Here is a 55759-nt window from a genome sequence, read left to right as displayed (position 1 = left end):
ACCCTCGACCCCGACCTTGGCAAGGTCGTGCTCTACCAACTGAGCTATTCCCGCGAGGTGACCCAATTATAGATTAATCATCGTAGTCTGTCAAGGGTGTTTGCAAAGAAAAAATCAAAATTGCGTTCTTTTTTCCGCGAAGTTCGAAGGAACCCGCCTTGCTGCACAAAAATCCGTGGGGCAGCGGCAGGGGGAACTTGCCGAAAAGCTCCTCGGAGATCAGGAATTCCTGGCCCAGCTTGGAGCAGAGGCTCTGGATTCGGGCGGTGGTGTTCAGCACGTCGCCGTGGTAGGCCATTTCGCTACCGAAGTTGCCCACCTCCGTGGAAATCACCTTGCCGCAATGCACCGCGGCCTTGAAGTCGGGGGCCACGCCATACTTGCGCAGGAACTTGCGGCGGGTGTGGAACAAGGCTTCCTTGAAGTCGAAGAACAAGTCCAGCGGGCGGGCCTTCTTCTGGCAGTCGTTGGTCTTCCAGGTGATGAACACGCCGTCGCCTGCAAACTGGTAGATTTCGCCGTGGTTTTCTTCGCAGCAGTTGGAAAGCAGGCGGTAGTAGTCCTTGATGAAGCAGCTGTACTTGTAGTTGCCCAGCTCTTCGCAAATGCTGGTGGAGGAACGCAGGTCGATGAACATGAACACCAGGTCCTCTTCAACAGGTTCCTGGGTCTTGCCCATGAGGGTGTTCCAGAAAACGCGGCGCCCGAACTTCTTGTGCACGGAACGGATAAAGGTGATGATATAGCCGGTGATGAAGAACGCCGCCAGCTGCACCTGGAAGCCGGTAGTCTTTACGATGTCGAAGACACTCTGGAAACCTTCCTCGTTCATGATGCCTTCGCCCTCCTTGACGCGGAGCAGCAAAATGCAGAGGATCAGGTTCGCGCTGATGGCGCACAGAAAGTAGATGGAGCGCACGAACATGGCGGTCCATACGGAGCGGCCGTCCATTTCGTCCTTCAGGATCACGATGTCGTAGATGCCGTGGGAGAATCCCATGAACAGGGAGAACTGCAGCATGAACAACAGGGAGAACAGGTCCACGTGGCCGGTCATGCTATAGCTCTGCAGGGCGGCGAGGCCCACGGAGGCAATCATCCAGCTGGCGACATAGTAGCAGATGCCTCTAAACTTTCGTTCTGTTTGTCTTGAGATAGCCATATTAGTGGATAAACAGGGGCAGGGCCCAGATCATGGCTATGAGAATGATGTCCTTGTAGGAATCATCCAGAAGCAGGGTGGAGGCGAAAAAGAAGATAATGGTGGACAGCGTCAAAAAGATCAGAAGCGGCAGCTTCTTCTTCAGCTTTTTCTTCCAGGTGATCTTTTCTTCGTTTTCCATGGTCATTATATAATAATTTAAATTTAGTTCAAAATCTACAACTTTTTGATTTTGTGTGTAAAAAATGCTAGGCATCTATCTGCATATTCCCTTCTGCGCCAAGGTCTGCGATTACTGCGACTTTAGGGTGCTGCCGGCCCACCAGAGGCTGTTCCAGGAGTATGCGGATTTGCTCTGCGACGAAATCAGGGCCTTCGACCGCCGGCATCCGGGGCTGTTGGCCACCGCCGAGACCCTCTATCTAGGAGGCGGCACCCCCTCCATACTCCCGCCGGCCTGTGTTACGCAACTCTTTGATTGTCTTAGAGATACGGGAGTGCGAATCGGCGAACTTCGCGAAATTTCCATGGAATTCAACCCAGAATCCGTAAGCGAGGAAACGGTCTACAACGCCATGGCCTGCGGGGTGAACCGCATTAGCCTGGGGCTCCAGACTTTCGACCCGGATTTGCTGAAAACCATCGGCCGCGCCCATACGGTGGAGAAGGGCCTCTCGGCTCTGGAACTCCTCACGAAAATCAGTGCCGAAGGCGGACTTCAGGTTTCCGGCGACTTGATGTTCGATCTGCCCACCCAGACGGTGGCGCAGTTCCATGCCGATGTGGAACGCCTTTCGGATTACCCCCTGAACCATATCAGTTTCTACGGTCTTACGGTGAACCCCCGCACGGTCCTTGGCCAGAAAGTTTCCAAGGGCCTGCTCAAGGTGGACGAGGACCTCTACGAGGAAATGTACACAGGCGGCGTGTCGATCCTGGAAGGCAAAGGGTTCCGCCGTTACGAGGTGTCGAACTTCGCGAAGCCTGGGTTCGAAAGTGCCCACAACCGCAATTACTGGGACCGCGGGGAATATGCGGGTTTCGGCCCCGGAGCCCATAGTTTCCTAGGGTCCAGGCGGTTCTACGCCCCAGAAATCTACCCCCGTTGGCGCGATTACGTAAAGGCTGGCGCCGACCCTCTGGACCTTACCGTAGACGCCCTCACCGCCGACGACATACTTTCGGAATACATCTGGCTTTCCATGCGCCAGGCCCGGGGCCTGGACCTTTGCGGCCTCCAATCCCTCGGTTATCGCCTGATGCAGAACGGCTACTCCAAGTGGCTCGCCAAAGGCTACCTCCTCCGCGAACAGCGCGCCGTTCCTGGCGACGTTCCTAGCGCCATTCCTGGCGACGCCACCTGCAAACCCCGCGATTTCCTGCGCCTCGCCGGCCGCGGCTGGATTTTCATGGACGACATCGTCACCGACCTGATGAATTCCTGTTCCAACTTGGAATAAGCAAACCCTCCAAAACCGCGAGATTTAAGTCACAGATTAATGTGGCGCTCTCCCGAATGTTTAAAAAAACATTACATTTATAGATGATATGGAGGCTAAAGATGTGTGTGCGTAATTCCCATATGGTTTCTCTGCTTTTGCTCGCGTTGCTTTTCCTGGCAACGGGTGTTTTGGCAGATGCTCCCGTTGTGAATTGCAAGCCGTACAAGGCTGGTGAAACCGATAGCCGCTGCCTGTACTACCGCATCGACAATAGCCGTGTGGCCGTGCTCTGGACTGTTGAACTGGGCAAGGATCCCCGCGACAAGAAGAACGCCGTTCCCGGTGCCGAATTCGGAATTTACGCACCCCAGGCAGGCTCCAAGGGCCTTATCACCAAGTCCGTGGCCGACAACTCCGAAATCGTGAATGGCGCTATGGTCAAGTCCAGTGCCGATTCCGGCCTCGTCAGGGTGATGGTCAATGGCAAGTATCCTATTGAAAACGTCCACATCGGTGTGATCACTTCCACCGACCCTGTGGTGAGCAACGTGTACAACTTCTACGCCCCGGAACTCAAGTATTTCATCAAGGGTGAGGAAGTCACCGACAAGTCCAAGTTTACTCCGGAAGTGGGCGACACCGTCAAGGTGGATGTGAAGCTCTTCATTCCTGAATGGGTGGGCCACGCCAACAGCTCCAAGGGTCCCCTGGGCGGAAGCATCGATTCCATTTCCAAGCCTTTCTATTTCACCACCCCGGGTGATTCCAAGACTCTCAAGTTCCTGAAGACTTCCGGCGATCCGTTGCTGGCTGACGCTTCTCATCCGGACCACCTGCGCGTGGACTTCGTGGATGGCGAAGCTTCCTTCCTGATTGTGGCCACCAAGGCTTTCGATGGCGACGACCATTTCTCCCTGGGCAGCTTCGACAATTCCTTCGACGACGACAAGGAATTCATCGTCGATGAAAAGTTCCCGGGTACGCTTGAATTTACCGACCGCGACCTGCCCTCCATGAGCGATGCCGCAATTTTCGACCACGATGGCGACGGCGTTGGCGACAGCATCCGCATCTGGATGAAGGGCGACATGAACTCCGTTTCCGCCGACACCTTCTACTACAGCTGGCCCACCGACGGTAAGGAAAAGAGCTACAACGGCCGCGTCCCCGACAACAAGGGCAAGCCTGAATTTGTCCTACCCGATGTAAAAACTTCGTTACAAGATCCTGAGGATGCAGAAGGTTATGTGAAGGCTGTGGTTTGCACCTCCCTGGGCGGTAAGCGCTGCACCACCCTCAAGAGCGACCTCAAGGACAGTATCGGTGCCGTGATCCAGTCCGCCACCATCCTCAAGGGCAAGCCCGGCGCAGAAAAGGACACCTTGTCCGTTCGCTTCAACAAGATTGTAGACGCATCCTGGACCGAAGGTCAGGGCTTGCTCCATCAGTCTCCCTCTGGTGAGCTGGCCGCTATCGAAGTGGAAGCCATCAAGAAGAACAAGAACGAATGGACCTTTATCGTTGATGCTGGCGTCATCGAAGAAGGCGACTCCATCAAGATCAACACCAAGTGCGATTCCAAGAAGTGCCCCGACGGCGTGCTGACTGCCGACGACGGAGTGCCCACTGCCGCCAACAACCAGAAGGTTCCTGTAAGCAACTACGGCAGAGCCTACGCCAACGACAACAACGGTTTCCACGATGTGAACGGCGACGGTCGCATGGACAGTGTTTCCCTCGGTTTCGAATCTCCCGTGACTCGCGAGAAGTTGCAGAACATGGAAATCACTTTCTTCTGGCTGGACCAGAAGGGCAAGGTCCTGGCCATCAAGCCTGATCCCGATGACCTGGTCATTTCCGACGACAGCCTCTCTGTGGGCTACGCCATTAACTTCAAGAAGTACGATGTCAAGGAAATGCTGACTGAAATCAACCCCAGTTACCAGAAGTCTCCGGAATATGGTTACGTTGAGATTGTAAATAAAGTAACGCTCCTTGGCGAAGAGAGAACTGAAGTCGATACTCTCGGCATGAACGACTACATGCCGCCGGTTATCAGCAAGACTTTCCTCAGCCCGGAATCCTTCCAGTACATGGAATCCGACAAGTTCACCATTACCTTCACCGAATCTGTGGACTACAAGGCTTTCGACCTGAACGAAGACTGCCTTACCTTCCTGGTTGATGGCGAATGGGTGAACTATCCTTTCGAAGGCGCTGAATGGAGCGAAGGTGGCCGCAAACTTACGGTCCACATGGAAACTGGCGTGAAGCTCACCGAACGCATGAATCCAGCAGACTCCGTGCGCTACGACAATGTGACTTCCGGCATCTGCGACAAGTTCGGCAACTACGCCAAGGAAAACCTGGCTCAGCATGCCGTGATGGTTGTGGGTGACCCCCGCGTGATTACCGAAACCGCTTCCTTCGCCGACTTGAACAAGGCCGAGGAACTTAGCGGCCGCGCCAAGGCCTTTACCAGCGATACTCTTACGGGCAAGTTCAACCCGAAGGATATGACTTCGCTGGGCGTGCTCCTGGATGTGGGTTTCGCCACCATCATGAAGGACTCCTCCGGAGCTTCCGTTCCTGACATGAGCAAGATCGGCTTGACTTATGAACTTGACGTTTATACGAACCTTGGCGGCTACGTAGGTGGCGCCTCGGAAACGATTATGTGCGACGATGAATACTTCTTTGACGGCAACTGCCTTGAAAATCCGGAAAAGATCTACGTCCGTTGGAATATGCGTGCCGACAATGGCCGCAAGGTTGGCGTAGGTGTTTACCTGGCAAAGTTCAAGGTCAAGGTGTTCGGCGCACAAAAGGATTTTAAGATTGAAAGAATCTACAGATGGGGCATTACAGCGTCCAAGCGCTAGCTTGTCGTAGAGACTTTCAGAGGGTAGTAAGATGAAAACGATAACTAAAATTGTTTCTATCTCCACATTGCTTATGGCTGCAATGCACGCCATGGCTGCATCCGAAGAATACGGTGAACCGTCCAATCCGGCAAACGGTATTTGGATTCAGCAGGTCGGCGAAATCGAGCCTCAGGACCCTTCCAGGGCTACCTTGTACTATACCAAGTACGAATACGACAAGGAAGGCGACCGTGTGAAGAGCATCAGTTATAACTATAACGGTGCTGGTTACCTGCTGATGAAGCCGGGTGACCGTAAGACTCTTTGCTATCAGAACAGCGACAGAAAGCCCATGGGTAACATGGGCGGCATCGAAGGTGCCGACGGTATCGTTCACCATCCGGATGGCAAGCACTTGCTGATTGCCGGCCAGGGCGAACGTATCCACATGGTGCGTAAGGTTACCGAAGAAGGTCAGAAGTGCCTTGTGAAGACTTCCTACCCCAAGGTTCAGCTGGGCGGTTTCTGGCACTTGATGATGGACTGGGCTCCGGAACAGAAGTGGCTCTGGGCTGCCGGTATTCCGGGTAAGCTCTTCCGCTTCTCCACCGACATGGGTGTGGACAGCAAGGGTGTGGCCAACAATAAGGACGGCTTTGCTAGTACCGGTTATCAGGTGAAGGTTAAGCCGGACCCCAATCGACGTGGCGACGACTCCCTTGTGGCAACCCTTATCTGGGACGACTATGGCAGGGCCTACTTTACCCGCTCCGACTACTATGGTGGCGGTTGTGAAGGCAGTGGCTGTGACGCAGCTACTAGAAAAAGAAAGCGTGCCAATTCCTATTTCGGTACTTTCAAGGATACCGTGACCCGAGTTGTTACTGCAAAAAACAGGGACACCCTTGGCGGCTCCATTGGTGAAACAGTTATTACGAGTTTGACCAAGGTAGTGTTGATCGACTCTCTTGAAGGCGCCCATGGCGGTACCTTCGATAAGTACTCCGGAACGATTTTCGTATTCGGTGGCTCCAAGATTGTGCAGATCGCCCCCTATGACGTTAACAAGAAGTTCAACCCGAAGGTGGTGGCTTCCATCGACCTCCGTGAATACTTCTTTAACGACGATGGTTTCAATGGCCAGAACAAGACCAGCGGTGTGGGCGGTTGGCGCCTTGACCAGGGTACTACCGATGGCCTTGGACATTTGTTCGTTGCAAGTAATACCGGCCACATGATTTTTGTGGACTTCGCCGGTAACGAAGAAAAGCGTATCGATAACAACGTGCTCGTGCACGTGCAGTGGATTGATGCCTACCTTGACGACTTGGCACCTCTCGTAGGTGTGGGTGTGGACCGCACCGGCGGTACCGTGGGTAAGGACGAAGAAGTTTCTTCCAGCAGCCGAGCAGGAAGCAGCTCCTCCCTGGTTGAATTCGAAAAGTCTTCCAGCAGCTCCGCTCCCAAGAGCAGCTCCAGCAGCAACAAGACTTCCAGCTCCAGCGGCAAGCCGGGTAGCTCCGACTCCAACAGCAGTTCCTCCGGCGAAAATCCGGGCAGCTCCGGTTCCAACAGCAGCTCCTCCGGCGAAAATCCGGGTAGCTCCGGCTCCAACAGCAGCTCCTCCGGCGAAAATCCGGGCAGCTCCGGTTCCAACAGCAGCTCCTCCGGTGAAAACCCGGGTAGCTCCGGCTCCAATGGCAGCAGCTCCTCTGGCGAAAATCCGGGTAGCTCTGGCTCCGACGATGACAGCAGTAGCTCCAAGGGCGACGACGGTGACGGCGATGACGAAGGCCCGTCTTCCAGCTCCAAGGGTAACGATGGCGACGGCGACGATGAAGGTGCTTCCTCCAGCTCCCAGAACCTCTACTACGGTGCCGACGATGAAGATTACGACGATGACGACGGCTATGACGCCTATCCGTCTGCAGACGCCTTCGAAAAGGGTGATACCATTGTTGGCGATGCAACCATTCTCGTTCCTACCGATCCCAGCAACCCGGATCCTAACGTAATTGTCATTGGTGGCAACTCCTACCTGCCCAGCACCGATCCTGCTGACATGTTGGACTTCCACTACAATTCTGGTTTCGACCATGCAACCGTGGGCGATATCGTGGCTATCACCTTGGATCCTGATAAGGTCAATGAATACTTTGGCCCCATCGACTCCTTGAAACTGGTGGGTACCAGCAATGTTGAAATTGTTGACCCGACCGACGGTTCCAAGCACGAAACCACCTTTATCAAGAATACCGACGGTAGCGTCACCATCCTCGTGACTGCCGACGAAGCTGTGCAGGGCGGTTCCGTCAAGATCTACGGTAACAACAATGTGGTCATTATCGACAACATCAACTTCGTGGATCCGACTCCTAACCTCCGCGTGGGTTACATCAAGGATTCCGATGGTGACAATACCTTGGATTACGCAGAAGTCCTTCTCGAAGAGGCTCTGGATTCCAATGCCATCGTGGAACAGGTTCGCCTGGTGGTGAACGGCGATACGCTGGTCTGCAACAAGGACAGCATGTCTGTGAACAAGTCCAGGGATCGAATCCTTGTTCATGTTGGCGATCTGGACAAGTTGCCTCTCGCAGGTGAATTCCCGAAGGACGCTACGGTTCTGGTGACTTACAAGTATGTGAGAGGAACTAAGGAAGATGGCTCTCCCAAGACCATGACCTATGTCCGTGAAGCAGCTCTCCTTGAAGCTGGTAGCTATATCATCAAGAAGGCTTACGCCATCCGCGACACCAACGGTCTCGACTCCCTGTTCCTGCAGTTCAACCCCAATGTGGACCTTGTTCCTGCAGACCTCTCCGAGCCTGAAATGCTGGTGCTGTTCAAGGAAACTGTTTGCCGTGGCAAGGATTCCTATGACTCCGCCGCAAGCCTTTGCGCCCTGAAGCTTGACCAGGTCAAGAAGGTCTATATGCCCACCAAGGACATCGTGATACTCGTGGCCAAGGACTACAAGCTGGAAGGCAGCCTGAAGGATAGTATCTGGAAGGATAGCGTTTCCCTGTTCGAAAACAAGACCTTCAGAAACCTCCAGTACGTGACTTCCGACGAATACCTCCGCGAAGTGCCGGTGGATGTGGTTGACCGTTTCCCGTCTATCCTGAATGTGGAATACTGGGACTCCGATGACGATGGCAAGCTTGACAAGATCGTTGCCGTGTTCGACGGTAGCCTTACTGCCGAAGATATCGACAATACCTTGTACCTCACTTTGCCGTGGTACAGCAACAACGGTAAGCTGACTTACCTGCAGGCATACCCCTATAGCCTGGATGTGGATCCCAAGAATCCGAATCGCGTTATCTGGGATATTCCGGCATCTACCCTCAGCAAGCTGCCCACTGGTGTGACCAGCATTAGCGACGACTTGCCGCAGGCTACCGCACATACCTACTACTCCATCTTTGGCGAAACCTTCATCAGCGAAGCTAACGCAAAGCAGGTGGACAAGATGGCTCCTGTTGTCTCTGGTGCAACCTTGAGCTATGGCAAGAAGAACGACACCCTGGTGGTCAACTTCTCCGAACCCATTAACTGGAAGAAGCTGAAGGGCGACGACTTCTTCGCCTTCATCCACGGCAAGGATACCATTGACTTGGAACCTGTGGGAATGGATTGGATTAACGATGGCTTCTCCGTAAAGCTGGTGCTTGACGGTTCTGAGAACACCATCCTTCCGGGTGACTCCCTCCTGATTAAGCATGGTAAGAAGGACAACATCAAGGATACTTGTGGCAACGTTGCCGGTGAAAGAACTCAGCCTGTGGTTATCGGCGGTCTGCTGGATCACTTGGTTGAATCCACCAACATGGGTTCCTACGATGCCAACGATGTTATTGAAGACGCTGACACCAGTTACGCTCTCAAGACTGTAAGCTCCGTGAACCTCCGCTACATGCCCAGTTCTACCACCAAGGAAGACATGGAAAAGCAGGGCGCCTTGGGTCACCTGGTTCAGTTGGGCCAGCGCTTCGTGCCGCAGTTGCTTGACCGCGCTCAGGTCGCTGCCGATGGTTCCTACGATCCGTCTGCTCTCGACTCCTTGAAGCCGGAAGACGTGAACATTTCCTTCATCGTGAACTTCACTGATCACCTTGGCCAGTATGTGAACGATACCATCATCTCTGTCCCTTGTACCGACTTCAGATTCGGCGACTCCAAGAAGGGTTGCTTGGATACTGATAGAAAGGTCTTCGTGAACTGGAACTTCAAGGATTCTAAGGGTCGCTTCGTCGGTAACGGCGTTTACAATGTTCAGTTCAAGATGATCGTCCGCTACAAGAAGAAAAAGATCGAAGAAGAAGTGCTCGACAAGTGGGGCGTCCGCCGCAAAAAGCACAAGAGAAAATAATGCAGCATATGTCATTGCGATAAATCGCTTGACTGCGGCGCCTCGGCAATACGAACATGGATGTTCGTGCAGCACTCGGCTAGCTTGTCATTGCGATAAATCGCTTGACTGCGGCGCCTCGGCAATACGAACATGAATGTTCGTGCTGCACTCGGCTGGCTTGTCATTGCGAGTCGCGTAGCGACGAAGCAATCGAAGCGGTATTAACCTGAATTAAGAAAGTCCTCGCAATAGCGAGGACTTTTCTTTATTAGCAATTTCTTTTTAATTCTTCGTACAAATCATTCCTTCGTAATAGCCAAGTTTGTTGACTTCATATTTCTTGGTGAAGCCTTCGTGTAGTCCTGACTTGTGCTCAAATACTCTTTTGACGAGATTGTTCGTAACACCTGTGTATAGACATCCTTGTCTTTTGTTGAATAGGATATATGTGTAGTATGTTTTCGTGATTTCATTCATGGATGAAAAAATACATTGAGCGAAACGTCAAGAAATGACAATCTAAAAAAAGAAGACTCCCTGGGGAGTCTTCTATTGAAATTTAGCAAATCGCAGCGTGTCAGGCACGTAGTGCATGACATGCGGGAAAATTACTTGTTAATTGCGGCGAGGAAGGCGTCCTTCTTTTCCTTCAGGTATTCGGTCTTGTTGACCTTACGGATACGGCGGAGGGCCTGGTCGCGGAGCTGACGTACGCGTTCGTGGGAGATGTTCATGGATTCGCCCACTTCGCGGAGAGTCTGGGGAGCTTCCTGGTTGATGCCGAAGATGCCGGTGATAACGCGGGCTTCTCTTTCGGGCAGCTGTTCCATAAGTTCACGAGCCAAAGCTTCGACGCTCTGGATTTCGGATTCTGCTTCCGGGTTGGAAGCGCCGCCATCGGGGAGGACTTCGGCGTAGGTTGCCTTGGAGTCTGCCTTAAGCGGGCTGTCGAAGGAAACGCCGCGCTGACCGATCTGGATCAATTCACGGATTTCTTCGTTAATTTCCTTACCGCGGGACTGTTCGTGCAAAGCCTTACGCACGCGAAGGTGCTGGTTTGCAGGAAGACGAATCAGGTTACCCTGTTCGTTGATTGCGCGGGTAATATAAGCCTTGATCCACCAAACGCCGTAGGAAATGAACTTAAGACCACGGGTGTGTTCAAAGGATTCGATAGCACGTACGAGACCCATTGCGCCTTCGCTAACCAGGTCCGGCAGGGGAATGGGGCAGCCGCGGTACTGGATTGCCACCTTCAGCACGAAACGCATGTTGGCGGAAATCAGCTTCTTACGGGCGATTTTGTCGCCTTCCTTGGCTTTCTGGAATAGAATTTGTTCTTCTTCACGGGAGAGAGGTGCAGTACGACGAATGTCTTCTAGGTATCTCTTAAGAGTAGTATCAGTAGAATCAATATGCATTTTAGAACCTTACTCCTTTAATATCGCTTTTTTTAAAGCAAGTTGCGTGCCAATAGTGTAAAATTTTGCATTGTTTTGCGTTTAAAGTGCTGGTTGGCCGATTTTTTGTGATTTACGATACCTATTTTGTCATAAAACAATGAATAACTACACTTTGTTGTCATAAAATATAAAATAGTCATTTAATTGTGACAATTCTTTGATGACTTTTGGTCACTGTTTTTGAACAGCTGTAATCATTTGGTGCTTAAATATGTGTTCCTCTTTTTTCGTATATTTTTGCCGTTATGTCAATAAAAGAGCCCGATCAATCCGTTTGGAACAAGTTTTGGCAGAAAAAGAACGATATGGACAAGGTTTATCCTTCGTCTCCGTCGGTTTTGGAAGCTATCAAGAAAAATTTCAAGCTTGAAGGCATGAAAATTCTCGAAGTGGGTGCTGGTACCGGCCGCGACAGCGCCGAACTTGCCCGCCTTGGTGCTGATGTCTACGTCCTGGATTTTGCTGATAATAGTCTGAAGATTGTGAATTCCCTCCGTGAAAAGGAAAACCTGCAGGAAAACCTCCACCTGGTTCGTGGTGATGCTTTCAAGGCTCCTTTCCCGGACTGTACTTTCGACCTGGTTTTCCATCAGGGCCTTGCAGAACACTTCAAGGATTCCCTGCCCCTTATCAAGGAAAACTACCGCATCCTTAAGCATGGTGGTCATTGCCTTTGCGATGTTCCCCAGACCGTTCACCCGTACACCGTAATCAAGCATATCTTGATTGCTATGGACAAGTGGTTCGCCGGTTGGGAAAAGCAGTTCACCATGCCTCAGCTCAAGAAGCTGATGAACGATGCCGGTTTCGAAAACGTTTACGCATACGGCGACTGGATGCGCCCCAACCTTTACTATCGCATGCTTCGCGAAGTGGGTTTCAAGGTGGGTGTCGAGTTGCCGAAGTATCCCCTTCAGGGTACGGCTTATCAGAAGCTGAAGGATCGTCTCTTGGATTCCTTGGCTACACATCCGGTTATGCATTACACTCAGCTTTGCATTGGAGTCTTGGGTCGTAAGCCCTAAGTCGTAGACCTTGAAAATCCTAGTCGTAAATTATCGAGATCGTTTGCACCCTGCCGCTGGCGGTGCCGAAAAACATCTACACCGAATCTTTTCCCTGATTGCCGAAATGGGCCATCAGGTGGTTCTGTTCACTACCAGTTTCCCTGGCGCAAAGCCTCGCGAAGTGGTGGACGGTATCCAGGTTGTCCGCAAGGGCGGCGATCTGTTTTTCCAGTTAACTGTTGCTGCGAACATCCGCAAGCTAGACCGCGAATTTGATTTTGATGTAGTGGTGGAGGACCTGAACAAGCTCCCGCTGTTTACTCCCTACTTGCAGAAGAAACCTGTTCTGGTGCAGATGCATCACTTGTGGCGTGGCTCCATTTTCCACGAGGCGTTTTTCCCGGTGGCGTTCGGGGTATGGTTCTTTGAACGAATCATTCCGCTGTTCTACCGCAAGGAACCCTTCGTTGTGGTGAGCCCCAGCACCAAGCGCGAACTTTGCGAAATCGGTGTGGAGGAAGACCGCGTGGCCGTGATCTACAATGGCTCCGACGATTGCGTGGCAGAGGGTTCCGACGCTGCCGGCTCCGCAGTTGCCGAGGAAGACGAAGGTATCGACTGCCCTTACTTCCTGTGGCTGTCCCGCGTACACCGTTACAAGGGCATCTGGACTGCGCTGGAAGGTTTTGCAGAATTTGCCAAGCAGCATCAGGACGTGAAGCTGGTGGTGGCTGGCGACGGCCCGCTCCTCAAGAAGATTCCTGCATGGCTTGCAGAACGAGGCCTTACGGACCGCGTTGAACTTCTGGGCTTTGTGTCTGCCGCACGTAAGCGGGCGCTTTTGAAGAACGCCACCGCCTTGTTGCAGACGAGCTACAAGGAAGGCTGGGGACTGACTGTGGTGGAAGCCGCAAAGCTTGGTACGACCACAATCGCCTGCGATGTTCCGGGTCTTCGCGACAGCGTGCGTAACGGCGAGACAGGTTTGCTGTTCCCCGCTGGCGACAAGGATGCCTGCGCCTTTGAAATGGACCGCGTCTATTGCGACGACGACCTGCGCACCCGCCTTGAAGAAGAGGCCAAGTCCTATGCCGATGAGTTCCGCTGGGAGACTGCTGCTGAACTGACATTGAATCTTTTGCAGGACGCCCTGATTGAACATCAGGTGGAACAGGTTGCTGATGAATAAGCAACTGAAGTCGTTCCTGGTATTTTGCTTGAAGTTGGTGGTAACGATTGTTCCCGCCTACTTCGTGTACAGAAATATCGTGATGGCTCCGGACTGGAGCATCGATGACTTGTACCAGTTGTTCTCAGGCAAGAGCGTATTGCCTTTGGTCATTGCGTTGCTTTGCCTTGCGGCATCCAACTTCACGGCTTGCCTGCAGTGGAAACTGTTGCTGGAAAAGCAGGACGTTCATTTGTCCTATGGCCACTTGCTGAAACTTTACCACGTGGGCTTGTTCTTCAACAACTTCATGCCCGGCAATGTGGGTGGCGACGCCAAGAAGATTTACGACATCCGTATGCAGGGTGGTCAGGATTCCGTGGGTGCGGGATTTACCGCCACCTTCTTCGATCGTTTGTTCGGACTTTTCTTTATTACGTTGTTTGCCCTGGCCATGGGCGTACTGTTCTTTGTCCATGACGAAGCCCAGCGCGCATTCATGTGGCCTTCCATCTGGATCTTTGTGGTTTTCTGCTGCTTGTTTGCCTCCTTGTTCAGCCGCCGCCTGGGAAACTTTATCAGCACCATGATGGCGAAGTTCCTGCCGGAAAAAATTAGCGGCCGCCTGATTCACATGTTCTCCCGCTTCCAGAAGTTCCGTTCCTTGAAGTTGTGGATTTGCATTAGCTGCCTTTCTGCAGTGACGCAGGCCTTGAGAATTTTCGTACACTACTTCTGCGGTATGGCCGTAGGCGTAGACCTTTCTATATCCTGGTATTTCTACTACATTCCGCTGGTTGCAATTATCAGTGCCCTGCCCATTTCCATTGGTGGTTTCGGCCCCAGAGAATTGCTGGCTCAGTCCTTGTTCGCAAGGGCTGGCGTTGCAAGCCTGGAATCTGTAGTGATCCAGCTGTTGGCTTACTTTGTAAGCCTGGTTCTTAGTTTGTTCGGAGCATTTGTGTTCTTGCTGGATGGCCCCAAGGCTGATTCCGGCAAGGCTAATGCCGAAGCAAGCGACGCTAATGGTAAGGACGCGTAAGTCCTTCCTTTTCTAGATAGATTTAAAAAACGAGGCGTTATGGATGCCGAAAGCATTTTGGCCGGATTGAATCCGGACCAGAGGGCTGCTGTATTGCATGACCACGAAAATGACTATCAACTTTTGATTTTGGCAGGAGCCGGTTCTGGAAAAACTTCGGTTCTAACAAAGCGAATCCAGTACAGGATTTTGTGCGGGGTGGAACCCGAGAAAATATTGGCGCTGACTTTTACGGCGAAGGCTGCGGCGGAAATGCGTGAACGCGTTCAGGCGCTGTTCCCTAATGCTGGGGTAAGGCTTTGCACGTTTCACTCGCTGGCGCTGTTTATGTTGAAGAGCAAAATTCCTTGTTGCCCGGTTGGGGGGCTGGATAAGCCGCTTCGCAATGGTTCGTCGCGGGAAGTGTATGCCTATGAACTGCTTGGTTTCAAGAAGATGCCTGTGCCGACAGATGGCGCAAGCAAGGATTTCTTGCAAAAGCTGACCAAGCTGAAATTAAAGAAGACGAAAATTTCCAGGGAGGATCTTTTTGCCGATGGTTATAAATCTTCGGTGAATGCAAAGCTGGAATCGCTGCGCGACGAGGTTCTGGAATCGGGGCAAGTTGTTTTCGAGGACCTGATTTATATGGCCATCCGCTTGCTGGAAAAGTTTGAGGATGCGCGAAATTTTTTTCAGGAACAGTGGCACGAAATTCTGGTGGATGAATACCAGGACATCAATCCAACGCAGTATCGTCTGGTGAAGAATCTTTTAGGCGATAGAAAGCAGTTGTTCGTAGTGGGGGATGATGACCAGGCCATCTATGGATTCCGTGGGGCGGACATCGGGAACATCAATCGCTTTCGGGATGATTTCAAACAAAGTACGTTAATTCGCCTGGAATGGAATTACCGTTCGGTGCCCAACGTTCTTCATCTGGCCAACAAGATCTTTACCAACAAGCCGGTACATCTTCGAAAGACCTTGCGGGCGGGGAACTCGAAGGGCTCGGGAGGAAATCCGCTCTATCGGGAGAACCGCAAGCCGGAAGTCTGGACCTCGGATAATCCTGTGGAGGAGATGGTAAAGGTGGTTTCCTCCATTAAGGAACTGCGCCTGGGGTACGACTTGGAATGGAAAAACTTTGCAATCCTGGTCCGCTATAATCGCCAGCGCCTCTATTATGAAATGGCCCTTCGGGATTATGGCATACCCGTGTTTGGCGATAGCATAGGGGAGGTGGGGCTTGACTCTGGCGAGTCGGCAGAGGCCGTGGTGGAAAATGGAGTCCATGTGGAAACCGTACACGCCTCGAAAGGCCTCCAGTACGCGGTGGTCTATTACGCGGGGCTTGCGGAAAAGCTTACGCCTGGGGAATGTACCGGAACCCGCGAGCAGCGAAAGCGCCAGCTGGATGAGGAACGAAGGCTGTATTATGTGGGGGTCACCCGGGCCGAGGCGTTTCTGGTTTTGCTATATTGCAAGCAGAGATATTGGAAAGGGAGTTTGCGACAGTTCCGCCGGTCCCGTTTCCTCCCAAAAGAAAAACCTTATTCGGAATATTATATGCCGCTGATTCTTTTCAAGCTTAAAGTTGGCCTCATCGTTCTTGGCTACATGTGCTTCCAGATGCTCCGCGTGCCTTTCGGCCTGCTGATCCACGGCAAAAAGGGCTTTGACGCCTGGGTGGATGACCGCATCCAGTTCTTTGCGGATTTCTGCATGAAGATGCTCCGCGTGGACTTGACCATCGAAAATCAGGCTGTGTTGGGTAAGGTGGACTGGAACCGTCCGGTTTTCGTTGTGGGTAACCATAGCTCCTTCGCCGACATTCCCATCGTTTTCCTTTCTATCCAGAAGACCATCGGCTTTGTGGCCAAGAAGTCCCTGGGCAAGATCCCCTTCCTGAATTTCTGGATGCACCGTATCGGTTGCATTCTGGTGGACCGTCAGAAGGGTGGTGCCGCCGCTGGTGTCCGTGCCGCTATCGCTGAACGTGGCACTGCGCCCCGCGTGTTCATTTTCCCTGAAGGTACCCGTAGCAAGAATGGCCAGATTGGCTCCTTCAAGAGCGGTGCATTCCGTTTCGCCTACGAAAACAATGGCATTCTGTTGCCGCTGGTGATTACCGGTTCCGCCGCTGTCTGGGAAGCCCGTAAGGATACCAAGCCCCTCAAGGTGAACGTGAAGATCTTGGACCCGGTGGATGTGGCTGCCTTGATGGCTGAAAATCCGAAGCTGGATCCTAAGCATGACTTGGCCCACCTGGTTCGTGAAAGAATGGTAGCCGCAAAGGAAGGCGCATAGTCGATGATTGGCGTCTTCGATTCCGGATTCGGTGGCATGACCATTCTGAGGGACTTGCAGAAGTCCCTGCCCCAGTACGACTACCTGTACCTGGGCGATAACGCTCGTGCCCCTTACGGATCCCGAAGCTACGAGACCATTTACCGCTACACGCTGCAGTGCGTCCGTGAACTTTTTGCAAGAGGCTGCCCCCTGGTGATCCTCGCTTGCAATACGGCTTCTGCCCGCGCCCTTCGCAGTATTCAGCAGCAGGTTCTGCCTTTTGAATATCCGGACCGTCGCGTTCTGGGTATCATCCGCCCCACCGCCGAAGAAATCGGCTCTTTCAGCAAGAGCGGCCACATCGGGATTTTTGCTACCGCCGGCACGGTATCGTCGGGTAGCTACCTGATTGAAATCAACCACTTCTACCCGGAACTCAAGGTGACGCAGCATGCCTGCCCCATGTGGGTGCCGTTGGTGGAGTACGGGGAATCCGAATCCTCCGGCGCGGATTACTTTGTTCAAAAGGAAGTGGACTCCCTGTTGAAGGAAGATCCTGAAATCGATACCATCCTTTTGGCCTGTACCCATTACCCGCTTCTGGAAAGGGCCATCCGCAAGGCCCTGCCCGAAAACGTCCGCCTGGTGTTCCAGGGTGACATCGTTGCCGTCAAGACGGTGGACTACCTGAACCGTCATCCGGAGATGGAAGAACGCCTTACAAAAAATGGAAAGACCAGTTTTTTGACCACGGATACGGCGAAATTCTTTGAAAAAGGCGCATTTTTGTTTGGAATGCGTGATATTTCCGCAGAGTCGTTGACTTTTTAGTAAGTAAATTGTAAATTGCTTAATGGTAAACGACGGACCGGTAACGCGGTCCGCTTGTAACATTTATATCTAGGGACGACTCCGGGCGGTGGTTCGGGGCTGTCAAAGTTTAACTTATTTGTGTGGAAAGTAAAAATGCCAAAAACTCAGATTAATCTTGATGGTTGGCAGGACTACCGCGGCAACGCCGCCGGAAGCTTGCTTTACGTTGAAACTAGCCATCAATCCGAAATGCCTGTACGCGATCAGTTGAACGAAAATGGCAAGGGTTTCCTCTATGAACCCAACTATGAAACCAGCACCTATGGTCTCATGAGCTGCTACAATGTGAAGGCAGTGAACGCCATCCTCAAGGCCAAGAGCCGCTACATCTTGTTCGGTACCCGCTACGAAGGTTTGAGCGATTCCGAAATGCGCAACAAGTACCTCATCATGGGTTACATGCGCATCGACAAGATCAAGGACGTCCGTACCCGCCACATCCAGCGCTTCATGGCCAATCCGGAACTCCAGGAACCGGAATGCATGCAGATGGAACACAACTGGGCTGTCTATGGTCCCATGCGCTTTGTCTCCATGAACGATTCCTTCGTTGTTACCGACGAAATCCTCAAGGAATGGGGCTACCGTGGTCACGCTTCCCGCCAGCTCAAGGCTGTATTCCAGAAGGAACACCTGGAACAGATTCTTGCCTACCTGGATTCCAAGGAAGACATGATCGACGAATACATCGCTACCGTCGACGAATACAAGGAAGCCTTGGAAGAAGGTTAATGACTGGGACGCGAGCTTGGATTCCTCCAACGCCGCGACAACCATCATAAAAAAGGACCGCTTTAAAAGCGGCCCTTTTTTTTATTTGCTGTTTTGAAAGAAGGTGCCGCCGGGAGGGCGGCTTTTGGTTTACTTCTTGATAGCCTTGATGGTGCTGGACTTGGTCTTCAGCAGGTAGGTACCCTGACGAACGTTCAGGCGGAGGGTGCCCTTGTCGTTCATGGCCTGGCTCTTGATGCCGCTCCAGAGGAGGTTGCCGTTCAGGTCGAAGAGCTTTGCTGCCATGTGGCTGTCGTTTGCAGCGTACTTGAGGCTAGGCTGGATTGCGGTAGACTTGGTGGTGCAGCCGGTGCCCACGATCTTTGCAATGTAGATGCCGCTTGCGTCGCTGTTGAAGGTGAGGGCGTTGGACTTGTTGCCGCCTTCTTTTTCCAACGGGACTGAAGTTTCGCTCCACTTGCTTCCGCTTGCCAATTTACCATAGTCGTAGTCAATCCAGTCGCCGCCGTTTGCTGCGCCTACGTTCACATAGGCGTTGTCTGTGGTGGTGCTACGCATGGTGATGACCAACTTTTCACAGGACTTGAGAGCCTTGGCACCTTCGGAGCTCAAGTTCAGGAGCTGGCTCTTGTAGCCGCAATCAGCCTGTTCGCAACCTGCCAGAGGAACGCTTACGTAACCGCTTACACCGTCGAGTGCGGTGCTAGAGTAGGTGACCGGGGTGAGGTCGTCGCTCATGGCCTGCCAGGTGGTGACGTCGTTGGTCTTGGAGTAGTCGATCACAACGATGTCGTCGATGGGAACTTCAACCGGTTCTACGTAGCCTGCGTCGGTGGTTTCATCCTTACAGGTGGTTGCTGCGGGGGCGGCGACGCCCTTTCTATAGACGAGGGTGGTGATGGAACGTGCCGGAAGTACGGTGCAGGAGGATGCGGTGATCTTCTTGCTCTTGGCGCCGTTTTCCTTGGACTGGATGGCGAAATCGACGTTGAAACCGGAAATGGCCGGGTTGTCTAACTGGACTTCGGACTTGCCTGTGTTAATGATGATGACGGAAATGGAGTCTGCGGTTTCGTTCTGGAAAGCCACAGTCTTAAGGTCAGCTTCTGCGGTGGTTGTGGAAATCACCTTCCAGCCCGGGTTCACGAACTTGGAGTAGTGACGCATGGCGTGGTATTCTGGGAAGATCTTGATTTCCTTGCCTTCGCAAACGAACTCGCCGCTACCAGTCAGGTCCCAGCCTGCACCGGGGCAGACGCCGATCATCTGGCTGTGGTATCCGTAGAAAAGCTCCCAGGCGATGTAGCCGTTCAGGAGACCGTCGGTAAAGCCGACCTGCATGATGTGGGCGAGGCCCACCATGTCTTCTTCGCGGGGGTCATCAAGCATGGGGCAGAATTCGGTCATGATGATGGGCTTGCCGCTGGCGCTGACGCTCGTGGCGATTTCGCTCATGGGCTTGCGGAAGTTTTCGGGATTCAGGTAGTTGTTGCCGGAGTTGTCGTTGCCATCGCCTGCGTGGTACAGATGGTAGGCGTAGCCACCCAGCTTGCTTTGGTCCAGTTCGGCGGTGTACTTCTGGAAATTGCTGTAGCCGATGCCCAGAGGTTCGGGGCCCAGAATCACGGGGCGGTTTGCCATGCCGTTCAATGCGTCGTAGACTGCGTTAAGAGCCTGCTTGTAACCGGCGATTTCGCTGGTTTCAGAGGGTTCGAACAAGGTTTCTTCGTAAGAAGCTTCCATGTCGGGTTCGTTCTGCAGGGAGATGTAGTCCGGGACGATGCCGGCTGCTGCATAGGTCTGGAGGCTCTTCTTCCACCAGTTGGCAAAGTCGGTGTAGGCGTATGCACCGTACTTGTCGCCAGAGGCCTTCTTCAGGGATTTGTCGGACTTGGAGGAACCTGCATAACCGTTGACGCTGCCGCTGGGCTTCAAGTTGCCGGGAGCGGACCAGCTGGACATTTCAATTTTCATGTGGTCGCCAAGGCGTTCCTTGCCTGCCTTGATGATGGCCAAGTCTTCGGAAAGGTCCTTGGATTCATCCTGGAGCCAGTTGCCGATACGCAAAATGGAAAGGTTCAAACCAACGAATGCTGTATCGAAAAGTTCTTGCTGGTCTGCAGCGGGAAGGTGGGCAATCCAGTTCTGGTAATAAACGCTGCCGCCGCCGAAGCCGATGACGGACTGCTTTGTTGCTGTCGGATTTACTGTTACCGTAGCTGCAGAGGCAACCATCGCAGAGGCAAGGACTGCGGGAATAATAATCTTCTTCATCCAAAACTCCTTATTGGATATATTTCGATATACCCATACGACCAAACCGCAATCTAAAAAATTTTGCGACCAAAGGTCAAAACGTGAGTTTTAGATAAGAAGAAAATGAAAGGCCCGTTCCCTACAAATGAACGAGCCAAGCGGTATTAGTAAGCGCCTTCGCCCTTGAACACGACTTTAAATGTTTTCAAGATAAGCTTGAAGTCGTCACCGATCTTGCCGTCGCGGCGGATGTAGTCGTTATCCAAGCGCATCTGGCCTTCGAAACTGATATTGCTGCGACCGCTGACCTGCCAAATGCAGGTGAGGCCCGGCGTTACAGACAAACGCATGCGGTGCCACGGCTCGTATTCTGCCACTTCGGAGGGAATAGGCGGACGGGGACCCACGATGGACATGTCGCCCTTGATGATGTTGAAGAACTGGGGAAGTTCATCCAGGCTGAACTTGCGAAGGACGCGGCCGAAGGGATAGATTCGGGGGTCGTTCTTCATCTTGAAAGTCTTACCGCCAGTTTCGTTCTGGGCCATAAGGGCCTTTTTGCGTTCTTCGGCGTCGGCGTACATGCTGCGGAACTTGTACATGGTGAACAACTTGCCGTTCTTGCCTACGCGGGTCTGCTTAAAGATGATGGGACCCTTTGGGTCGCTGATCTTGACGGCCAATGCGCAGAACAACAGGAGGGGAGAGCATACCACGATTGCGGCGCTGGTGCAGGTAAGGTCCACGATGCGCTTGATGATATGGCGGTAGCGGATCTTGTGGGGATGCTGCCAGATTTGGTCCAGGTTCAAACGCTGCAGGGTAAAGAATGCGCCATTGGTGCTGTTGAATTCGTCCAGTTTGGCCTGCATTTCCAGGTTAGTCTTTTCCTGGGAACCCATATAGAGGTAGGCTTCGAAAATGGGCTTGCGGGGCTTGATTCTGAGGGACTGGATCAGGCCTGCGTCGTTCAGCTTGTGCAGGATTTCCTTACGGATTGCCTCAAGCTTTGTCATGTCGGAATTCAGCAGGATTATGCCGATACCGTTGCTGTCAGGAAGGAACCCGAGAACATCGATAAATCGCAGGTGGGAGAACATGGTGAGAATACTGATTCGCCATGTCTTTTCCACGGTGGAACTGGGGCTGCCCCATCCAAAAAAGTCGTACTGATGTGCGTAAATCTTGATGTAAAGGAACGGCCTGCAGCTACGGTTGGCCCTGAGAAATTCCTCGTTCAGACGTGCCCTGAACAACTTCGCCGGATAGACGATGTTCTTTAGCTTTTGCTCGTCGAGGATGGAGCCAATGGCTGGATTTACGGATTGCTGTTCCATGGGCTCAAATATATAAACTTTTTATTTGCTTGCAAATGTCTTTTCTTGATGTTGTCTGTAGTGTGATTTATAGTGCCTGTTGGCGATTTGGGAAATGCCATTTTTGGGGATTTTTCTATTTTTTAGCCGTAAAATTTTAAAATGGAGACGCTATATGTTGCGTATTGGTCTTATTGGTACAGGTACCGTCGGTGGCGGTGTTATTCAGATCCTCGAACAGAAGATCGCAGAATATAAGGAAAAGCTCGGTGTGGAAATGGAATTGGCTTGCATTTGCGCCAAGTCCGATGAAGAAGTTGCTCCTTACAAGGCTAAGGGTTATAAGACTTCTACCAATGCCGACGAAATGATCGCGTCCAACGATATCGACGTGCTGGTGGAACTTGCCGGTGGTTACAACATGCCCCGCAAGTGGATCCTCGCTGCTCTCGAAAACGGCAAGCACGTGGTTACCGCTAACAAGGCTCTCCTGGCCAAGTATGGTCACGAAATTTTCCCGCTGGCTGCAAAGAAAGGCTTGCATGTGCTGTTCGAAGCTGCTGTTGGCGGTGGCATTCCTATTATTCGTAGCCTCCAGGAAGGCTTGCTCGGTTCTACTGTTGAAAACCTGAGCTGCATCATTAACGGTACTTGTAACTACATCCTTTCCCGCATGGCTGAAGAAGGCCTGGACTTCGACGTAGTTCTTAAGGACGCTCAGCGCCTCGGCTTTGCCGAAGCTGACCCCACCTTCGACATCGAAGGTATCGACTCCGCCCACAAGACCGCCCTCCTCGCTTCTCTCTGCAGCGGCCATCGCGTAGACTTCGAAAAGATTCACGTGACCGGTATTTCCAAGATTACCGCCCAGGATATCGCAATCGCCAAGGAACTTGGCTGCTGCGTTAAGCTCCTGGGTATCTACCGCCGCGAAGGTGACCGTGTGGACGCCCGCGTCCATCCGTGCCTCGTTCCCATGGAACATCAGCTCTCCAGCGTAAACCGCGTTCTCAACGCAGTCTACCTCCAGTGCGACAACCTGGGCGAAACCCTCCAGACTGGTGCAGGCGCTGGCCGTCTCCCCACCGCTTCCGCCGTTGTAGCCGACCTCGTATCCTTGGCCCGCTCCACCGACAGCGGTTCCCGCAAGGCACTCCCCATGGGCTGGTTCAACGTGGAAAATTCTGCAACGCTCGTTCCCATTTCTGAAACCAGCGCTCGCTACTACCTCCGCTTTACTTCCCGCGACGCTTGCGGTGTTCTCGCCAAGATCACCAAGATCCTCGCTGATAACAACATCTCCATCGAAACCATCATCCAGAAGAACGTCAAGGATCCGGGTAAGGTTTCCGTGGTTGTTATTACCGAAAATACCCAGGACAGCAAGGCTCAGAAGGCTGTGGACGCCATCGACGCTCTCGCTGAAATCGTGGAAAAGAGCCAGGTCATCCGCTTCTTGGCTTAAGGAAATTGGGCCGGGCTCGCTTTTGGGTGCGCCCGGCCCCTTCTGATTTTTTGTTTTTCTCAGTATTGGTGTGATTATGATTCGAGCTACCACATTGGAAAGAGTTCTCGTAGTCCTGTCGGACTTCGTGGCCCTGTCCATTTGCTTTGGCTTGGCGTTTTGGGTTCAATTCCACAGTGGTTGGATTGTAGACAAGTTTGACCCCAGCAAGTCCTTCGTGGACTACTACCGCATGGGTCTTGTGTTGAACGTTGCCTGGTTGGTTCTGTTTACCTGCGCCGGTCTCTACAGGTCCTGGTTGCTTCAGTCTCGAACACACCAGATTCTGCGAGTGCTCCGCGCGGTCGCCCTTGGCATTGTGCTGATTATTATCGGCTTGTTCGGTGCCGAGTTCATGAACAAGGTGTTCTCCAATGAACCTTTGATCAGTGGCTACCTCTACGGTTCTCGCTTCCCCTGGATTTTCATCTATGGCGGTTTTGCACTTAGCTTGGTAGTTTGTCTGCGTCTGTTGGTCTATGGTTGCCTCCGTGGATTTTTGCGCCTGGGTTATGGTGCCAACAACATTCTCGTTCTTGGTGCAACGGAATCAGGCCGTAAGATTGCCGAGGCCTTGGCCAAGACTCCCGCCCGCGGTCAGCGTGTGGTTGGCTTTGTGGACGAACGTTTCCAGGTGATCGATCACGAGTTCGCTGGTTTCCCCGTGCTGGGCAAGTACTCTGACCTCCCGAACCTGGTGAAGAACTTGAAGATTTCCGGCGTGGTCATAGCCCACGAAAGTAACTCCCCCCAGGAAATCATGCGTGTGCTGGTTTGGCTCTGCGAACGTCCTCTGCATATTTACCTGGTGCCCGAGCTTTACGATGTGATTCACGGCCAGTTCAAGGCCAACCTTGTTTACGGTTTTGAACTTCAGGAACTTTTCCCCTTCACCATGCCGCCTTGGCAGGTCCGCGTCAAGCGTATCGTCGATATTTGCTTTGGTGCTTTCCTTGGAATTTGTTCCCTGCCGGTTTGCCTCTTTGCTGCAATCGCTATCAAGCTGGAAGACCACGGTCCAATCTTCTATTCCCAGGAACGTATTGGTTTGTACGGCAAGCCCTTCATGGTCTACAAGTTCCGTACCATGCGCACCGATGCAGAAAAGTTTGGCGCCCAGTGGGCTACCAAGGACGACCCCCGTATTACCAAGGTGGGTAAGTTCCTCCGCAAGACCCGTATTGATGAACTTCCCCAGATTTTGTGCGTGCTTAAGGGCGACATGAGCATGGTGGGCCCCCGCCCGGAACGTGCCGTGTTCATTGCAAAGCTTCGTGAAGAAATTCCGTTCTATATTAGCCGTCTTAAAATCAAGCCGGGCCTTACGGGCTGGGCTCAGGTGTGCCATCATTACGATACCAGCACCGAAGACGTGAAGATCAAGCTTAAGTACGATATGTATTACTACGAGAACATGAGCCTCTTGTTGGATTTCCAGATTCTCGTTCGTACTGTTTATGTTGTTTTAACTGGTAAGGGCGCGCAGTAACTGCAGCGTCGCGCGACAAGCGCAGGAGATAAAAATGTACGGTGATAATTCTACTCCGGTATTTCCTACAGAAGATGCTTTGACCATGATCCGCCTGGCTTTGGCCGAAGACGTTCGCACTGGCGACGTGACCAGCATGTGGACCATTCCCGCCGACCAGAAGCAGCATGCTCGCCTCATTGCCAAGGAAGATGGCGTTGTGGCTGGCCTCCCGATTATCGAACTGGTCTTCAAGGAAATGAAGGCCAACGCTACCGTGACCCTCCACAAGAAGGATGGTGACGTGGTGAAGAAGGGTGACCTGATTGCCGAACTTGACGGCACCACCCACGAACTTTTGACTGGCGAACGTACCTTGCTCAACTTCATCCAGCAGCTCTCCGGCGTGGCAACTGTTGCACACACTTTCCAGGAAGCATTGAAGGGCGGCAAGACCAAGGTTCTCGATACCCGTAAGACTGTTCCCGGTTTCCGTACTTTGCAGAAGTATGCCGTTCGCGTAGGCGGCGGTTCCAACCATCGCATGGGCCTCTTCGACATGGTCCTGGTGAAGGACAACCACATTGCCGCAGCAGGTGGCGTACTGGAAGCTCTCGCCGTGGTGAAGAAGAACAACACCCAGAACCTCATGGTGGAAATGGAAGTGGAAAACTTCGACCAGCTTCGCGCCCTCCTGAACAAGGGTGTGGACGTTATCATGCTGGACAACATGAGCAACGAAATGATGGGCGAAGCTCTCAAGATCATCAAGGAAAGCGGTGACAAGTGCCTGGTGGAAGGTTCCGGCAATATGACTCTGGAACGTGCCAAGGAAATCGCAACTCTCGGTCTGGACTTCATTTCTGTCGGCGCCCTCACTCATAGCGTGAAGGCTCTCGACATCTCCATGCGTATTTAGGCGCGAGGCTCCAGGTTCGAGGAACGAGGTAATCGCTCAGATGTCTCCAGAGAAGAAAAAGGTTGTGCGCAAGGCTCGCGAAAAGGAACCGGTAATCTGCGTGGTGGACGTAGGTAACTCCCACACCGTACTTGGTATCTTCAAGGGCACCAAGGTGGTGGATTACTGGCGCCTTACTACCCGCAAGGAAACCACTTCCGACGAAGTGATGAACAAGGTGGGCGGCCTCCTTGGTTTCTCCAAGATCAGTCCCGAAGAAATCACCCATGTAGGTCTTTCTACGGTGGTGCCTGCTTTGGAGCGCCCGTGGATCAAGGCTTTGGATTCCTTGCTGAAGAAGCATGTGCAGGTGGTGAACTCCAAGAATTGTCTGGGCCTCAAGATTGATTACCAGAATCCGTCCATGGCGGGTGCTGACCGACTCTGCAACGTAATCGCCATGCGTGATGCCGGTTTTGAAAATGCCGTCATCGTGGACATGGGTACCGCAACCACTTTCGACGTCATGAAGAATGGCGCCTTTGCTGGCGGTGTGATTATCCCAGGCATTAATGCAAGCTTGGACGCCTTGACCGAAAAGGCTGCCCGATTGCTCCCTGTGACTATTGAATGGCCGGAAAATGTGGTGGCCGACAATACAGACGACGCCATCCGTGCTGGCCTCTTGTACGGCTTCCTGGCTCAGCTTGAAGTTCTGATCGGAAAGATCAAGAAGGAAGTGGGCTGCGAAGATATGCCGGTTTATGCTACCGGTGGTTGGGGCAAGACCATTGCCCGCCGTACCAACCTGATCGACAAGTACGACCCCTTCCTGACCCTTCGCGGTATCCGCCTGGTAGCCTTGAATGGTGCCGGTGCATCGGCTGAATCTGGCCGAGATTCCGAAGAAGAATAAATTTTTCTTTACTTTGTTTCAAAAACTTATTATATTCTTACAGTAAACCCCGCTGTAGGAGTTTTTGGATGTTTGAAAAGAGTTTGAAGAAGCTTTCTCTGCACAAGACCTTTGTGTTCTTGTTGATGTGCCTGCTGGTGCACGTATTTAATGTGGTCTTCTTTGCAAAAATTGGAATCGAACCGCTTGTTTCTCTGAACTGCCTGAGTGCATTTCTCTATGTGATCTTTTTGACGTTTTTCAGAAAAAACGAGGACTTGCAGATTGTCTTTGCCTACTTTGAAATTGTTGGCTTCTCCCTCATTAGCGAATGTATTTCCGGTGGTAATTTTGACTACATCTATTATGTTGTCGGCATGGTGGCTGTTGTCTTTTTCCTTTTGCCCACTGATAATAAGTATAAACATGTTTATCAGTTTATAGGTGTGATTTTTGCAATCGGTATTGGCTATATCGATGTTGTACAGTTCTTTTGGTTCCCGGAGTACAAGGATGTTGTTCTTGAATGGAAGAATGTTGTGTCTATCATTAACTTGGTCATCACCATGTTCACCCTGTTCTATATCTCCAATTTGTACTTGCTGGTGCTGAAGGCTACGAGGGATAAGCTGACTTTTACCAGTAACCACGATATGCTTACCGGGCTTTACAACCGCCGCTTTTTTGAAGGAATCATGAAACGTAGCAAGGAGGAAAAGGAAAGTGTTTTCTCCGTTGCGATGATTGATGTGGACAACTTCAAGAACTTTAATGATTCCTTCGGACATGAAACTGGCGACAAGATTTTGGAACTTGTGAGCTGGTGCATTAAGGAATGCCTGCCTCCCAATGCGGTTGCTGTGCGTTGGGGTGGTGAGGAATTCATCCTTTACCTGCCCTTGATGGATAACGAGGAAACCGTGTTTATTATGGAAAGGCTTAGGTCATGCCTGAAAAATAGGCATGTGGAATGTATGGGGCAGAAGTTGTCTGTTACAGTGACTATTGGTATTCGTACAGGTGATGATATCTCGGACTACGAAAAGTATATTCGTGAAGCGGATGAAATGCTCTATTGGGGTAAAAATCACGGCAAGAACCAGATTGTGAATACAATCAACTAGTCCAATGTTTCCGAAAAACAACTCCAAGAAAAAGTTATATTATAGCTGTAAATTTTTGGAGTTTATATGCGCTGTTTAGTTACTGGTGGGGCAGGATTTTTAGGAAGTCATCTCTGTGAACGTTTGCTGAACGATGGCCATGAGGTTATCTGCCTGGATAACTACTTCACCGGCCGTATGGCTAACGTGGCTCACCTCCGCGATAACAAGTGCTTTGAACTTATCCGCCACGATGTGACGGAACCCATCCTTTTGGAAGTGGATCGCATTTTCAACCTGGCATGCCCTGCAAGCCCGGTGCATTACCAGTTCAATCCGGTAAAGACCATCAAGACTAGCGTCATGGGCGCTATCAATATGCTTGGCATGGCAAAGCGTGTTCACGCCCGTATTCTTCAGGCAAGTACCAGCGAAGTCTACGGTGACCCGGCCGTGCATCCGCAAACTGAAGACTATTGGGGAAATGTGAACCCCATCGGTATCCGCAGCTGCTACGACGAAGGTAAGCGCGTTGCAGAAACCTTGTTCATGGATTATCACCGCCAGAACAATGTGGATATCCGCATCGTCCGTATTTTCAATACCTATGGCCCCCGCATGTTGCCTAACGATGGCCGTGTGGTCTCCAACTTTATCGTGCAGGCTTTGCAGGGCCAGGACATTACCATTTATGGCGACGGTTCCCAGACCCGCAGCTTCTGCTATGTGGACGATCTTATCGAAGGCTTTGTCCGCATGATGAACCAGGACAAGATTATTGGACCTGTGAACATTGGCAATCCGGGTGAATTCACCATGCTGGAATTGGCCAAGGAAGTCCTTGACCTTACCGGTTCCAAGAGTAAGATTATTTACCAGCCGCTGCCGGGTGACGATCCCAAGATGCGTCGCCCCAACATTGACTTGGCAAAGAGCGCTCTCGGTTGGGAACCCACCATTCCTCTGCGCAAGGGTCTTGAAAAGACTATCTGCTACTTTGATGAATTGCTGAAGAAGTAGTGAGGTCTTGTGAAACTAAAAAGCGGGCAGTTGATGCTCGCTTTTTTTTATTTGGTGCTCGATTTTTTATTTAGAGAATGGCTTGCAGCCTACAACGCTGCAGATGGGGCATTGGTCCACCTTGTGGCCTGTTGCCTTGCAGTAAGTTCTTCCAAACAAAATAATTTGTAGGTGCTTCTTTTCCCAATCTTCGGGAGGAAAGATTTTCTTCAGGTCTGCTTCAGTGCGCTCCACGGTGGAACCGTTGGAAAGCCCCCAGCGGGCGGCCAGGCGGTGGATGTGGGTATCCACAGGAAAGGCCGGTGTTTTGAAGGCGTGAATCATCATGACGCTGGCGGTCTTGTGGCCGACGCCAGGAAGGGCCTCCAATTCTTCGAAAGTCTGGGGAACCTTGCCGTTGTACTTTTCTACGAGAATCTGGGAGAGCTTGTAAATGTTCTTGCTCTTGTTCTGGTAGAGGCCGCAGGTCTTGATGTATTCTGCAATCTTGTCTACTCCCAGGGCCACCATCTTGGCGGGGGTGTTGGCGACTTTGAAAAGTTCTGCAGTAACCAGGTTTACGCGGGCATCAGTGCATTGGGCGCTGAGAGCTACGGCAATAAGCAAGGTAAACGGATCGCTGAAGTTCAAGGGAATGGGCGGGTTGGGAAATAACTCGTCCAACTTCTCGTTGATGAATGTGATTTTCTCAGTTCTCTTCATATTAGTTCTGCTTTTGAACGTTATGTAGAGCCTGCTTCGTTTGCTTCGTCGCTGTGCTCCTCGCAATGACAGAACGTGTGGCTGCTTACGCGTCGCGGGTGAAGTCCTGCTGCATGTTGAAGCTGGGCATTTCGTCGTGGGGACGACCCACCTGAACTGCGGGCACGCCTGCGTAAGTGGTGTGTGCAGGAACATCGCTGACCACAACCGCGCCTGCGCCAATCTTGGCTCCGTCGCCGATGTGGATGTTGCCTAGGAGCTGTGCGTGTGCGCCCACCATGACGCCTGCGCCAAGCTTCGGGTGGCGATCGCCCACTTCGTTACCGGTACCGCCCAAGGTGACACCGTGAAGCAGGGAAACGTTGTTGCCGATGACTGCGGTTTCACCAATCACGATGTTGGTGGCGTGGTCAATCAAAAGACCGTAGCCGATTTTTGCTGCCGGGTGAATGTCCATGCCGAACTTGCGGCTGATAATGCTCTGAAGCATCTTGGCGGGGAAGGAACGGTTTTCTTCCCAAAGAACGTGGGCCACGCGGTAAGCCTGCAAGCCTTGGAAACCCTTGAAGAACAACATGGGCTCCAGGTAACTTGTACAAGCTGGGTCGCGCATGACGGTGGCGTGAAGGTCCTTGCAAGCACTCATCACAAGTTCCGGATACTTGGCGTAGATGGCGTTGAACATCCTTTCCAGTTCTGCGCGGTCGATGACTTCACCGGCCAGCTGACAGGACAAAGTAACAGAAAGCATTTCCGAGAAATTCTTTCTCGAAGTAACTTGTTCCTTTATCATCAAAACCGACAGCGGTTCCTGCTGCAACAGTTTTTCTGCTTCTTCGCGGATGCTCTTTTCAAGTTCTTCTAAAGTCATTTGTTGTCTTTAACCGGTTCTTCGTTTTCGAGGGTAGGAATAACTTTGTTTTCCTGGCAAAGGTTTTCTTCGCGGATTTTGAAGGTGAAATCCACCAGGTTGTTTTCGAACATCTTCTGGTAGGGCTTCTTCTTCTGCACGCCTTCGAGGGCGCAGGTACAGTAGTTGATTCGCTGGATCAGCTGAGCGTCGTTACGGGGAGTGCCCTTGGCGAAAACGCATTCGTGCATAATGGCGTATTCCATGGCGCGATCGTAACGGTACTTGCATTTGTTGGGCAAGTCGGGCTGGGCGGCGACGCGTTCGATGGTGCCTTCGCTGGGAACGTTGTTCATAACGCTGCAAGTGATAAAGCCGCCAACAAAGAACAGCATGCAAACAACGAGGTTGATAATAAAACGCTTGCCACGGCTGATCTTGCTATAGCTTCTGCCTACAGCATCGATGGTTTGTGTGGCGTGAAGCCTGACGTCATCAAAATCATTATTTGCCATAATTCCTCAACTCTATGCTTCAATTAAAGTCCAAACTTCTGGGAGGGTGCGGTAGTCTTCGTTAAAGTCTAGGCCGTAACCAACCACAAATTCGTTTTTGATTTCAAAGCCCACAAAGTCGGCGTGGAAATCAACGGTGCGACGTTCTTCCTTGTTCATCAGAACACAAGTGCGAACGTCGAAAACTCCAGATTCCTTCAGCATGGAAACCAAAGTACACATGGTGTTTCCTGTATCCAAAATGTCGTCCACCAAAAGAACTTTCTTGCCCTTAAGGTCAAGGTGTTCCATGCCGCTGACTTTCAACTTTCCGCAGGATTCCATTCCAGAACCGTAACTGGATGCCTTGATGAAAGCGATGCGGTGCTTGGTGTTGGCCAAAGCCCTGCTAAGGTCGGAGGTGAACATGTAGGCGCCCGTCAAAGCCGAAAGGATTACGTCGAATTCAAAGGACTTGGCAATTTCTGTTGCCAGTTCGCTTACGCGTTTTTGAATCTGTTCTGCCGTAATCATCGGCTTTTCGGACATCTTGTACATGCTAAACCTCGAAGTTCAACCAGCTGAACATGGGCTTGAGGCCGGCCATCTTGCCATCCGGATCCTTGATGTATTCCTTGTAGAAGGGGAATACCTTGTTTTCAAGGCTGGTCTTGTCGATGCCCAGCTGGAGCCAGTCGGCCACGGTGATGAGACCAGTGATGTGTTCCACGGAAGCCTTGTTGAACTTGACGGAAACTTCGTCGATGAGTTCGGAAAGCTTTGCGAAGAACATTCTGCCGGTACCGCCGAAGCTGAAGGTGGTTTCCAGGGAGATAGCTTCGTCAACGAGAGTGCGAATTTCGTTGAAAAGATTCTGGTCGTTCTTTTCCATGAACTGCAATGCAAGATGATGGATCTTGGAATTGATTTCCAGGGAGAGGATCTTGCGCAAGGTGTCGGGCAGGGTATGGTCGGGGTCGGCCAGGCTGTCGATGGAAAGGTTCAGCTTTGCAGCGATGTCGCAGAAGGATTCCGTAATGGCGGTCAAGTCCTTGCGGGTCGACAGCTGGTTGATGCGCTTGAGAGAGTCGCTCATCAAGTCCTTCATGCGGACCACGTAGGCGGTGGGGTATTCGCTCTGAAGTTCTTCAGTTGTCATGCTGGGATTTTCAACGAACTTCAAACCGTTCTGTTCGTTTTCGCCATCGGCAACCACAATGTTGACGCGGCCCATGGGGTCGGTAATGACCAAGGCGGTTGCAATGCGGGATTCGCCGATCAGTTTGTCGTTGTATTCTGCACGGACCAAGGTCTGACGGCGGCGGCTTGCAATCTTGGAAGCCACCATGCGTTCGTCCTTGTTTTCGTAGCTGTCCTCAAGACCCATGTGGAAGATGGCGGCTCGTTCTGCCATCTGCTTCACAACAACCGGGACCTGTTCTTCGGCGTAGCGGGTAAAGACTTCGGCACCGTTCCACTTGTGTTCGTTACTGGTGGCGCGGGCGAGGATGCTCAGCACCTGGTTGCGAATGTGGTGGTCACGGGGCAGGAACGGATCCAAGAGTTCCATGGCGCGGAGAGCGTAGCGCATATTCTGCACCGGTTCCAGACCTTCGATATCGTTGAAGAACCAACCGCAGCTAGTGAAGCTGAACATGCAGAACTTCTGGATTTCCAAAAGACGGACGGCGCGGGCGCACTGGGTTTCGTTCTTCGGATCCTTGACGGTCGCATCCAGGAATGCCTTGAGGCGGCTCTTGTCTTCGGGAACCACTAATGCCTGCACGTAGTTGTTACGGGCATCCCAGGGATCCACGTTGGAAATCTTTGCAAATTCGCGGACGAATACGTCGTCGGCCAACTTCTTCAAATGGTTGAATGCGTCGCGGAGAGGACCACGCCACTTCTGGTTCCAATCGGGGCCACCACCGGTGGAGCAACCGCAGTCACGATACCAACGGCCAACACCGTGAGCGCAGCTCCATGCACAGCCTTCGCTGTAGAAGTTCTTCAGGAGAACTTCGTGTTCAGGCGGGAACTGTTCCAGGAACCAACCGTAGTTCACGGGAACCATGTTGTTTTCCGGTGCGTAGTGGTTGTAGAGCCATGCGGCGCACATATCGCCAAAGGGTTCGTGGTGACCGTAGGATTCACCATCGGTACCGATGCTGACCAACTGCGGGTCTTCACGGTTTTCGTCCCAGGCGTCCTTGATGCGGCGGCCGAAAGTGCCTGCATCGCGGAGCAAATGTTCAAAGCCTACAGCGGAAGAAAGCCAGGGGTTGTAGAAGAATACATCCAGGTAACCGTCGCATACCAGGTTGCCTTCCTTGTCGCGGGGATAGATGCGGTAGGGGCGGGTGGTATCGATGTCGGTATTGCTGCAACCGGTCCATTCTACGTCGCCAAACTTGCGGAAGGAATCTGCCTGAGTGGGGGAGAGGATGGTGTACTTGATGCCGGCCTTGATGAGTTCAACTACGGTTTCGAAGTTGATGGCGGTTTCTGCCAACCACATGGCTTCCGGCATACGGCCGAAATGGCTCTTGAAGTCTTCAATGCCCCAGTGGATCTGAGTCTTCTTGTCTTCTGCAGATGCCAGCGGCATGATGATGTGGTTGTAGACCTGTGCAATGGCGTTGCCGTGACCATTCAAACGTTCCATGCTGCGCTTGTCTGCTTCCTGGATGCGCTTGTAGGTGGCGGGAGCGTTGGTACGAATCCAACCCATGAGGGTGGGACCCATATTGAAGCTCATAAAGTCATAGTTGTTGACGATGTCCACAATGCGGCCGTTAGGGGAAAGAATTCGGCTAGCGGAATTGGGACTATAGCACTGGCTGGCGATACGATCGTTCCAGTCGTGGTTGGGGCGTGCGCTGGGCTGGTTTTCAATAACACCGGTCCAGGGATTTTCGCGGGGCGGCTGATAGAAATGGCCGTGAATAGTAAAATAAAGGGGGTGCTTTTCGCTCATGGCCAAAATATAGAAAACGCAGGCTTAGACCTGCGTTTCAATGGTTTTGTAAAGGGCTGTTTACCTTACCTAATTTGAACAATTTGCTGCATATTGTTGGAATTTACCTTGGCTCGAACAATGTAGTTGCCTCGGGCTAGTTTATCCAAATTGAATTGCATTGTGCCGGCAGAAATTCTCCCCTTTATAAGGCTTGTAATATTGTTGCCTTGGAGGTCGAAAATATCAATGGATCCGTAACCGGAAACAGGCAAAATGAGTGTCAAATTGTTGTTGGAAATTGCTGCGGTTAATTTATTTGTAGCCTTGCGTGTTTTACGCGGGATGATGGATTCGTACTTGTCCCAGCCTGGCATGTCGTCCAGAGCGATGATGCGTTCGTCGTCCAGGTTTCGTTTCCACATGTCAGTAGGAGTCTTTTCCAGGAAGTTTCCGCTCCAGGTTTGGCTCCAAGTCATCCAGTAGCTCCAATAGGACTTGTCTTCGGCAATGCTGTCGATGTCGGGAATGGCTCCGTTTTCGCTGAGGGCAATCATCTTGTTGGTGCCTACTTCCTCAATAATCTTGTTCCAGTAATTGGCTGCGGAATTGTGGTTGTTCAGCGGGTCGTAAATGTCTACGGCTACAATGTCCACGTATTCGTCACCAGGATACCAGGCGCCGTTGAGGGCGGAGTAATCGTAACCGAACTTGGGGTCGGTATTGATGTTCCAAACCCAAATCAGGTTCTTATTCTTGTTCACATTGACCATGCGGTCGAATACAAGGCGCCAAAGCTGAACGTAGCATTCGGGAGATGCAACTCCCCACCAGAACCAGCCACCGCTTGCTTCGTGGAGCGGACGCCATACTACGGCGATGTCCTTTTCTTCAAGTTGCTTGAAGTAGCCGGAAACAATATCTACATCGGCGACGATGTCCTTGTAAACCTTGGAAGTTGGGTCGGCGTCAAGACATACTGTCTTGGATGCTTTACATTCGTTTTTGGTGGAGTCCATGTCCGTACATACGGATTCTGTCTTGAATGCCTTGGTGTAGTTGAAACAGGTGTTGTTTTCTGCGGTTCCAGCAACGTCTTCGGTACAGCCTGCATTCTTGAAACCCTGCATCTGGGTGTAGAATACAGTGTCCTGCCCAACCTTCCAGTGCCAGGTATAAGTGGGAATGCCGCCCATTTTCCACAGGTCTTCAGTCATGACCAAATTGTTTTCAGTATAGCCTCGGAACCATCCTTCTTCATGGTGGCCGCCGGCGGCAAACAGCATGTCAAAACCGCCAATAGCAGGGTAGTGGCCGGAACGCTTGTAGAATTCGGCGATGTCAGTCTGACCCTTCCAGGTATCTTCGCCATTCAAGAATTTGCAGGAATCCTGAGGGGTGCAGCCGCCCGGCGGAATGATTTTCATGTTGCCGTAGTCGTAATTGAAATTCTGGTCGCTAATCATCATGCCACTGATGGTCTTCTTCATGAAATTATCACGAAGGAAAGTCTTTACCTTCATGGCGCTTTCGGTGGCGCCCGGTGTTACAGGCAGTGCGCTGATCTTGAATTCCGGATCCGGATGCTTGTTTACAGAAATGTAGTCTACGCCAATGGCGCCGTTACCTACGGTCACCGTATTCTTACCTGCCTTCATCTTTGCAGAAGCGGTTACCACGTATGCGGAGTCGCAGTTACGGGGCGTTGTTAGCATAGAACCTACTTCTACGCCGTTTACCAAGATTTTGGAAGTTGTCCAGTCGTACTGCTTGATGAGCACTTTGGTTTCGATGTCGTACATGGCGGTTTCATCTACCGACACGGTAAAGGTCATGGCATCAGAGCCCGGCTTTACGTATTTGCCTCCAGAAAATTCTGCGCCGCTAAGGATTGCTGCAGCATCTACGCCAGCTTGGTCTTCTGCTTCGTACTTGGTTGCGTTGGCGCTGGCTGCTAAACCTGCCAAGGCGAATGCGATGATTTTTTTGTAATTCATACCTACTCCATACACACTTTTTAGAATTACTTGGTTACAATGACTTTATGCAGTCTGGAAGACTTGTCCTTGATTCTCTTTCCGTTCAAGTCAAAAGTCTTGCCATTCTTGAATTTTTGGAAGGAACCTGTACGGTTCAGGTTATCAACCTTAATAGCCTGAGTCTTTATTTCCACCATTTCATACTTGTCCCAACCGGGCATATCTTCCAGGGTGATGACATAGTCGTTGTTCATGACGGTCTTCCAGGTTTCTTCTGTGTTATCGTTTGCCCAGCCTGCCATGGTGTAGTCACCGTACCAAGGCATGAACCAACTCCAGTTTGCACCATCAGCCTTCATTTCGTCGGGGAAAGGTACAGAACCGTTTTCGCTAAGGGCGATGATCTTCTTGCCACCGTAAATATCCTTCACGGTTTCGAAACTGCCCACAAGGCTTGAGTGGTTTGCTTCGCGAGGGTAGTAGTAATAGTCTCTGCCAACCACATCGACGTATTCATCCCCAGGATACCAATCAATGGCGTCCTTGGCTTCATCGGTGGTCCAAACCCAAATCAAGTTGTGGAGTCCTTTCTGATTGACGAAGATGTCGAACATCAAACGGTACAAGGCGACGCAGGCTTCGGCACCATCAGTGCCCCACCAGAACCACTTTCCGCTAGCTTCGTGGAGAGGGCGCCAGAGTGCGGCAACCCCTGCTTCCTGCAAGGTCAAGAGGCTGTCGGCAATCATTTCCAGGTCGCGGACAATGGCCTTGTATTCTGCACTTTCTGTCTTCCATTTTTTGCCGGCGATGTCGTATGCCTTGCCGATGCTGAATTCGGTATAGGGAGTATTGCCGCTGGATTCCGTATAAAAGGCTTCCACTTCCCACATGGGGTCTTTCCAGTGCCAGTTGAATTGTGGAATGCCTCCCTGCTTCCAAACGTACTTGGCCATTTCCAATGTGGCGTGGGTGTAGCCCTGGTGCCACATGCCGTCGGAGCCGCTGCCGCTGGCGTGAATAAAGTCGAAACCCACCAGCACCACATTCTTGCCGCTGGCGTCTGCAATGTACTTCAGCTCTGTCTGGGTTTCGTAAGTCTGGGGAGTATATTGACCGTTGTTTTCGAAGGGACGTTCCGTCATGACTCCGCTAATGACCTTCTTGCCAAAATTGTCTGCCAGAAAGTTGTAGAGTTTCTGGGCGCTTTCGGTGGGTTCCGGAGTCACCGGTGTTGCGGGGATGGAGAACGGGGTGGCTTCGTATTCGGTAAGTTCAATGTAGTCCAGGTTTACCCAGCCCCAGGAATGAACGATACCGATGGTGTTTTCGCCCTTGGTCAGTTTGATTTTTCCGGCTCCCTTGATGGTGCTGAATTCGTCATTCATGCCAAAGGATATCTGCCCTGCGGAAACTCCGTTGATGGTCAGGTTCTGAATCTTGTCGGTGCCGTCGGTGGGCAGCATGTAGTTTGCCCAGAGGGTATAGTAGCCTGTTTCAGGAACGGTTATCTTGAATTCCAGGTTGCCTTCCTTCATGGCGACGTAGGAACCGCCCGAAACGGTGGCGTTGGAAACCACTTCCACCTTGTGGTCGTCGGCAAGGACTGCGTCTTCAGCTTCCAAACGGATGGGCGCAGCTTGTGCGGAAATTGCAGAAATCGCGAGTAGCCCTGTGGTAATGCCCAAAATCGACGAGCTTGAGTTGAATACAAACATTTAGACCCCTGTAAAACACATGTTCCTAAGAACACATAAATCCAAATAGAAATATATATACGGCTCGGTTCGACCGAAATAAATGAAAGTTTTTTGTGTTAAAAAGGTTGAATAGTTCGCAACGAGAATGCTCAAAATGTAAAAAAAACGCCGCGATTACTCGTGGCGCTTTTGGTTAGTTTCGTAGGCTTGTTTGGACTACGGATTATTACTTGATAACAACGGGCTGGGTGGCGATAATACCTGCTCCCTTGACGCGGATGATGTACTGACCCTTGGAAAGTTCAGACATGTCAAAGGCGTGGGTGCCTGCCTTCAAAGTTCCGTGATAGAGGGTTGCAATGCGCTTGCCGTTCATACCGAAAACGTCAACGCTAGTTTCGCCGGTTGCGGTTGTGGAAAGCATAACGCGGCTGCCGACAACGGACATCTTGGCGGACTTGGCGACGGGCGCAGCCTTGAGTGCCATAGTGTAGTCTTCGTTGTACACAATCTTAATTTCAGGAATCTGTTCCTCGGTGTTACCGAAACCACGTCCGAAGGCATCGTACTTGTCTTCGTTGAAGTTGAATAGTACCTTGTCTCCTGCGGCAATGTCATCAAATACGACGGTGCCGGTGTAGCCTGCAGCGTAGTTTGCAATCACGATGGCCAAGGTTTTGTTACGGTCCGTAAGTTCAGAAATGTCAAAGGAGCATGTGACCTTCTGGCCGGCAGGGACTTGGCAGCTCTGGGGCTTTGTTTCGGTCCATGTCCAGGCATCGGTGAGCTTCAGGATCAAGTACAAATCTGCGTCGTCTTCACCGTTGTTCTTTGCAGTCCAAGTAAAGGTGGTGGCACCGGAAAGGTCCCAACCGCCCTTGTTCTGGTATTCGATCTGGGCGTTGTCATCGCCATAGGTGACTGCCATCTTGCCATCACCACCGCCAGCTACGATTTCCACATCCTTGATTTTGATGGATGCTTCTGCAGTTGCTGCAAGTTTTGTCATGGCGTCAAGAGCGGGGTCGATGGTATAGCTGTAACCACCAAAATTTGCTTCGGTCTTATCGCCAATGTACTGCCATGCCAAAGCGCCTGCGTAACCGCCTTCGTAAGCCTTCTGGTAAGCTTCGACTGCAGAAATCTGGGTCTTTGCAGCCATGGAGGTTGTATAGGTGTCGCCACTCCAGCCGCTTGCCGGGAATTCACCGATAATCATGGGCTTTGCGTCGTAGCTGTACTTGGTCTGCATCTGGGCTGCAGTATTTACGAACGGAGAAACAGCGTCTCCCTGATAATAGGGGTAGTAGTGGGTCTGGAAAAAGTCCAGGGTACCGTTAGCTTCGCCGCCTTCTGCGATGAGGGCTGCATCGTTCCAGTACTTCTGATACTGAATGTTCACGCTGCCGGTGGAAACCAACAATTCCGGGTTGGTTGTGTGGATTGCTGCGGCCACCTTGTTGGTGAACTTCTGGATCTTGGACAGAGCCATCTTCTTGGCAGTCCAACCACTGCATTCGCTGGTCATGCCTTCGGGTTCGTTGAACACTTCCCAGGTCATGAGGGCATTGTGGTTGCCAATGCCTTTTACCACAGGAATCAATACGTTGTCAATGAAAGCCTTGGTGCCGTCATCTTCGAAAAGGTTCTGGTTGGCGGTGAAATCTAACTTATCATTGTCGTAGATGCCCCACTGGTTGGGCTCCATCAAGTTGTGGCTGAACAAGCACATGGAAACCATGACACCGTATTCTTCGGCGATGTCCAATGCCTTTTTCATGTTGGAGATGGTGCTTGCCTTGAGGCCGCTGACCAAGTGGGTGGTCTGGTCAATTTCCGGGCTCTGACTCATGTTATTGAAGAGCCACCAACGGATTGCATTGCCGCCTGCTGCGCGAGTGCCTTCCACGGCTTTACGCCAGGCATTTTCATCGAGGGGAGAATCTCCAACGTCGGAATTGTAATCGGCCCAAGCCAGGTTGGTGCCGGAGAAGAAAATTTTCTGGCCCTTGTACATAAGGTCTGTGCCGCTTACGGTAAGGCCGGGAGCGGCGAATGCTGCAGAAGCGGAACCGGCAAGAGCTGCGATAAGGGCTGTTTTGGCGAATTTATTCATTGAAGTCTCCTTTTTTACGGCCTTAAATCTATATACTCGTCATGAAAACGGCGATTTTGAAAGGTATTCGTAAACATATTTGTGAGCCAAATCAAAAAAAACGCCGTGATTTCTCACGACGTTTCTTCCCAAACACTAAATCTACCTTAGTGTACCCGAATTTTTGTGTTTTTTAGCGGCGAATCGGCTGAGTTGCAGTGAAACCTGCGCCCTTCACGCGGATGATGTACTGACCCTTGGAAAGTTCAGACATGTCGAAGGCGTGGGTACCTGCAGTGAGCATGCCGCGGAAGAGGGTTGCAACACGCTTGCCGTTCATGCCGAATACTTCGACGCTTGTCATGCCGGGCTTTGCAGCGTTGAACATGATGCTATTGCCGGAGACGCTGAGCTTTGCAGATGCATTTGTTGCGACCTGTGGAATAGCAGCGGAGTTGCCGGTGCCAATGATTTGTGCCTTTACGAAGCTGCCTTCTTCGACGGTAATCTTTGCAACTTTGTTGAAGTCGTTGATTACCACGCCTGCGTCAGTCTTTACATCGTCAAAGAACAACGTTCCAGACCATGCAGCGCCGAAGAATTCAATGTAGAACTTGCTGATGTTCTTCATGAAGTTGGTGTAATCGTCGCCTTCAAGGATTTCCTGGTCCTTAGCGGTGGTGCTCAGGTCAATTTCGCAAGTGGTGACTTCGCCGCCATTGATCCAGCAGCCATCGGGCTGAGCCCATGCCCAATCCGGAGCGCCGGTCAGGAATGCGATGGTGAACCATACGCCAGCGTCATTATTGGAGTTGTCCACTTCCAGGGTAACGACCTTTGCTGTAGAAAGGTCGATTTTACCGGACTTGATCACGATATTGCCCTTGGCTGTATCTGCGGCACTTGCGTTTGCAGTGACCATGAGGTAGCCGTTGGTTGCAGTATCTGCAGGGAAGGTAATGGTGTGGTCCACAGCGGTATCCAGGTCGGCAAGGGCGTAGCCAACTTCACATGCCGCAGCCGGAGCGTTACTGATGGTGTAATTGTCCCAGCCGGGCATATCTTCGAGGGCGTAAACGCAAGGAGATTTCAGGTTTGCTTCCCAGACGGTGTTCTTGGTCTTGCTGACGTACTTACCATCCCAGGATTCGTACCAAGGCATGTTCCAGCTCCAGACAGCACCATCCTTGTACATCAGGGATGCATCGGGAATAGGACCGTTTTCAGAGAGAGCCAGGATCTTGTCGCCGTTGATCTGCTGCATCTTCTTGAAGGCGGCGGAATTGCTCTGGTAGTCGTAAGCGGGGTTGTAGATATCTACGGAGAAAACGTCATAGTATTCTGCGCCCGGATTCCAGGTTGCGTCGTCAAAGATGTCGGTCTGGGCGTTCCAAACCCAGATGAGGTTGTTGACTCCATTAACCTTGACCATGCGATCGTAGACTAGGCGGTAGAGGGCTGCGTATTCAGCACCCTTGTGCATGTCGCTAGCATTGGTAACTGCACTCCACCAGAAGAATGCTCCGCCGGATTCGTGGAGCGGGCGGAATATTGCGGCAACACCCTTTTCCTGGAGCTGCTTGAAGTAGACTGCGATTTCGTCGATATCTTCTACAATCTGTTTATAGGTTTCGGATGTTTCGTCCCATTCGGTGGTGCCGGCCTTGAAGCCCTTGGTGTAATCAAAGTTGGTGAATTCCTTGGGGTTGCCTGCCTTGGTATAGAAGGCGTCAATAGTGTGGCTAGGATCCTTCCAGTGCCAGGAGAAAGCGGGAATGCCGCCGTTTGCCCAAAGGTCTGCGGCTGCGTCGATAGCTGTCTGCGTGTAGCTCTGGTACCAGGAATCGCTGGCCTTTATGCCGTTGGCGAACAGGAAGTCAAAACCCACCAGCGCAGGATACTTGCCTGCTGCGTCATAGACTGCCTGGACGTCGAACATGGACTTTACCTTATCGGAGTCCACATCGCCGGTCTGGACGCCGGAAATAGTGTGGTTGCCGAAGTTCGTTGCCAGAAAGTTGTAAAGCTTTTTGGCGGCATCGGTTGCATTGGGGTTAACCGGAGCATAGCTGATTGCGGCCTGGGAGGCTGCTGCAGTTGCAAGGCCGAAGGCCAAGAGAGTCTTGAGATTCATAAACACTCCATAAAAATGAAATTTACTGCATTTAAATTATACTCGTTGAAGTCTTTTAGCTTGGTTTATTATAGTCCGGGTTGTAATAACGTTGAAAAAAACTCAACGTGTGTAGAAAAAGAAAAGTGGCGATTTCTTTCGAAAATCGCCATTTTTTTTGCAAAGGTGTTGAAAATTTTAATTACTTCGTCTCTACCTTGAATCCGAACTTGAACGTTCTGGTTTCGCCAGGGGGAATCACGATGAGGCCACGATGGTGGTTCAGGGCGTCCGGTTCCGAAGTCATGGGCTCGATGGCTATGCTCATGCGGTCAGGGGGCGTGTAAATCTGGATGGCGTTGTACTGCTCGTTGCCGGTGCGCTGCCAAATGTCCAGGGTGCCGAAGTTACCCTTCAAGGAGACGGTGGCGATCTTTTCGTCTGACAGGGCTGCCTTGGAGAATTCGTCGCCCAGACAGAAACAGTCGTTGATGAATTCGTCGCCAATTATACGGCCGCCTACGAAGCGTGTGTCGTCCTTGAAGTTGCCTGTGGGCAAGTCGGCGCTGTCGAGGAGTGCCAGGTCGCTCTTGGGCAGTTCCATGGTGAGGCCGTCGATTTTTTCGCCCAGCATAAAGTAGGGGTGCCATCCTTCGGAATAGGGGAGGCTTTTGTTGCCAACGTTCTTGACAGATGCTTCAATGGTAACGGTTTCACCGGTGAATGTTACTTTGTTTGTGGCGCGGTAGGGGAAGGGGAAACCTGCGAAGGCGCCCGGCCAGTCACAGCTGAACATGGCTACAGCCTTTTCGCTGTCACTTTCAAAGCTTTCGAATTGCCATTCCTTATTGGTCAAGAAGCCGTGGAGGGCGTGGGGAGCCCAGCTCACGTTATTCACCAGCTGGTAGGTTTCGCCGTTCCAGGTGAACTTTGCGTAAGCGGTACGACCCGGGAAGGGGCTGAGTCTGCAACCGGCGTTGGTGTCGGGAGCAATCTGGTGCAGGGTGGAACCGTCGCGGTAGCCAAAGAGCAGGTCCAGAAGTTCGCCGTTCTTCTTGCTTGCGGGAACGCGCCATGCGTTAAGTCCACCGCCGAAGCCGCTGAGAATTTCGAATTCAGCGCCGTCGTCGCGCTGCAGAACATAACATTGAACGGTGCCCAGGGGGCGTGTAATAAGCTTGAAAGTACTCATAGGCCTAAAGATAGTTAAAGATTAAAAAAAAGAAAAAATGGATTTTCTATCTTTATTGTTATGGAATGCAAGGCTAAAGAAATCCCTTTTGAGAACCAGACTATTGTGGCTCCCATGACTCCTGCCGGGGTCAGTGCCGTGGCTGCAATCCGTGTCAGCGGTTCCAAGGTCCGAGACGTGGTAGCTTACCTCTTTGGAGAAAAGGCCCGTGAAAACTTGACTCCGAGAATGGCCAAGTTGGGAAATGCTTGCGATATCGATTCCTTGCTTTATCTCTTTTTTGAAGGTCCCAATTCCTATACCGGCGAAGATACCCTGGAACTTTATCCCCACGGAAATCCGCTGATTGTCCGCAACCTTTTGCAGGCTATTCGCGAAGTTGAAGGTGTCCGTTTGGCAGAACCGGGTGAATATACCCGCCGTGCTTTCTTGAACGGAAAAATGGACCTGGTTCAGGCTGAATCTGTGGCTGACGTTATCCACAGTGCCAATGCCTCAGAACTTAAAAACGCTCGCCGTTTGCTGGGTGGCGCTCTTTCCAAAAAAGTGGCTGCGCTAACTGAACAGGTGAAGGATATTTCTGCCCGCCTTGAACTGGACGTGGATTTTGCCGAAGAAGAAGCGGATCCGGATTACGCTGGCTGGGAAACCCGTTTTGTGAAAATCCGTCAGTCGGTGCAGGACATTTTGAATAGCTTCCGCGGTAAGGCTGAAGTAGGCCGCTTGCCTCTGGTGGTTTTATACGGCGCCCCTAATGCGGGCAAGTCCAGCTTGGTAAATGCCCTGCTTGGCGAAGACCGCATTCTCGTCAGTGACATTGCCGGTACTACCCGCGACTTCGTGGAAGTCCGTCTTTTCTTGAAGGGTGGAGAAATCCGCCTGGTGGATACGGCAGGCTTGGCTCAGAAGGCTGCCGACGCTTTGGATGCCTTGAGTATGGAAAAGAGCCGCCAGATTCTCGAAGAAGCTGACCTGAAAATTCTGCTGGTGGATCCGCAGAATGATGTCCTGTGTCATTGCGAGGAGCAAGGCGACGTGGCAATCCAGGGCTGTTCTGACCTGAATTCTATTAAGGCTGATTTCGTCCTTTACACAAAGCAGGATTTGGTAGACGGCCCCTCTGGCGAGAACGTGATGCGTGTCTCCTCCAAGACAGGCTTTGGCCTGGACGTTCTGACCGCCGCTATGAACGAGCGCCTCTTTAAGGATCTTGAAAATCAGGAAGACTTGTGGATTACGAGCGAACGTGAAAAAGCCTGCCTTGAGGATGCCCTCGCAGGAATTGACCGCGTCCTTGCGCAGCTGCGCTCCAATCCCGCAGTAGAACTGCTGGCCTTTGAAATGCAAGTCGTTCGCCGCGCCCTCCAGAGCATCACCGGCGAAATCTCATCCGAAGACGTTTTACAATCCATCTTTGCGGGGTTCTGCATTGGGAAATAGCTATATCGGCGCCTTGCTCGCCATCGTCATTTTCGGCTCCTACATGGTGCCCCTGAAAAAGTGGTCCTCCTATTCTTCCTGGTCCTTCCTTTCCATGATGACCACGGGTGCGCTTCTTTGCTCTCTGGTGATCGCCTTTGTGACGGGAACCTTCAACCTGAATCCCATCGGACTGCTCTGCGGTGTCCTGTGGGTGGCAGGTGGCGCCTTCAGTTTCTGGGCGGTACAGGCCGAGGCAGACCTGGCTGGCGCTGGCGTTCGTGCCATGGGCGTGAGCATTCTATCGTCATTCCTGACGGGGGTTTTGCTCTTTGGGGAAACCTCCGATTTCAAGTTTTCCATCCCGGCGATTATCTGCTTCCTGGTGGGCTTGTCCCGCTTGACTCCGTCTACCGGCGGTTCCGTATTTAAAAACTGGCGCTCTTTCCTGGGCGGCTTTGTCTTTGGTACCTACCTCATTCCCTTTAAGATTGCCACAGCCAATGGCCTTCAACTTACGGACTTGGAATTCATGTGCCCGGCGTCCATCGGCATCTTTGTGGGGAGCCAGGTTCTTGTGGGAATCCTTACGCTGAAGCGCAAGAAGTCCTTTGGCTACCCTCTGGTCCCCAGCGTTATTTGCGTGGGTACCGGCGCCCTTTGGGTGTTCGGCATGCACGGCTGCTTCTGGGCAATCGCTCCCATTGCTGCAGGTGGTGCCCTGGGATATGCTGTCGGTTACCCTCTCACTCAGCTAAATTTGCTGGTGAACCTCTGCTGGGGTGTGGTTGTATTTGGTGAGTACAAGACCGCCAAGGAACGAATCAAGTTGCTTTTGGCCACCTTCATTATCCTTGCCGGTGCAGTTCTGCTGACTCTTTCCAAAGGTTAACTTTGACTAGCGTCATTCTGGAGGGCCGGAGGCCCGATAGAATCCATGACGAAAAAGGCCGCCTTCGGGGCGGTCTTTTTTTGTGAAATTTTCTTCCGGCGATTGAATCGGGCGTTTTTTACTTCACGGCGATCTTCTTGGTCAGACCATCAGACTTCACCATGTACACACCACTCTTCAATGCAGAAAGATCCATAGCGGCCTGTTTTCCGGAAATTGCCTGGCTCATAATCTTTCGTCCATTCAAGTCCATTAATTGTACCGTTGCGGAGTTTGTATTCTGCAATGTCACGTTCAGGATTCTGCCATGGAGCTTAACATCAAATTTTGTTATTGCGCTAGAATTCGGAATGGCGCTTACAGGAGCTTTCTGGCCAACGGTGATTTCGTCGTAACGTGCAGCGAGAGCCATTAAATACCAGGTGCTGTGGGGAAGCCACTGTTCAATCCAACGCCAGTTGTTCCAAGGTTCTTCGGATTTTCCGATGGCAGCCACGTCATCCCAGACAATGCCGCTGCCGTCTTCCTTGAGGCCGCTAATGCCGTTGGCGATGCCCCCTTCCAGGGTAGCGTCGTAATTAGATGTTCCGTCGTAAATCGCAGGATTCTTGTTTCCCTTGCCGTACATCATGCAAACGCCATAGGGGTTCTTTCCGAGAATCCAGTCTAGCTGGTCGGTGGCGTATTTTTCAACGTCATTTTTTATTTCACTGTCAGCTAATTCCCCAAGGAGTTTCTGGGCGTAGATTGCTGCTGCGGAAAGGCTTGCGATACGGGCGTCTTCGCCCTGCCACCAGTAGTTGCTTTCGTTGTCGTGAGGAATAAAGAAAGTATTCTTGATTGCACCTTGAGTCTTTGCAGTTTGTCGTGCGTAACCAAAAGGATTGTCAATCTCGTTGGTAACAGAAACGAGCCATTTCAAATGTTTTTTTATGGCATTTACTGCGTAATCAAGCATGATGTTGCGACAAGAGCAACCCATGCAATCGGGACAATCGTTCCTTCCTTCCTTGTCTTCTACTTCTGCGAAATTGACGAGAGCGACTAGGGGGAGCCCTGCGTCGCTAGCGTGCCAGAAGGGGCGAGTCTTTGCGTCGTCGCTCCAGAAATAACCTTCTTCGCTGAGTCGGCTAATCAGTTGGTCTGCCCTTGATTCTGCTTCGTAGAGGTATTTGCTTTCGTTGGTAGCCTTGTACAATTCCGTTGCGGCAAGCAAGGCGGTGTAATCGTCAATGATGTTTTCCTTGCCGTCATCGCAGTATTCGCAGTTGCCGTCAATGGATTGCTTTGCCTGCAAATGATCAAAACCCTTGATTGCGGCAGCCAAGTATTGTTCGCTGGTGTAGTCGCCGTTCTTCTTCAGAGTCGATGCGCGAGCGAGAGCGGCAATGGCCATGCCGCCGCCTTCACGAAATGCGGTCTTGTAGTCTGCACTCTTGACGCCGTCGCTTCCGCTGAATGCGCAAAGATAGCGGCTTCCTGCTCCCCAGTTGTCGAATACCGTCATGTAGAAGAACCCATCTTCGTCCTGCATGCGAACCAGGAAGTCTGCGCCGTAAATAGCTTCGTCAATGGCGGTAACTGTGGAGGGGTTTGCAGTCAAGGTGCTGGGCATCTTTTCTGCAGCAAAAGCTAGGGCCCAGACGGTCAATGGAATCTGTTGAGGATTCAAGTAGTTGGCGTAGGACAGATGGCTGAAATATTTACTCACGTCACCGCTTGCGTCATACCAGCCGCCGTGAACGTCGCGGGTAACGCCGCTGCTGCCGTAGACGGAAACCTTCTTGTCCCAACCGATGATGGGATCCTTGTCGGCGCGGTCCTTGTAGAAATAGTCCATCACGGATTTCAAGGTGTTTGCCGCCAAAGCGTTTTCGGCTACGACGACTTTTTCCAGGGAGGAACCGTCGGAAAGCTTGATGGTGTATGTTCCGGGGGTTGTCACTTCGGAAAAATCTGCGGTGTAGAATACATCGCTTCCGCTGATCCAGTTATCGGGATTTGTACCCTTGCTCAATTTGCCGGAGTAGACTGCGGATCCGTCTGATTCTACGGTAAATGCGGCTCCGTCAAGGCCTGCAGCAGCCTTGACTACTACGGATTTGGGTTGAGTGGCGTCGTAGCCAACCTGGTTGTGGAAAAAGGTGGCTGCATGGGCTAAACCAAAAGTTGCCAGGGCGGTAAAAGTGCTTAATGAAAAAATCTTTGTTCTCATGCCATAAATTTAAATAACCCTCGGTGAAAAGCGAGAAAAATGACGTTAGAAGTGGTTCGCAAGGCGAACGGGTGTGCGGAAATGAATTGGCTTTATATACGCAATATTTGCGTTAAAATATTTACGTGACATGAGGATGTATTGCTAAAAAGGCTTCTTGCGGTTTATTGTTTATGCTGCAAAAATCGTCCCTGCGCTTTGTAACAGGTTGAATATCAACGATAAATAGGGAAAATTTTTATAAACAACGCGATAAATGCGTTGAATGTGAATAAATTTTCATTGGTAACTCTCTATACTCTTGACTTGCGTCAATGTTTAATCTACCTTTGCCCCCATAAAACAAAAACCTAAACCCTAACTAAAAGGATGTTGTGAAAAAAGGTTACGTTTTTGGAAAAACTCGTAATTCGTAACTCATAATTCATAACTGCGAAGCATATGTACTACGAAAGCATTAAGGTTCTCGACTGCACCATCCGTGACGGTGGTCTCGTCAACAAGCACGACTTCTCCCTGGAATTCGTCCGTCGTCTTTACACCCTCCTCTCCGCCGCTGGCGTTGACTATATGGAAATGGGTTACAAGAACTCTCCGGAACTTTTCGACCCCAAGGAATACGGTCCGTGGAAGTTCTGTGAAGACGATCTCCTGTGGAAGGTGAAGGACGGTATCGAATCCAACATGAAGATGGCTGTGATGGCTGACGTGGGCCGCGTGAACATGGACGCTGTGAAGCCTGCTTCCGAAAGCCCGTACCAGATGTTCCGCGTTGCTTCTTACGTGAAGAACATCGACAAGGGTATCGAAATGGTGAATGCCTTCAACGAAATGGGCTACGAAACCACTTTGAACATCATGGCTGTTAGCCGTGACCGCGGTCCGGAACTGGATGAAGCCCTGCACCAGGTCAACGAAGAATGCAAGGCCGATGTGCTTTACCTCGTGGACTCCTTCGGCGCCTTCTACCAGGAAGACATCGATAAGGAAATCAACCGTTACAAGGGCATCGTAAAGAACAAACGTTTCGGTTTCCATGGCCACAACAACCAGCAGCTGGCTTTCTCCAACACCATCCAGGCTATCATCAACCACGTTGACTTCCTCGACGGTTCTGTCTCCGGTATGGGCCGTGGTGCTGGCAACTGCACCACCGAACTCCTCCTCGGCTTCCTCAAGAATCCGAAGTACGATATCCGCCCGGTCCTCGACGCTTACCAGGAATTGTTCCTTCCGCTCCAGGCCAAGTACGAATGGGGCTACATCATTCCTCAGATGATCACCGGTATGCTCAACCGTCATCCGCAGGACGCTATCGCCGTCCGCAAGACCGAAGAAAAGGATGACTACCGCAAGTTCTATAATCATATGATGAATGATTAAGAGGCGAATCCTGCGCAGAAATGCTCGCATTTCTGCATAGGTGAGCCGAAGAATCGAGCGCTAGTTATGAAATAACTAGCGCCATGATTAGCGCTACGATTAAGAGCCGAGTCCCTTCCAGGTCTCGGTTCTTTTTTTTCACCCAAAACATTTGTCTGCAATTCAAAAAAAGACCCCCGCGTTCGCGGAGGTCTTCTTTCCCCTTTTTAAACCAAACAAAACGGGGAATGGAGTAGTGTCGTTTTTCCTGATTACGGCATGGTGAAAGACTTCAGGAACGGCCAACCGACCTTGCCATCGCCCTGTTCGTGGCCGCCACCCTGCTTGGTGCAGAGCACAACCTTGGTGCCGCCTTGGCAGTTAGAGTATTCCTGGCAACCGTTGGAGTTGGTGGTGGGAGAACCGGTGCAACCGTTCTTTTCTGCCCAGAACTTGAAGTTGCCTTCAGCGCCCAGGAAGTTCAAACCGTCGTTAAAGCCGCTGTCGCCACCCTGGTAACGGCAGACGTTGTCGTTGGTGCCGCGGAACATGATGATGGAAATGGGACGTTCCGGATTACAGGTTGCGCTGTTGGTCTTGTTCAAGTCCATTGCTGCGGGGGCCACAGCTGCGTAGATGTCGGACATGTAGCAGGCAACGTGGTTGCTCATGCCGCCGCCCATGGAGAAGCCGGTTGCATAAACGCGCTTGGTGTCGATGCAGACCTTTTCTTCCACAGCCTTGATCATTTCACGAGAGAACTTCACGTCGTCATCGTTGGAGCAGCAAGGACCGACATTCCAACCGGCGCCCATCATGGACTTTCCGCCGGTGCCGTCCGGATACAGGGAAATAACGCCTTCCTGGTCGGTCAAGCTCTTATAGGTGGTGCCGCTGAGCTGACCCTGGCCGGAACCTCCGATGGGGTGGTAGTCTACAACCAGAGGCACAGCCTTGTCGCCCTTGTAGGAACTGGGCACGTGCATAATGTAGGTACGAGCCTTGCCGTCGACATTCACGGACATCTTGTGGTCACCTGCCTGGTAAGTTTTGCCTACGCAGCTGACGAATTCTTCAACCTTGCTGGAACTGCTTGCAATCGGCGTTGTGGAAGAACTTGAGACGACGACTGGTATGGTACTGGAACTGGAAGGGGGAAGGGCGCTTGCCTTTTTCATGACAATGCTTACGCCAGTTTCAACTTCAGCCGACATGGTGTAAACGGTCTGCTGGTAACCATCCAAAGCGAACATCAAAGTTGCCATAGGATCGCCGGCCTTCATCAGGGCGCCGCGGGAGAGGATGTAGTTTTCGTTAGCGCTGTTGCTGGAAATCTTCAAAATCATCAATTTCTGGTCGGCAACTTTCTTCAAGTCGATGGATGCGGTGGAGGAATTGAATTCCTTCTGCATCTGAACCTTTCCAAGAGCGTCCATGAGGGAAACCTTAAAGGAGTTTCCGCTGGGATTTGCGATGTTCAGCATAAAACCGTCTCTCTTGACGGAGAGTTTGCCCTGGGCGGCAACGCCAGCGATAGACATATCGTCGCCATTGCTGAGCATAAACTTGCCTTGGGTGTCGGTTTTTGTGGAAATTCCTGCGTAGTTAAAGGAATTGATGTCCACGTTTGCCAGGGGCTTGCCACTTGCGTTTGTGACAACGCCGTCGATGGTCCATGCGGATGCGATCACTGCTGTAGCAAGGATGCCGCCGAAAATTGATTTCAAAGTCATACTACCTCCGTTTGACTTTTTTTGTTTTTGTTGCTTTTTGCAAGCAACATCATTCAAACACCTGGGCAAAATATAAGTACAGTGTGTAAAAATTCCTTGTAAAAATTTATTAAATAGCTTTAAATTGTGTAAAAACGTTTAAATTATGTGTAAAAATTATCTGTTTTCTCGGCAGAATACTGCGTCGATCGAGATGTTTTGAGAAAAACAAAAAAGGATATGTTTATTCCTTTTTAGAAAAAAAACACCCGCGAATGCGGGTGCGTTAACTATAAATCCTGGGATTTCCCTGAATCAGCCTTTGATGCGGCTTTAGCGTTTCTTTTTCTTTCCCGGAGGGCCCGGCATGAAGGGGCTGCTGGCTTCGCCCTTTTCGGCCTTTTTCGCTTCGGGAGTTGTCTGGCCTACGACCACGGTTTCACCGATGCTGAGACCTTCGATAATTTCAACGTTGACGCCGTCGTTGATGCCGATTTTCACGCGGCGGGGTGCGACCTTTCCGCCCACATCGATCCAGACATGATCGCCTTTCAGCTTAGGCGGGCGTCCCTTCTTCGGACCCTTGCCGCCAAAACTGCCGGGGCCGCCAAAGCCCGGACCTCCCGGAGGAGGGCCGCCTGCGCCCATGTCAGGAGGCGGAGGAGGCATTTCACCTTCCTTGAATCCCGGCGGAGGACCAAAACTTTCGGGGCGAGGCATGCTTCTGGGGTCTGCCATGGGAGTATTTTCGTCGGGGGTGAACTTCAATGCTTTCACGGGAACGGTAATGGCGTCGGTAACTTCCTTGGTAACGATGGTGCAGGTTGCTGTCATACCCGGAAGCAGCTTCTGGTCCGGGTTGTCTGCAGTAATCACCACGGTGTAGGTCACCACGTTGGAAGTGGTGGTGGGGTTCAAGCGAACTTCCTGGACCTTGCCACTGAACTTGTCGTTGGGGTAGGCGTCCACGGTGAATTCAACTTTCTGGTCGGCCTTGACCTGGCCGATGTCTGCTTCGTCTACGGAAGCCATGACCTTCATTTGGGAAAGGTCCTTGGCGATGATGAACAAGGTGGGGGTGCTCATGGAGGCTGCCACCGTCTGGCCAACATCGACAGCGCGTTTCAGCACAACGCCGTTAATGGGACTCTTGATGGTTGCGTAACTCAGATTCAGCTTTGCCTGGGATACCTCGTTCTTGCTGCGGTCCATGGAAAGCTTGGCGGCGTTCATGTTGTATTCGGCGGTTTCCAGTTCTACGGCGCTGGCGCTATGGGATTCAGCCAACTTCTTGACGCGTTCGTAGGTGGATTTCTTGAAATTATAGTCGTTTTCAGCGGATTTGTAGGCGATTTGAACCTGGTCCAGGGTTGCCTTCAGTTTGGATTTGTCCAGCTCGGCTATGACTTGGCCCTTTTTGACCTTGGAATTGAAATCGACGTAGATTTTGCTGATGTCGCCTGAAACCTGGGTGCCGATTTCCACCTGGTCGACGGGTTCCAGGGAGCCTGTGGCGGAAATGGTGGTGGAAATATCGCCCTGAACCACGGCAGCTGTAACTAGGGTAACTTCCTTAGGTTGGCCATTCTTGTCAAAAATAAAGAACTTTACAGCGAACGCTGCGGCGCCTAAAATGGCGAAAACAAGCAGAATTTTCAAGAATTTCTTCATAAGACAGGCCAAAAATAGAATGTTTGGGTCAAATTACGTTTGTTTTGATGCATATAATGGGCTCTTGGTTGCATATAAAATGAAAAATTTATTTGCCCCTTACAAGACCCTTGTGGATTATGTAGATTTACGGCTATGACTCGAATCGCCAAGCAAGATGATAGTTCCGAAGTCCGCCATGTTACCTGGGTGGGGCTCATTTGGAACGTTGCCTTGTCTGTGGGCAAGTTTTTTGCCGGTTTCTTTGGTGGTTCTCAGGCTTTGATTGCCGACGCTATCCATAGTGCTTCCGATTTTTTGACGGATATTGCTGTTATCGCCGGTTCCAAGTTGTGGAACTGCCCTCCAGATGCAAATCATCCTTATGGCCATCGCCGTTTTGAAACTCTAATTTCCGTGGGAATTGGAATCGCCGTTTGTGTGGTAGGTGTTGGACTCGGCTACAATGCCATCCAGGCGCTGCTCGCAGGTGAAGAGGCTGCTACACGTCCGGAATGGATTGCTGCGGTGATGGCGGCGCTTTCTATCGCCATCAAGGAAGGCCTTTTCCGCTACACAGCTCGGGAAGGCCGAAAGATCCGCAGCCAGGCGCTGGTGGCCAATGCTTGGCACCATCGTAGTGACGCCTATAGTTCCATCCCTGTTTTGATTGCAGTTGTCATTGGAATTGTTCTGCCGGACCTCTGGTTTGCAGACTCTGTGGGTGCCGTAATCGTAGCTTGCTTCATTCTTCATTCCGGTTATGAAATTGCTTGGCCGGGAATTCATCAAGTGGCTGACGAAGGAGCTTCCGAAGAAGTTGCCCGTAAGCTTCGTGAAATTGCAGAAGCCACTCCCGGGGTAATTAGCATTCATGGTTTCCGCACTCGCTTTGTTGGTAGTGACCTTCATGTGGACTTGCACATTGTGGTCGCAGCCGACATGACTCTCCTTGCCGCTCACGACTTGTCCGAAGAAGTGGAACGCCGTATTCTGGAAGCGGGCGAGAATGTAGTAGATGCCATGGTCCATGTGGACCCCTATGACCCTGCCAAGGTGAAATAAAATATGATTATCGAAGAAACATACAAACTCAGCAATAAGGTCCGTATTCCCAAGATTGCTCTGGGAACATGGCAAACTCCCAACGAAGTCGCTCCCGAAGCGGTTTCTGCTGCAATTGAAATGGGCTACCGCCATATCGATACTGCTGCTGTCTATGGAAACGAAGAAGGCGTGGGTGCCGGCATTAAGGCTGGCCTCGAAAAAGCCGGAATCCATAGAGAGAGTTTGTTTGTAACAACGAAAATTCCTGCCGAAGTCAAGAGCTACAAGGGCGCTGAACAGAGCATTCAAGATAGTTTCAAACGACTGGATACGCCCCATATCGATATGATGCTGATTCACTGGCCAAAGCCTTGGATCGAAATGAAGGATCCCAATGCTCCCAGTTACTTCGCAGAAAATCTTGAAGTTTGGAAGGCGATGGAAGCTGCCTACGACTGGGGCAAAATTCGTTGCCTCGGCGTTTCCAATTTCAGCATTGACGATATCAAGAACATTCAGGATAACGCAAATGTCATGCCTGTGGTGAACCAGATTCGTGTGCATATCGGTCATGTTCCTATGGAATTGATTGAATTTTGCCATTCCAATGGAATTCGTGTAGAAGCTTATTCGCCCAATGCAACGGGGCGCCTTGCTAATGTCCCCGCTGTTGTTGAAATGGCAAAGAAGTACGGTGTGTCAGTGCCTCAGTTAGCAAACCGTTTCTGCCTGCAGTTGAACTTGATTACACTTCCGAAATCAACCCATGCGGAATATATTCGTCAAAATATGGATCTTGATTTTGAAATCAGCGCCGACGACATGACGGAATTGCTGAACTTGCCTGAGATTTAATTTTAGTGCGATTCGGAATTATTTGCGGGACTGTTCATAAATTGAACGTCCCGCTTTTGCTACATTGTGAATATGAAGTTTTCGAATAAAATCTTTGCCCGAGCCCTAATGGCTGGCGTTGTGCTTTCTGCCTTTGCAACTTCCGCTTTTGCTGAAGTGAATTTGAAGGTTCATAAGGAAGTTTTGGATAATGGCCTCACTGTGCTTTTGCATCCCAATACCCAAGCTCCTACGGTAAGCTGCCGCTTGTTCTATGTGACAGGCTCTGTTCATGAAGTTCCGGGTAAGTCTGGTCTTGCCCACATGTTGGAACACGAACTGTTCAAGGGAACCAAAAAAGTTGGCATTACCGATAGCATTGCCGATGCAAAGTTCATGGCGACCCAGGATAGCTTGCAGGCATTGATTCGTCCGGCAAAAATTGCTGGCGACACCGCTACCGTACGCAAGTTGACTGCAGAACACGATTCTGTCCTGAATGAACACCGTAAGATTTTTGTGAAGGACGAATTGTGGAGTGCCTACCAGGCTGCTGGCGGTACCGGCCTCAACGCTTTCACCACTGACTTGATGACGGCATACATCGTTACTCTTCCCAAGAACAAGATTGAATTGTTCATGTGGTTGGAAGCCGACCGTATGCAGAATGCCGTACTTCGCGAATTTTATTCTGAACGAGACGTGGTTCGAGAAGAACGCCGCATGCGTTATGACGACAAGCCTACGGGCCGTTATTACGAGACTTTGAATTCCTTGATTTACGAGGCTTTCCCGTATCGTGTGCCCACCATCGGCTGGCCCAGCGATATTGCAAACTTGACTCGCGAAATGGCCGATGAGCATTATCGCAAGTACTATAAGCCCCGCAATGCCATTCTCGTTTTGGCAGGTGACTTGGATACTACGGCCACCATGGAAATGGTGAAGAAGTATTTCGCTAAAATTCCTACTGGCGAAGCTTTTTCTCCCATCACCGTTCGCGATCCGGAACAGGCTGGCGAAAAGCGCTTGACTGTAAAGCGCCCAGATGCTCCAAACCTGTTTACCTTGGTTTTCAAGACTCCTGAAGTGGGTGACTCTACTTTGTATGCTCTTGATATTGCCGAGGGTGTTTTGAATGGCCGTACCGGACGACTCTATAAGCGCCTTGTGGAAGAAGAAAAACTTGCTGTAGGAGCAAGCGCAAGTAATAGTCCCAACAAGTATATTTCTGAATTCGCAGTTCGCGTCAATATGCGCCCCAATGCCGATGTGGAAAAGGTTGAAAAAATCGTTTGGGAAGAACTTGAAAAACTGAAGACAGAAACCATTAGCGAACGTGAATTCCAGAAAGTGAAGAACCGCGCCTATGCTGGCCTGATCCGTAGCCTTACGGATATGGAAAACGTAGCTACCATGCTTGCCTGGTACGAAATGTACGGTGACTACAAGATTTTCTTGCAGTGGGCAGATCAGCTGGACAAGGTGAAGGTTTCCGATGTTCAGGCGGTTTCCCAGAAGACTTTTGTCCGCGACCAAAGCGTTGCAGGATTCTTGCTGAAGGATCCGACTGCTGCTAAAGAAAAGAAGTAGTAGGAACGCCGCACGACGTAACGCCATTGAAAAAAGAAAACGCCTCTTTTTAAGAGGCGTTTTTTTGTATAACTGAAAACTACCGGCTAGGCCGGTAGTTCCGTAAAAGCCTT

The 55759-nt window shown here is 51.4% G+C and carries 39 protein-coding genes; 21 read left to right on the top strand and 18 right to left on the bottom strand.

Annotated elements, in window-relative coordinates:
* Nucleotides 1-73: 73 nt before the first annotated feature.
* Nucleotides 74-1162, bottom strand: coding sequence for an adenylate/guanylate cyclase domain-containing protein (locus MJZ25_11320; protein MCQ2124765.1), 1089 nt, complete (start codon nt 1160-1162; stop codon nt 74-76).
* A gap of 1 nt (nt 1163) precedes the next feature.
* Entirely contained in the window at nt 1164-1343 is a 180-nt protein-coding gene (locus MJZ25_11315; protein MCQ2124764.1) for a hypothetical protein, read from the bottom strand.
* 64 nt (nt 1344-1407) lie between these two features.
* On the opposite strand from MJZ25_11315, the gene hemW reads away from it, so the two are divergent.
* The 3 genes from hemW to MJZ25_11300 all read left to right on the top strand — a co-directional run bounded on the left by hemW (nt 1408) and on the right by MJZ25_11300 (nt 9843).
* On the top strand, nt 1408-2622 hold the full coding sequence (gene hemW / locus MJZ25_11310; protein ID MCQ2124763.1) for a radical SAM family heme chaperone HemW: 1215 nt from the start codon (nt 1408-1410) through the stop codon (nt 2620-2622).
* A gap of 107 nt (nt 2623-2729) precedes the next feature.
* A complete protein-coding gene (locus MJZ25_11305) occupies nt 2730-5486 on the top strand; it encodes a hypothetical protein (GenBank protein MCQ2124762.1) in 2757 nt (918 codons plus the stop codon).
* A 31-nt stretch (nt 5487-5517) separates the two neighbouring features.
* Nucleotides 5518-9843 (top strand): hypothetical protein, encoded by a 4326-nt coding sequence (locus MJZ25_11300; protein MCQ2124761.1) that lies wholly within the window; start codon nt 5518-5520, stop codon nt 9841-9843.
* 590 nt (nt 9844-10433) lie between these two features.
* Here the strand turns inward: MJZ25_11300 and MJZ25_11295 are convergent.
* Complete coding sequence (locus tag MJZ25_11295) at nt 10434-11246, bottom strand: RNA polymerase sigma factor RpoD/SigA (GenBank protein MCQ2124760.1); 813 nt, start codon at nt 11244-11246, stop codon at nt 10434-10436.
* A gap of 287 nt (nt 11247-11533) precedes the next feature.
* Here MJZ25_11295 and MJZ25_11290 point away from each other — a divergent pair, with 287 nt between their 5' ends.
* From MJZ25_11290 to MJZ25_11265, 6 genes are all read left to right on the top strand, one after another.
* Entirely contained in the window at nt 11534-12313 is a 780-nt protein-coding gene (locus MJZ25_11290; protein ID MCQ2124759.1) for a class I SAM-dependent methyltransferase, read from the top strand.
* Nucleotides 12314-12323: 10 nt separating this feature from the next.
* Nucleotides 12324-13484, top strand: a complete 1161-nt coding sequence (locus tag MJZ25_11285; protein MCQ2124758.1) for a glycosyltransferase family 4 protein — start codon at nt 12324-12326, stop codon at nt 13482-13484.
* Nucleotides 13477-14505: a flippase-like domain-containing protein gene (locus MJZ25_11280; protein MCQ2124757.1), complete on the top strand. Its 1029-nt coding sequence runs from the start codon at nt 13477-13479 to the stop codon at nt 14503-14505. Before MJZ25_11285 ends, MJZ25_11280 begins: the two co-directional genes overlap by 8 nt.
* A gap of 39 nt (nt 14506-14544) precedes the next feature.
* Nucleotides 14545-16794 (top strand): UvrD-helicase domain-containing protein, encoded by a 2250-nt coding sequence (locus MJZ25_11275; protein MCQ2124756.1) that lies wholly within the window; start codon nt 14545-14547, stop codon nt 16792-16794.
* Between the two features lie 3 nt (nt 16795-16797).
* On the top strand, nt 16798-17607 hold the full coding sequence (gene murI / locus MJZ25_11270; protein ID MCQ2124755.1) for a glutamate racemase: 810 nt from the start codon (nt 16798-16800) through the stop codon (nt 17605-17607).
* A 135-nt stretch (nt 17608-17742) separates the two neighbouring features.
* Nucleotides 17743-18381 (top strand): hypothetical protein, encoded by a 639-nt coding sequence (locus tag MJZ25_11265; protein ID MCQ2124754.1) that lies wholly within the window; start codon nt 17743-17745, stop codon nt 18379-18381.
* A 129-nt stretch (nt 18382-18510) separates the two neighbouring features.
* Here the strand turns inward: MJZ25_11265 and MJZ25_11260 are convergent, their stop codons facing one another.
* A complete protein-coding gene (locus MJZ25_11260; protein MCQ2124753.1) occupies nt 18511-20655 on the bottom strand; it encodes a glycosyl hydrolase in 2145 nt (714 codons plus the stop codon).
* 146 nt (nt 20656-20801) lie between these two features.
* Complete coding sequence (locus MJZ25_11255) at nt 20802-21974, bottom strand: sugar transferase (protein ID MCQ2124752.1); 1173 nt, start codon at nt 21972-21974, stop codon at nt 20802-20804.
* A gap of 154 nt (nt 21975-22128) precedes the next feature.
* On the opposite strand from MJZ25_11255, the gene MJZ25_11250 reads away from it, so the two are divergent.
* From MJZ25_11250 to MJZ25_11225, 6 genes are all read left to right on the top strand, one after another.
* Nucleotides 22129-23418: a homoserine dehydrogenase gene (locus MJZ25_11250; GenBank protein MCQ2124751.1), complete on the top strand. Its 1290-nt coding sequence runs from the start codon at nt 22129-22131 to the stop codon at nt 23416-23418.
* A gap of 76 nt (nt 23419-23494) precedes the next feature.
* Nucleotides 23495-24946: a sugar transferase gene (locus MJZ25_11245; protein MCQ2124750.1), complete on the top strand. Its 1452-nt coding sequence runs from the start codon at nt 23495-23497 to the stop codon at nt 24944-24946.
* Nucleotides 24947-24980: 34 nt separating this feature from the next.
* Complete coding sequence (nadC, locus tag MJZ25_11240) at nt 24981-25844, top strand: carboxylating nicotinate-nucleotide diphosphorylase (GenBank protein ID MCQ2124749.1); 864 nt, start codon at nt 24981-24983, stop codon at nt 25842-25844.
* A 40-nt stretch (nt 25845-25884) separates the two neighbouring features.
* Nucleotides 25885-26739 carry a type III pantothenate kinase gene (locus tag MJZ25_11235; GenBank protein ID MCQ2124748.1) on the top strand — a complete coding sequence of 285 codons (855 nt, stop codon included), beginning with the start codon at nt 25885-25887 and terminating at the stop codon, nt 26737-26739.
* A gap of 68 nt (nt 26740-26807) precedes the next feature.
* Nucleotides 26808-27842 carry a GGDEF domain-containing protein gene (locus MJZ25_11230; protein ID MCQ2124747.1) on the top strand — a complete coding sequence of 345 codons (1035 nt, stop codon included), beginning with the start codon at nt 26808-26810 and terminating at the stop codon, nt 27840-27842.
* A gap of 66 nt (nt 27843-27908) precedes the next feature.
* Nucleotides 27909-28841, top strand: a complete 933-nt coding sequence (locus tag MJZ25_11225; protein MCQ2124746.1) for an SDR family oxidoreductase — start codon at nt 27909-27911, stop codon at nt 28839-28841.
* A 66-nt stretch (nt 28842-28907) separates the two neighbouring features.
* Here MJZ25_11225 and nth read toward each other — a convergent pair whose 3' ends face one another.
* From nth to MJZ25_11175, 10 genes are all read right to left on the bottom strand, one after another.
* The gene (gene nth / locus MJZ25_11220; GenBank protein MCQ2124745.1) at nt 28908-29543 is read right to left on the bottom strand and encodes an endonuclease III; all 636 of its coding nucleotides are present in this window, start codon (nt 29541-29543) and stop codon (nt 28908-28910) included.
* Nucleotides 29544-29628: 85 nt separating this feature from the next.
* A complete protein-coding gene (cysE, locus tag MJZ25_11215; protein MCQ2124744.1) occupies nt 29629-30414 on the bottom strand; it encodes a serine O-acetyltransferase in 786 nt (261 codons plus the stop codon).
* Entirely contained in the window at nt 30411-30908 is a 498-nt protein-coding gene (locus MJZ25_11210; GenBank protein MCQ2124743.1) for a hypothetical protein, read from the bottom strand. The genes cysE and MJZ25_11210 overlap by 4 nt, the downstream gene beginning before the upstream one ends.
* 12 nt (nt 30909-30920) lie before the next feature.
* Entirely contained in the window at nt 30921-31445 is a 525-nt protein-coding gene (gene hpt, locus MJZ25_11205; GenBank protein ID MCQ2124742.1) for a hypoxanthine phosphoribosyltransferase, read from the bottom strand.
* 1 nt (nt 31446) lies between these two features.
* On the bottom strand, nt 31447-33864 hold the full coding sequence (locus MJZ25_11200; GenBank protein MCQ2124741.1) for a DUF3536 domain-containing protein: 2418 nt from the start codon (nt 33862-33864) through the stop codon (nt 31447-31449).
* 65 nt (nt 33865-33929) lie between these two features.
* Nucleotides 33930-35840 carry a hypothetical protein gene (locus MJZ25_11195; GenBank protein ID MCQ2124740.1) on the bottom strand — a complete coding sequence of 637 codons (1911 nt, stop codon included), beginning with the start codon at nt 35838-35840 and terminating at the stop codon, nt 33930-33932.
* Nucleotides 35841-35866: 26 nt separating this feature from the next.
* Nucleotides 35867-37540 (bottom strand): beta-mannosidase, encoded by a 1674-nt coding sequence (locus MJZ25_11190; GenBank protein MCQ2124739.1) that lies wholly within the window; start codon nt 37538-37540, stop codon nt 35867-35869.
* A 208-nt stretch (nt 37541-37748) separates the two neighbouring features.
* A complete protein-coding gene (locus tag MJZ25_11185; protein ID MCQ2124738.1) occupies nt 37749-39638 on the bottom strand; it encodes a cellulase family glycosylhydrolase in 1890 nt (629 codons plus the stop codon).
* Nucleotides 39639-39810: 172 nt separating this feature from the next.
* Nucleotides 39811-41751 carry a beta-mannosidase gene (locus tag MJZ25_11180; protein MCQ2124737.1) on the bottom strand — a complete coding sequence of 647 codons (1941 nt, stop codon included), beginning with the start codon at nt 41749-41751 and terminating at the stop codon, nt 39811-39813.
* A gap of 181 nt (nt 41752-41932) precedes the next feature.
* Nucleotides 41933-42922: an aldose 1-epimerase gene (locus MJZ25_11175; protein MCQ2124736.1), complete on the bottom strand. Its 990-nt coding sequence runs from the start codon at nt 42920-42922 to the stop codon at nt 41933-41935.
* Between the two features lie 60 nt (nt 42923-42982).
* Between MJZ25_11175 and mnmE the strand changes: the two genes are divergently transcribed.
* Nucleotides 42983-44362 (top strand): tRNA uridine-5-carboxymethylaminomethyl(34) synthesis GTPase MnmE, encoded by a 1380-nt coding sequence (mnmE, locus tag MJZ25_11170; GenBank protein ID MCQ2124735.1) that lies wholly within the window; start codon nt 42983-42985, stop codon nt 44360-44362.
* Nucleotides 44352-45233, top strand: coding sequence for a GRP family sugar transporter (locus MJZ25_11165; protein ID MCQ2124734.1), 882 nt, complete (start codon nt 44352-44354; stop codon nt 45231-45233). Before mnmE ends, MJZ25_11165 begins: the two co-directional genes overlap by 11 nt.
* A 118-nt stretch (nt 45234-45351) precedes the next feature.
* On the opposite strand, the gene MJZ25_11160 is transcribed toward MJZ25_11165, so the two are convergent.
* Nucleotides 45352-47448, bottom strand: coding sequence for a glycoside hydrolase family 9 protein (locus tag MJZ25_11160; GenBank protein ID MCQ2124733.1), 2097 nt, complete (start codon nt 47446-47448; stop codon nt 45352-45354).
* Between the two features lie 441 nt (nt 47449-47889).
* On the opposite strand from MJZ25_11160, the gene MJZ25_11155 reads away from it, so the two are divergent.
* Nucleotides 47890-48831, top strand: coding sequence for an aldolase catalytic domain-containing protein (locus MJZ25_11155; protein ID MCQ2124732.1), 942 nt, complete (start codon nt 47890-47892; stop codon nt 48829-48831).
* A gap of 251 nt (nt 48832-49082) precedes the next feature.
* Here the strand turns inward: MJZ25_11155 and MJZ25_11150 are convergent, their stop codons facing one another.
* Both MJZ25_11150 and MJZ25_11145 read right to left on the bottom strand, forming a co-directional pair.
* On the bottom strand, nt 49083-50543 hold the full coding sequence (locus MJZ25_11150) for a feruloyl esterase (protein MCQ2124731.1): 1461 nt from the start codon (nt 50541-50543) through the stop codon (nt 49083-49085).
* Nucleotides 50544-50855: 312 nt separating this feature from the next.
* A complete protein-coding gene (locus MJZ25_11145) occupies nt 50856-52193 on the bottom strand; it encodes an efflux RND transporter periplasmic adaptor subunit (protein MCQ2124730.1) in 1338 nt (445 codons plus the stop codon).
* Nucleotides 52194-52328: 135 nt separating this feature from the next.
* Between MJZ25_11145 and MJZ25_11140 the strand changes: the two genes are divergently transcribed.
* The 3 genes from MJZ25_11140 to MJZ25_11130 all read left to right on the top strand — a co-directional run bounded on the left by MJZ25_11140 (nt 52329) and on the right by MJZ25_11130 (nt 55646).
* Nucleotides 52329-53237: a cation diffusion facilitator family transporter gene (locus MJZ25_11140; protein ID MCQ2124729.1), complete on the top strand. Its 909-nt coding sequence runs from the start codon at nt 52329-52331 to the stop codon at nt 53235-53237.
* Nucleotides 53238-53240: 3 nt separating this feature from the next.
* Nucleotides 53241-54074, top strand: a complete 834-nt coding sequence (locus tag MJZ25_11135; protein MCQ2124728.1) for an aldo/keto reductase — start codon at nt 53241-53243, stop codon at nt 54072-54074.
* Between the two features lie 72 nt (nt 54075-54146).
* Nucleotides 54147-55646, top strand: a complete 1500-nt coding sequence (locus MJZ25_11130; protein ID MCQ2124727.1) for an insulinase family protein — start codon at nt 54147-54149, stop codon at nt 55644-55646.
* Nucleotides 55647-55759: the final 113 nt, after the last annotated feature.

Source organism: Fibrobacter sp. (assembly GCA_024399065.1).
Classification (GTDB): domain Bacteria; phylum Fibrobacterota; class Fibrobacteria; order Fibrobacterales; family Fibrobacteraceae; genus Fibrobacter.
This window is presented reverse-complemented; position numbering and strand designations above follow the sequence as displayed.

What these genes read in the sequence shown, in the direction of transcription:
- MJZ25_11320 (MCQ2124765.1), bottom strand. Translation starts at nt 1,162, where the DNA reads ATGGCTATCTCAAGACAAACAGAACGAAAGTTTAGAGGCATCTGCTAC.
- MJZ25_11315 (MCQ2124764.1), bottom strand. Translation starts at nt 1,343, where the DNA reads ATGGAAAACGAAGAAAAGATCACCTGGAAGAAAAAGCTGAAGAAGAAG.
- hemW (MCQ2124763.1), top strand. Translation starts at nt 1,408, where the DNA reads ATGCTAGGCATCTATCTGCATATTCCCTTCTGCGCCAAGGTCTGCGAT.
- MJZ25_11300 (MCQ2124761.1), top strand. Translation starts at nt 5,518, where the DNA reads ATGAAAACGATAACTAAAATTGTTTCTATCTCCACATTGCTTATGGCT.
- MJZ25_11295 (MCQ2124760.1), bottom strand. Translation starts at nt 11,246, where the DNA reads ATGCATATTGATTCTACTGATACTACTCTTAAGAGATACCTAGAAGAC.
- MJZ25_11290 (MCQ2124759.1), top strand. Translation starts at nt 11,534, where the DNA reads ATGTCAATAAAAGAGCCCGATCAATCCGTTTGGAACAAGTTTTGGCAG.
- MJZ25_11280 (MCQ2124757.1), top strand. Translation starts at nt 13,477, where the DNA reads ATGAATAAGCAACTGAAGTCGTTCCTGGTATTTTGCTTGAAGTTGGTG.
- MJZ25_11275 (MCQ2124756.1), top strand. Translation starts at nt 14,545, where the DNA reads ATGGATGCCGAAAGCATTTTGGCCGGATTGAATCCGGACCAGAGGGCT.
- murI (MCQ2124755.1), top strand. Translation starts at nt 16,798, where the DNA reads ATGATTGGCGTCTTCGATTCCGGATTCGGTGGCATGACCATTCTGAGG.
- MJZ25_11265 (MCQ2124754.1), top strand. Translation starts at nt 17,743, where the DNA reads ATGCCAAAAACTCAGATTAATCTTGATGGTTGGCAGGACTACCGCGGC.
- MJZ25_11260 (MCQ2124753.1), bottom strand. Translation starts at nt 20,655, where the DNA reads ATGAAGAAGATTATTATTCCCGCAGTCCTTGCCTCTGCGATGGTTGCC.
- MJZ25_11255 (MCQ2124752.1), bottom strand. Translation starts at nt 21,974, where the DNA reads ATGGAACAGCAATCCGTAAATCCAGCCATTGGCTCCATCCTCGACGAG.
- MJZ25_11250 (MCQ2124751.1), top strand. Translation starts at nt 22,129, where the DNA reads ATGTTGCGTATTGGTCTTATTGGTACAGGTACCGTCGGTGGCGGTGTT.
- MJZ25_11245 (MCQ2124750.1), top strand. Translation starts at nt 23,495, where the DNA reads ATGATTCGAGCTACCACATTGGAAAGAGTTCTCGTAGTCCTGTCGGAC.
- nadC (MCQ2124749.1), top strand. Translation starts at nt 24,981, where the DNA reads ATGTACGGTGATAATTCTACTCCGGTATTTCCTACAGAAGATGCTTTG.
- MJZ25_11235 (MCQ2124748.1), top strand. Translation starts at nt 25,885, where the DNA reads ATGTCTCCAGAGAAGAAAAAGGTTGTGCGCAAGGCTCGCGAAAAGGAA.
- MJZ25_11230 (MCQ2124747.1), top strand. Translation starts at nt 26,808, where the DNA reads ATGTTTGAAAAGAGTTTGAAGAAGCTTTCTCTGCACAAGACCTTTGTG.
- MJZ25_11225 (MCQ2124746.1), top strand. Translation starts at nt 27,909, where the DNA reads ATGCGCTGTTTAGTTACTGGTGGGGCAGGATTTTTAGGAAGTCATCTC.
- nth (MCQ2124745.1), bottom strand. Translation starts at nt 29,543, where the DNA reads ATGAAGAGAACTGAGAAAATCACATTCATCAACGAGAAGTTGGACGAG.
- cysE (MCQ2124744.1), bottom strand. Translation starts at nt 30,414, where the DNA reads ATGACTTTAGAAGAACTTGAAAAGAGCATCCGCGAAGAAGCAGAAAAA.
- MJZ25_11210 (MCQ2124743.1), bottom strand. Translation starts at nt 30,908, where the DNA reads ATGGCAAATAATGATTTTGATGACGTCAGGCTTCACGCCACACAAACC.
- hpt (MCQ2124742.1), bottom strand. Translation starts at nt 31,445, where the DNA reads ATGTACAAGATGTCCGAAAAGCCGATGATTACGGCAGAACAGATTCAA.
- MJZ25_11200 (MCQ2124741.1), bottom strand. Translation starts at nt 33,864, where the DNA reads ATGAGCGAAAAGCACCCCCTTTATTTTACTATTCACGGCCATTTCTAT.
- MJZ25_11195 (MCQ2124740.1), bottom strand. Translation starts at nt 35,840, where the DNA reads ATGAATTACAAAAAAATCATCGCATTCGCCTTGGCAGGTTTAGCAGCC.
- MJZ25_11190 (MCQ2124739.1), bottom strand. Translation starts at nt 37,540, where the DNA reads ATGTTTGTATTCAACTCAAGCTCGTCGATTTTGGGCATTACCACAGGG.
- MJZ25_11185 (MCQ2124738.1), bottom strand. Translation starts at nt 39,638, where the DNA reads ATGAATAAATTCGCCAAAACAGCCCTTATCGCAGCTCTTGCCGGTTCC.
- MJZ25_11180 (MCQ2124737.1), bottom strand. Translation starts at nt 41,751, where the DNA reads ATGAATCTCAAGACTCTCTTGGCCTTCGGCCTTGCAACTGCAGCAGCC.
- MJZ25_11175 (MCQ2124736.1), bottom strand. Translation starts at nt 42,922, where the DNA reads ATGAGTACTTTCAAGCTTATTACACGCCCCCTGGGCACCGTTCAATGT.
- mnmE (MCQ2124735.1), top strand. Translation starts at nt 42,983, where the DNA reads ATGGAATGCAAGGCTAAAGAAATCCCTTTTGAGAACCAGACTATTGTG.
- MJZ25_11160 (MCQ2124733.1), bottom strand. Translation starts at nt 47,448, where the DNA reads ATGAGAACAAAGATTTTTTCATTAAGCACTTTTACCGCCCTGGCAACT.
- MJZ25_11155 (MCQ2124732.1), top strand. Translation starts at nt 47,890, where the DNA reads ATGTACTACGAAAGCATTAAGGTTCTCGACTGCACCATCCGTGACGGT.
- MJZ25_11150 (MCQ2124731.1), bottom strand. Translation starts at nt 50,543, where the DNA reads ATGACTTTGAAATCAATTTTCGGCGGCATCCTTGCTACAGCAGTGATC.
- MJZ25_11145 (MCQ2124730.1), bottom strand. Translation starts at nt 52,193, where the DNA reads ATGAAGAAATTCTTGAAAATTCTGCTTGTTTTCGCCATTTTAGGCGCC.
- MJZ25_11140 (MCQ2124729.1), top strand. Translation starts at nt 52,329, where the DNA reads ATGACTCGAATCGCCAAGCAAGATGATAGTTCCGAAGTCCGCCATGTT.
- MJZ25_11135 (MCQ2124728.1), top strand. Translation starts at nt 53,241, where the DNA reads ATGATTATCGAAGAAACATACAAACTCAGCAATAAGGTCCGTATTCCC.
- MJZ25_11130 (MCQ2124727.1), top strand. Translation starts at nt 54,147, where the DNA reads ATGAAGTTTTCGAATAAAATCTTTGCCCGAGCCCTAATGGCTGGCGTT.